Origin of the sequence: Yersinia rohdei ATCC 43380 (assembly GCF_000173775.1) — a bacterium.
Classification (GTDB): Bacteria; Pseudomonadota; Gammaproteobacteria; order Enterobacterales; family Enterobacteriaceae; genus Yersinia; species Yersinia rohdei.
The window spans coordinates 1-57,671 of record NZ_ACCD01000003.1; the positions used below are offsets into that span (position 1 = coordinate 1).

Below are 57,671 nucleotides of genomic sequence, written 5' to 3' on the forward strand. Positions count from 1 at the left end.
TAAGATGTCTTAATACTTGCATATCTCTAACAGCAAACGCATGCGCTTGATGACTACGCTGGTCATCGGGGAACAGGTCAGCGGAAGAGGCTGAAATTTCAGGCCGTCAAAAAGCTATTGGGGGCATGTCAGTATCCAATCGACACTTGAGTATATCGATGAGAACGTTGATAGCTTGCGGGATATTTTGGAAAAAGAGTTGATGTAACAGCTTGAGGCAACGGCTTATTGAGTCTTGCTTATTTGATACTAGAGGAAGCTCTGTGTAACCATAACACGTAAAAATGCCCACTTATTTTAACAAGTGAGCTAATTGATTGCTTACTACTTTTACAATCTATATGACGAAATTACGAGCGTATCGTATTCCTGTCTAATCATTTGCTTGTTAAGACTGATGTTCAGTCGCAGTAACAAACAAAATCTAAATAGTGGTGCCCGGACTCGGAATCGAACCAAGGACACGGGGATTTTCAATCCCCTGCTCTACCGACTGAGCTATCCGGGCAACGGGGCGCATTAAACCGTATTGGCCGCTGGTCGTCAACGGCTTTATAGTTTAAAACCACTAAAACTGTGCTAATTGCTCTCTTTTCAGACAAAAAAAGGAAAAAACACATAAATTGGCATGCAGTTATGTCCAGTGTGTCTTAACTTAGCGCACCATTTTTACGGCACTGAGTGATTGCCAATACATCTTCAGCTAAACGTTTGGCGACCTCGACATCCTGCAATTGGCGTTTAACCAGTAGCTTACTTAAGCAACCTTCCAGAATTAGCTCCATTTGTTGCGCGACCAAACTTGCATCATCAGCATCCATCTCATGCAACAGCTCTTGTGTGTATTGCAAGGAAGCTTGTTTTTGTTGTTCTGCTAACTGATGGATGGGGTGCTCATCATCAGGATAGAAACTGCATGCAGCAATAAACAGGCAGCCAGGATAGCGTTTATTTTGCACTTGCTCACTGAGCGTCTCATAGCGCGCCAATAACTTTTGTTTCGGCGATAATGTTTCGTCCAGTTGCAACTGACGCCGCCAGGTATCTATTTGCTGACCGTGGTAGCGTAAGCAATCATATAATAATGCCTCGCGGTCAGGCCAAAATCGGGCCAGATCACTGACTTCCACTGAGACTTCTTTTGCCAGCATCTCCAGTGTGGTATTTGCCAATCCCTGCTGCTCTAACAGATTGAGCGCACTGCTTAAAACTTGTTCACGTTGCACGTTGCTCTCCTCCAACTTCTTCTCTGGCAAGTGTGGTTGACCACAGTCAAATCTGCAAATAACTCAAAATACCTCAGCACTCTGCGCCTGCTGACTCTGTACCTTATCACTACTGTGGCGAGATTTTATTAACTCTTTGCGATTACCTGTTTGCTTATTCAGATGCTGACTGAGTGATGCCATTCATCATAACTGTGCGACCTAATTCCCATGTGAAATACGTGGCATTGGGGAAAGAGTGTGATTTAAGGTGCTCGGCCGGGCTCGGCGCTGCTGGGTAATAGGGCTATATTGATATCTATCCCGATATCCAGAGCGATGGGTTGATAAACTCGGCACCTGGGTGGCCAAAGATAGCTCATGAGATTAATCATTTATGAAAATAGTCATCGCTCCGGACTCCTATAAAGAAAGTTTATCTGCGCTGGATGTTGCGGTGCAGATTGAAGCGGGTTTTCGCACCCAGTTTCCCCATGCGCAATATATCAAGCTCCCGGTTGCTGATGGTGGCGAAGGGACCGTGGAAGCTATGGTAGCGGCGACGGCGGGCCGCATCATTAAAGTGAAAGTGACCGGCCCGTTAGGGGAGCTGGTTGATGCCTTTTACGGGATTTCTGGTGATGAAAAATCGGCATTTATTGAAATGGCGGCGGCCAGTGGGCTAGAGCTTGTTCCTCCGCCACTGCGCAACCCATTGAAAACCACTTCTTATGGAACTGGTGAATTGATTTGTCATGCTCTGGATCAGGGGGTGAAACATATCATTATCGGCATAGGTGGCAGTGCTACCAATGATGGTGGCGCGGGTATGGTGCAGGCGCTGGGGGGCAAATTACTGGATAAACATGGCGCACAGATTGGTTTTGGTGGCGGCAAGTTATCTGAGCTGGATAGCATTGATGTTTTAGGGCTGGACTCTCGTATTCAACAATGCCAAATAGATGTTGCCTGTGATGTCACCAATCCACTGACTGGCGCTGCAGGGGCTTCTGCCATTTTTGGGCCGCAAAAAGGTGCGACGCCGGAGATGGTGACCCTGCTGGATGAAGGTTTATTGCATTACGCGGGGGTGATTAAACGTTATTTGTCAGTCGAGGTTGATCAGGTTGAAGGCGCAGGCGCTGCTGGAGGGGTAGGGGCGGCATTGCTGGCTTTTTGCGGTGCCACTTTAAGTCCGGGAGTGGATATTGTGACCGATGCACTGGGGCTGGATGCATTAGTCCGTGATGCTACTTTTGTGATTACCGGCGAAGGGCGAATTGACAGCCAAACTCTTCATGGCAAAGTCCCCATCGGGGTCGCCAGAGTCGCCAAACGTTATAATAAACCCGTGATTGGGATTGCAGGTAGCCTGTCCGCTGATGTGGACGTAGTTTATGAACACGGCTTGGATGCGGTATTCAGTGTGATTTACAGCATTTGCACCTTGGATCAGGCGCTGGAGAATGCCGCCGACAATGTATTCAAGACGGCGCGGAATATTGCCGCGACATTGGCGATGGGTATGGCTGCCGCGACGTTATAGCTCCGGTTGATGACCATGCTGCCCCATGAGCTTTTTGAATCTTTGCGAAAAACTGCAAAATGGGTTACCGCACGGTATTTTTTAAGTGCTGCAAAAATTCACTGGCATTCATAAAGCCCGTCACTCTGGCGTCGTGAATCTCATTACCTTGTGCATCGAAAAACACAATGGTCGGCAACCCCAGGACATTAAGCTCTTTCAGCAGGGCTGCGTGTGCCGCACTGTTTGCCGTCACATCGGCTTGCAGCAGCAAGGTATTGGCTAATTGCTGCTGAACCTGTGCATCACTAAAGGTGTATTTCTCAAACTCTTTGCAGGCCACACACCAGTCGGCGTACAAATCCAGCATCACCGGTTTTCCCTGCGCTTGTGCTAAAGCGGCTTGAAGTTGAGGTAAATCGGCAACTGATTTAAAAGCTAAATGCTTAATTTCATTTTGTGGTGTAGGGCTGCCAAAAGCCCAGTCTTGCAGTGGGCGGGCGGCAACCAATAAGGCGGCGAGCAGCAGTAACTGACAAACTCGCGCCCAGCCGGAGTGGGCTTTCAAGCTCAAGACAAAGGCCCAGCCGAAGAAGGCGACAGCCAGCAGGCTCCAGAGACGTAAGCCCCAGACATCACCCAGCACCCTTTCCAGCAAGAATACTGGCAGGGCCAGAATGACAAAGCCGAAAGCTTCTTTGACGTATTGCATCCACGGGCCACTGCGCGGGATAAGCTTGTTGCCGAATAACGTCACAATCACCAGTGGGATGCCCATTCCTAAAGCATATAAATACAAGGTGCCGCCCCCGGCCAGCATATTCCCGCTTTGGGCGATATACAGCAAAATGGCGCTGAGTGGGGCGGTGGTGCATGGCGAGCAAATCAGACCCGCCAGTGCGCCCATAGCAAAAACACCCGCCAGTGAGCCACCGCGTTGGCTGCTGCTCCACTGTACCAGTCGGGTCTGCAGTGAGGATGGCAATTGCAGCGAATACAGGCCGAACATGGATAACGCCAGCAGCACGAACAGTGCTGATAACCCAACTAACACATAGGGGTGCTGTAACGCCGCCTGAAATTGTAACCCTGCCGCTGCCACCACCAAGCCGAGCAAGGTGTAAGTCAGTGCCATTCCTTGCACATAGACCACGGCTAACAGCAAGATCCGCCGTTGGCTATGCGGCTTTTCACGGCCAAGAATAATAGCTGATATCAGCGGATACATTGGCAGCACACAAGGGGTAAAGGCGATACCAATGCCAATGAGCAGCGCCCATAAAGGTGAAAATGGCAATTCAGCTGGCACTGGGATGGCATCATTTGTCAGTGGGGAAATTGCCGCAGTAGAGGCACTGGCGGCCACCGTAGAAAGCGGAACCACCCGTGTTTCTGGGGGATAGCAGAAACCGGCCTCGGCGCAGCCCTGATATGTCACGCTAACACTGGCCTGTTCACCGGCCTGCAAAATGGGGATTTTTAGTGTGAGTTGCTGCTTAAAAATCGAAACTTCACCATAGAATTCATCATGATGGGCAATGCCTTCTGGCAACGTAAATGCACCAAGAGTGGCATTTTGCGGCACAATTTTTATTTGCTGGCGATACAGATAATAGTCGGGATGAATTTGCCAACTCAGAGTGAGTTGGTCACCTTGTTGGCGAAAATCAAAGGCAAACGCCTGATCGACAGGTATAAAGCGGCTCTGGCTGCTTTTTTGGCCAAAAGAGGCATTATCACCAAACAGTGAAGCCTGTGCACTGTGCGGCGCGAGTAAAACGCTGCACAGCAGCAGAATCAGAGTAATGAAGCGTTGAGCCATGACAGGTAATCTTTATCTCCATCCCGTACTGGCAACACCAGCAATTCCGGTGTCTGGTAGGGGTGATGTTGTTTGATATAACTGAGAAGTGCTTGCTGATGGCTGGCATTGCTCTTGAACAAAAGCTGGACTTCATACTCTTGCTGGAGCTTCCCTTCCCAGTAGTAAATCGAGGTCGCACCTGGCAATAAGGTTGCGCAGGCTGCCAGTTTTTCACCCAGAACCTGCGCGGCTAAATCTTGCGCGCTGGCTTCATCAGGGGCGGTGCACAATACCACAATTGCATCACAATCAGACATCTTAACCTCGTTGGGTAATGCTGCTGAAGTTAAGCACTATACCCTGAAGCTGATGTGAGTCAGAAGATGATTTATCCTCCGAATATTTCAAGATGCAAGGGTTTTGGTGATGATTTTTTATTCAACAAATTGATTTTAAATTAATTTTTATTCATTTGCTTGTCAGCAACCGACAACTCGCACCCGATTGGGGATAGGTAACTGTGATATAGATTCCAAAACAAAATGGGGCGCACGAAGCGCCCCATCGAGTGAGATACAGACAACTTATAGAACCAACGTGCCCATCACAAAGCCGAAACAAACCGCCAGTGCAACCCCGATAGTCCCTGGGATGAAGAACGGATGGTTGAATACGAAGCGGCCAATGCGGGTGGTGCCGGTGTCATCCATTTGTACTGCTGCAACCAGTGTTGGGTAGGTTGGCAGAATGAACAAACCAGAAACCGCAGCAAAAGAAGCAATGGCAGCCAGTGGTGAAACGTTCAGTGCCATTGCCATTGGCATCAATGCTTTGGCAGTTGCAGCTTGTGAGTAAAGCAGTGCTGAACAGAAGAAGAAGATAACCGCCAGCAACCATGAATGCGCTTGAATCAGGCTACCTGCAGTTTCTTTAATCCATTCCAGATTGTGCTGTACAAAGGTATCGCCCAACCAGGCTACACCGAGAATACAAATACAAGCACTCATGCCGGCTTTGAAGGTGCTGGAGTTCAGGATTAAATCGGTTTCAACCGAGCAAACCATTGTGGTGAGGGTCGCCACACTCAGCATGATAATCAGGATAGCGTTAGTGGTGTTCATCAGCGGTGTTGCCACCAGACCGACACTTGGGCTGTTGATAATGGCATATGCCACCACCGACAATACGCCCGCCAGGAACAGCAACACGGAGGTTTTCGCGCGCGGTTTAATCACTTTTACCGTGTCGCCACGCAGTGTTACCAGGCCTTCTTCCAGACGTTTTAGATAGATTGGGTCATCGGACAGTTTGGAGTTAAAGCACCAGGACACAATCAGTGACATCACAAACACCGCAAGCAGGGTGGATGGGATAACTATCATCAGTAAATGTAAGTAGCTGACGCCATGACCTTCCATCACAGAAGACATGTAGACTACGGCCGCAGAAATAGGGGATGCGGTGATGGCGATTTGCGCGGAGACCACTGCGGTAGAAAGTGGGCGGCAAGGTTTGATGCCTTGTTCTTTCGCCACTTCTGCAATCACCGGCAAGGCTGATAGCGAAATATTACCTGTCCCGGCAAAGATGGTCAGAAAATAGGTGACCAGCGGAGCAAGGATAGTGATGTGTTTTGGGTTCTTGCGCAGTAACTTTTCGGTTTGCTGCACCAGATAATCCATACCGCCCGCGACCTGCATTGCAGAGATTGCAGCGATAACCGCCATGATGATTGAAATAACGTCAAATGGAATACTGCCCGGTTTGACGCCAATGATCGCCAATACCAAAACACCAATCCCACCTGCAAATCCAATACCGATACCACCTAACCTGGCCCCTAAAAAAATGGCCAGCAGAACGATGACTAATTCTACGGCTATCATAGTGTTTACTCCTTAATTTTAATTGGAAAACATTTGTTTTAATTGGAAACGAAAAGTTAAAAATTTGTGTTTGCCAGAAAGTAAAAAGGCACGTTGTCCAGAGGAGCATACGTGCCTTACAGGGCTACCGGATGATTATTTTATTGTTCATTTTCATCGGTATAGCGTTTTGCCTTATAGGCAGGATGCATCAGGTTCTCGACCGAGAAAATGTCGTCCAACTCGGCTTCAGTTAATAAGCCGCGTTCCAGAACCACTTCCCGCACATTTTTACCGGTTTCTGCACAAATCTTGCCGACAATGTCACCGTTATGGTGGCCAATGAACGGGTTAAGATAAGTGACAATACCGATAGAGTTAAAGACGTAGCGCTCGCAAACTTCTTTGTTGGCGGTAATGCCATTAATGCATTTTTCCAACAGGTTATAACAAGCATTTGTCAGGATATGGATGGACTCAAACATCGCCTGACCAATCACCGGCTCCATAACGTTCAACTGGAGCTGGCCTGCTTCGGCCGCCATAGTAATGCAAGTGTCGTTACCGATCACCTTAAAACAAACCTGGTTAACAACTTCAGGGATAACCGGGTTAACTTTGGCTGGCATGATAGAAGAACCGGCCTGCAATTCTGGCAGGTTGATTTCATTCAAACCAGTACGTGGGCCAGACGAAAGCAAACGTAAGTCATTACAGATTTTTGACATCTTAACGGCCAGACGTTTCAGCGCGCTGTGCACCATCACGTAAGCACCACAGTCAGAGGTCGCTTCAATCAAGTCTTCTGCTGGCACACATGGCAGACCACTGATTTCAGACAGTTTCTGTATTGCTAACTGTGAGTAACCTTCTGGTGTATTCAGCGCAGTACCAATCGCGGTTGCACCCAGGTTAACTTCCAGTAGCAACTCTGCGGTACGTTGCAGGTTTTTGGTTTCTTCTTTTAATAGCACCGCGAAGGCTTTGAATTCCTGCCCCAGCGTCATAGGTACAGCGTCCTGCAATTGGGTTCGGCCCATCTTCAGGATTTTTTCGAATTCTTTGGATTTTCTTTCGAAGCCTTCTTTTAACTGATTGATGGCGTCGATAAGCTTCATGATGGAAGCATAAACCGCGATGCGGAAACCGGTGGGGTAGGCATCGTTGGTGGACTGGCATTTGTTCAGGTGGTCGTTAGGGTTAAGGTATTGATATTCCCCTTTCTGATGGCCCATCAGCTCTAACCCGATATTGGCCAGAACTTCGTTGGTATTCATGTTTAAAGAGGTGCCCGCGCCGCCTTGGAAGACATCAACCGGGAACTGATCCATACATTTGCCTTTATCCAGAACTTCGTCGCATGCCTGGATAATGATGTCAGCAATTTTGCGTGGGATGGTATGTAACTCTTTGTTCGCCATCGCTGCGGCTTTTTTTACCATAACCATGCCGCGTACAAATTCCGGAACATCACTTATTTTACTGTTGCTGATATAGAAGTTTTCAATCGCACGCAGGGTATGAACACCGTAGTAAGCCTCTGCGGGGACTTCTCGTGTACCTAACAGGTCTTCTTCAATACGAATGTTATTTGACATGAGAACCTTCTCTAATGTGCTGTCTTGTTTTGTATTTGTTAACTAAATTATGCCGACGTGGACAATATGATGCCGCAATGAAGCTATAGCGCGGAAAGATTAACCATTCATCATATCGCTGACAGGATCATATGCTGCTTAATGATAAAAAGCCTTGAACCAGGATCACTATATGGTGGGAATTAATTAAGAGGATCTGATATCTGTGATTTCTCTCACAGTTATACACTTGGATAATAAAATTTTGCTCTTAGCTTGAAAAATGAATTAACCACCACCATTTTATGAGGGTCGACCCACGTCGAAGAGGGGGGCTGACACCAAAATCTGCCAAACAGGTAGAAAAGGCAATGTTAGCGCCAACTGGGTCAAGGTTTTCATGGTATCTGTCAGGCAGGGGTTTATCTGATGAGGGATACTGAATGATTGGAATAAGGAGAATGCGGTGCGTTGGTTACCGTTAGCGCTGATATTTTTATTGGCATATATAGAAATATCGATATTTATCAAGGTTGCAGCTGTGTTGGGTGTACTGGTTACCCTGCTGTTGGTTATCTTGAGCTCCTGTATTGGGATTTCACTGGTGCGTAACCAGGGAATGAAAACCTTTATACAGATGCAGCAAAAATTGGCAGCGGGTGAAAGCCCTGCGGCAGAAATGATCAAAAGTGTGTCTTTGGTGTTAGCGGGCTTCTTGCTGTTAATCCCCGGCTTCTTCACTGATTTCCTCGGGTTGCTGCTGTTATTACCCCCAATTCAAAAATCATTAACATTAAAATTGATGCCACATCTGAATATTTATCGTGCTAGTGGTTTTAGTGCCGGTAGCGGCCCAATGGGTGGCGGCAATACCTTTGATGGTGAGTTTCAACGTAAAGCTGATGACAGCTTCATTGTTGAACATCGCCCGGATGAGGATGATAAACCTACAGATAATGGTTTTAAAAAGGATTAGTAAGGCTAAACCTCTTGCTAAAATCTTGTTTGTTAATCATAAAATAATAAATTCAATCACAGTGTTTTCTTTTCACTGTGGGCGGTGAGGTGACTAAAAATAGCCACCTTTGGACAAGAAAATAATGAATTTTTTTTGTCGTCATCCCTTGAAGGGATGAGAAGCCGCCCCCATTAAGGAAGGCACGGTATCGGTTATGAAGGCATACCGATATTAATCCTAAATCTGATACGGACCTTCTCATAGGAGAGCTATCAATGAAAATTCGTCCATTGCATGACCGCGTTATCGTCAAGCGCAAAGAAGTTGAATCCAAATCTGCTGGCGGCATCGTTTTAACTGGCACTGCGGCAGGTAAATCCACCCGCGGTGAAGTTCTGGCTGTCGGCAATGGTCGCATCCTGGATAACGGTGAGATCAAGCCGCTGGATGTGAAAGTTGGCGACATCGTTATTTTCAACGATGGTTACGGCGTGAAGTCAGAAAAGATCGACCATGAAGAAGTGTTGATCATGTCTGAAAGCGACATTCTGGCAATTGTTGAAGCGTAATCGCGCTCTCTAATCTTCTGAACTGAACGAGTTAAGGGAAATACCAATGGCAGCTAAAGACGTAAAATTCGGTAACGACGCACGCATCAAAATGCTACGCGGCGTAAACATCCTTGCTGATGCAGTGAAAGTGACCCTGGGCCCGAAAGGCCGTAACGTAGTTCTGGACAAGTCTTTCGGCTCTCCAACAATCACCAAAGATGGTGTTTCTGTTGCACGTGAGATCGAACTGGAAGACAAGTTTGAGAACATGGGCGCACAGATGGTTAAAGAAGTTGCCTCTAAAGCGAATGACGCGGCAGGCGACGGTACTACCACTGCAACTGTTCTGGCTCAATCCATTATCACTGAAGGTCTGAAAGCTGTTGCAGCTGGCATGAACCCAATGGATCTGAAGCGCGGTATTGATAAAGCAGTTATCGCTGCGGTTGAAGAACTGAAAAAACTGTCTGTGCCTTGCTCTGATTCTAAAGCTATCGCACAAGTCGGTACCATCTCTGCAAACTCTGACTCAACTGTGGGTGAGCTGATTGCACAAGCGATGGAAAAAGTGGGTAAAGAAGGCGTTATCACCGTTGAAGAAGGTTCAGGCCTGCAAGACGAGTTGGACGTAGTAGAAGGTATGCAGTTCGATCGCGGCTACCTGTCTCCTTACTTTATCAATAAACCTGAAACAGGTTCTATTGAACTTGAAAGCCCATTCATCCTGTTGGCTGACAAGAAAATCTCTAACATCCGTGAAATGCTGCCAGTTCTGGAAGCTGTAGCGAAAGCCGGTAAACCACTGCTTATTATTGCAGAAGACGTTGAAGGCGAAGCTCTGGCAACTCTGGTGGTTAACACCATGCGCGGCATTGTTAAAGTAGCAGCGGTTAAAGCACCTGGTTTCGGCGATCGTCGTAAAGCTATGCTGCAAGACATTGCTACCCTGACTGGCGGTACTGTTATTTCTGAAGAAATCGGTCTGGAACTGGAAAAAACCACTCTGGAAGATTTGGGTCAGGCAAAACGTATTGTTATCAACAAAGACACCACTATCATCATTGATGGCGTAGGTGACGAAGCTGCAATTCAGGCGCGTGTTGCTCAAATCCGTGCTCAGATCGAAGAAGCAACTTCTGATTACGACAAAGAAAAACTGCAAGAGCGTGTTGCTAAACTGGCTGGCGGCGTTGCCGTTATCAAAGTTGGCGCTGCAACTGAAGTTGAAATGAAAGAGAAGAAAGCACGTGTTGAAGATGCTCTGCATGCAACCCGTGCGGCTGTAGAAGAAGGCGTAGTTGCTGGTGGTGGTGTTGCACTGATTCGTGCTGCATCAGCTATCACTGCTTCTGGCCTGAAAGGCGACAATGAAGACCAGAACGTAGGTATCAAAGTTGCTCTGCGTGCGATGGAATCTCCACTGCGTCAGATCGTAGTTAACGCCGGTGAAGAAGCCTCTGTTATCGCGAACAACGTTAAAGCGGGTTCTGGTAGCTACGGTTACAACGCATACAGCGAAGAATACGGCGACATGATCGCAATGGGTATCTTGGATCCAACTAAAGTGACTCGTTCTGCTCTGCAGTACGCAGCTTCTATTGCTGGTCTGATGATAACTACCGAGTGCATGATTACTGATCTGCCACGTGATGATAAAGGCGCTGATATGGGCGCTGGCATGGGTGGTATGGGCGGTATGGGCGGCATGATGTAATGCTGCCAACCTTATAGCTTCATTGATTGCTGATTAAGCTATAGACCTAAAGCGAGTGGGGTAACCTGCTCGCTTTTTTTATGGAAATAAAAAACCGGCTATAAACCTAAAACCCGTCATAATCTTGCCTTGTCTGTATTTTATACTCAGCTTTTTCTTATTCACATTTTTGCAATCTGAGGTATTAACCGCAGTTTTATTTCACTCGGTTGATGATTACAGGGCTTTTTATTCTCTTCGTTTCTGATTTAATGTGTAAACTGAGATACCTTTCATCGTCGACGTTACAGTGGTATGAGTGGCACTTACTCACCCGAATTCCTTACTTGTAGTTATTTATTACTTGAATAGGCTCATCGGGACTCTTTGGTTTGCTACCCTGTTGTAACCGAGATTATTTTGGGTATGTATTTTTCAGAATCTTGTATCTGGACATTTTCGGCAACGGATGCCTAAGCGGCGGCGGTGCTTTCTGGTAATCTTTAGCGTGATTCTCAACTTCTAATGGGGAAAAAAATGCGGATTAAAGTGTTACTTGGTCTTTCAGCAGCGCTGTTGCTGGCAGGTTGTAGCTCCACTAACCAATTGAGTGCGGCGGGCGAGCAAGTGAAGTTCTCCGACACCAAACCGGGTAGTGAATGTCAGTTAGTTGGTCAGGTGACGGGCACTCAGAGTAATTGGTTATCTGGCGGCGGCGGTGAAAGCAGCTCTATGCGCGGTGCAGCAAATGACCTGCGCAATAAAGCAGGGGCGATGGGCGGCAATGTTATCTATGGTGCAACCAGCCCGAGCGAAACCTTCTTATCAAGCTTTGCGCCGCTCGACAGCAAAATGATCGGTGAAGTTTACAAGTGCCCTTAATATTTCTAGCACGCATGTAAATTGCCCAGGGGATGCACAGCATTCCCTGGGGTTGATAACCCAGCGATATTTTCAGTTCCGAGTCAGTCGAGGTGACGGCACTAATGGGTGCTCCGGCCCCTTACCAGGCTACGACCCATTTGGCACATTAATATCTAAGTGGCTTATTCTTTCTATTACTCGCCTTGCATCAGTCGCAGATCCAGCGGTGTTTTGCTAGGTTGCCCGCCAATTTCTCGCGCCAGCCGCGGGACTAAATAACCTGATACCCGGCTCAGTAAGCCTTTCATTAATTGCCGAGCTTCATCATCGTCAACCATAAAGTGGGCTGCGCCTTGTACTTTATCCAATACATGGATGTAATAAGGCAAAATTCCGGCATCAAATAAGGCATTACTTAATGTTGCCAAAACCTCAGCATCATCATTGACTCCCCGCAACAACACACTTTGGTTTAACAGTGTCACACCCGCCCGTTTCAGCTGTGCCATACTGTCTCGTAAGTCTTGGTCGATTTCATTGGCGTGGTTTATATGTGTCACCATCAGCACCTGTAATCGTGACTCACTCAACCGCTGACACAGTGCTGCGGTAATGCGCGCAGGAATCACTACCGGCAACCGGGTATGGATACGTAACCGTTTGATATGAGGAATACTTTCTAGCTCATCTAATAACCAGCTGAGTTCGTTATCCTTTGCCATTAACGGGTCACCACCCGAGAATATAATCTCGTCCAGCTCAGGATGCTGACGGATATAATCCAGTGCTTGATGCCAATTGGCTTTGTTGCCCTGGTTATCCTGATAAGGGAAATGACGGCGGAAACAATAGCGACAATTGACCGCACAGCCGCCTTTGACCAGCAATAAGGCGCGATTGCGGTATTTGTGCAGCAGGCCGGGGACGACACTGCGCTGTTCATCAAGTGGATCGTTGGTAAAACCGGGGGCCGTGATAAACTCTTCGCGAGCGGTGAGCACCTGAAGCAATAACGGATCGGATGGATTCCCCGGTTGCATACGCGCAACAAATGCACGCGGCACTCTTAAGGGAAATAAACGACGCGCTGCGGTGCCTTGTTGCAGGTCAGGGTGTTCATTTAAGAACAAAATTCTTAGCAATTCGTCCGGATCTGTAATTACATCGGCGAGTTGTTGCAACCAATCTTCTCTAATTGGCATGTTTCGGGTTACAATACTTGCCATTTTTTAGGCTTACTACCAGTTTCTTGAGGACCATAATGGCCAGTTATTATAGCAACGATTTTCGTCCCGGTCTTAAAATCATGTTCGAGGGCGAGCCTTATGCAGTTGAGTCCAGCGAATTCGTAAAACCAGGCAAAGGCCAGGCTTTTGCTCGCGTTAAGATGCGTCGCCTGTTGACCGGCGGCCGTGTTGAAAAGACCTTCAAATCAACCGATTCTCTGGAAGGCGCAGACGTTAACGATCTGAACCTGACTTACCTGTATAACGACGGTGAGTTCTGGCACTTCATGAATAACGAGACTTACGAACAGCTGCAAGCCGATGCAAAAGCCATTGGTGAAAACGGCAAATGGTTGATTGACCAGGCTGAATGTATCGTAACTCTGTGGAACGGCCAGCCGATTTCTGTTTCCCCACCAAACTTTGTTGAGCTTGAAATCACTGACACAGATCCAGGCCTGAAAGGTGATACTGCCGGTACCGGTGGTAAGCCTGCAACTCTGAGCACTGGCGCCGTGGTCAAAGTGCCATTATTCGTACAGGTTGGCGAAGTAATCAAAGTTGATACCCGCTCTGGCGAATATGTTTCTCGCGTGAAGTAAGTTGCAGTAAATAAGTTACGCTGAGAATAAAAGAAAACCGCTTAATTGGCGGTTTTCTGCTATCTGGGTTTTGTCTGATGTTGGTATTTCAAGTCGGAAAAAGTGCAATTTTGTTTTTTTGACTATCCTTATAAGGCGGACATACCCACGCACTATAAGGAGTTTTTATAATGTTGAAGAAAAGCATCGCAGTCATTTTCTCATTATTAGTTATCATTTCATTGAGCGCTTGCAATACCACCAAAGGTGTCGGTAAAGATGTTCAAAGCGCCGGTAGCGCTATTGAGCGCAGCGCAGAATAACCCTCTGTTTGTATTGCTATCGGCGGCATTGGCCGCCGGATTTGTTTTTAGCGACTCATGATATTGATGCTGAGTATCTGGCGTGCTAACGTACCATTCTTATCTGTCTGCTGCCTGGGACGACCCAGCACGCATCTGTTATCTCGGGGACGACCCCGCCTAAGCGAGGTGGTTACCATGGCTTGGATTATTCTGGTTATTGCAGGTTTATTAGAAGTTATTTGGGCCATTGGTCTAAAGTATTCCCATGGTTTTACGCGACTGACACCCAGCATTGTGACGTTGGTTGCGATGGCCGCCAGTGTCTTTCTCTTGGCCTATGCCATGAAAACCTTACCGGCGGGCACGGCTTATGCTGTCTGGACGGGGATTGGAGCGGTGGGGACGGCTATCCTGGGAATCATGTTACTTGGGGAATCGGCCAGTATGGCGCGAGTTTTTAGTTTAGGGCTGATTTTGGCAGGAATTATCGGACTTAAATTGGCGTCATAAATTATTAGTATCATAGATTATAGGGGCTCACTTCTTCGTGGGCCCCAAACTAAACTATTCTAAAATCATTGACCTAACCCTATTTCTCCCTGCTTCACCCAGATCAATTCATCCACCGGGAAACCATAATTTTTCGCGACTGCAACCAGCCGATCCTTGGTTTGGCTATCAATTGTCGGTGTGCGGGATAGGATCCACAAATATTCCCGATTAGGGCCAGCAATTAAGGCATGCTGATAGTCATCGTCTAAATCAATAACGTTATACCCGCCATAGAAAGGCCCGAAGAATGAGACTTTCAGTGAAGCTTGTTGTGGTGAACCAATAAAATAGGCTTTCCCAACACTTTCCTGCCATTGTTGTTTCTTCGAGTTATAACCTCGGTTAATGACTTTTACACCGCCATCATCACGAAGTTGGTAATTAGCCGAGACATTATCCAGCCCACGTTCGAAAGAATGATCCAGCCGGGCAATTTCGTACCAAGTGCCAAGATAGCGGGGTAGTTGGAAGTTATCGACGACTTTCACGTCTTTTGGCGGCGTAATACTACAGGCGACAGAGAGCAGGGTCGCTGCTAATACAGATAATTTTGACCACAGGCGCATCAGTATTCCTCAGTATTTCAATTAGTCATCTTTAATTGAGAATAACTATCATTCATGCAGGAAGCAAATGGATGAATCTGAATTATTGGCCGGATTGTATTGGTGAGTGAATAAAAAACGGCCCGCCAGAAGCACGGGCCGTAGATAAGGCATGGGTAATTACAGTGTCAGAACACCGATAATCGTGACCACACTCAGAATGGCAGCCAAACCATAGAATACCCATTTCCCTGCTGGAACATGGATTTTCAAATCATGCATTGCGTGGTGAATACGATGTAAACCGCACCATAATGGCAGAATAATCATCAGCAACAGGAATACCCGGCCAATGAAGCTCTGACAGAACGCTAATACGCGCTCATAACTCAATGCATCACCTGGGAAAGCACCCAGCGGCAGCAAAATAGCGACCAGCAGAATAACAGCAGGTGAAATAATGGCACTCCACATGCCGCCCGCACCAAACAGACCCCAGAAGATAGGTTCATCGGAGCGTTTAGGGACTTGATTCATCTTGTTCTCCTCCGGGTTAGAGTAAGGCAACGGCCAGAATAATCGCGGTAGCCACGACAGTCACAACCCACAGCGCCTTGATAATCGGCTCTGGCCCCATTTTTTCACTATTCACGATAACAATGGCGGCCTTTGGTGCCAGTTCAAACCAGGTTTTGGTGTGCAACACAGCGGCCAATAACGTAATAATGTTAATCAATAACACCAGCGGGTTTTGCAGGAATCCAACAAAACTTTCCCAGCCGGCTGGGCCACTTTTTAGTGAAAATACCCCGTAGATCAGCAAGATACTGAACCACACAGCAGGGACGGATGTCCCTTCACGCAACATATAAAAGCGATAGAAACCGAGCTGTTGCCACCAGTTCGGGGCCATGGTACGGACGTAAGCTTTACGTTTAGTAGTCATTACTGTTTCCCCTCCCTTATTGTGGTTTCAGCATGGCGATCATGAAGTCTTTTGCACTCTCAACCTTGCCTTGCTGGATAGCAGCAGCGGGGTCAACATGCTTCGGACAAACTTCAGAACAGTAGCCGACAAAAGTACAACTCCAGACGCCATTTTTTCCGTTAAGTTGAGGCATACGCTCTTTCTTACCGTGGTCGCGAGTGTCCAGATTGTAGCGGTGAGCCAGAGTGATGGCTGCGGGGCCAATGAACTCAGGATTGAGGCCAAACTGTGGACAAGCGGCATAGCACAGACCGCAGTTAATACAGCCGGAGAATTGATGGTATTTCGCCATCTGAGCCGGAGTTTGCTTAGTCGGGCCGTCTTTTGCCTTGCGCTCATTACCAATAATGTAAGGTTTTATGGCTTCCAGACTCTCAATAAAGTGAGTCATATCAACCACTAAGTCGCGTTCGATGGGGAAGTTACCTAGCGCTTCGACCTTCATGCCAGCGGTATATTCGCGCAGGAAAGTCTTACAAGCGAGCTTCGGTACCTTGTTAACCATCATGCCACATGAGCCGCAAATTGCCATCCGGCAAGACCAACGATAAGACAAGTCGGGTGCCAGGTTGTCTTTGATATAACCCAGTGCATCAAGCAGAGAGGTTTGCTCATCGTAAGGCACTTCAAACATCTCGAAGTGAGGTTCGCTATCACTTTCTGGGTTATAGCGCATGACTTCCATTTTCAGGACTTTCATATCAGTCATTCGCCTGCTCCTTATCCTTTAAATCTTTCGCATCTTTTGCATCTTTCGCATCTTGTGCGGTGGCTTCACCACCATAAACACGTTTTGCCGGTGCCAGCTTGGTAATTTTCACGTCGCTGTATTCAAGACGAGGTGCGCCACCTGGCGTATGGAAGGCCAGAGTGTGTTTCAGGAAATTAACATCATCGCGCTCGGTGCAGCCTTCATCCAGACGTTGATGCGCACCACGGGATTCTCTGCGGTTCAGTGCAGAATGTGCCATACATTCTGCCACATCCAAACCATAGCCTAATTCGATGGTGTACAGCAGGTCAGTATTAAAGACACTGGAGGTATCAGTGATTTTCACACGTTTGAAGCGCTCTTTCAGTTCAGCCAGTTTATCCACGGTTTTCTGCATCAGTTCCGGTGTACGGTAAATACCGCAACCTTCTTCCATTGACAGGCCCATCTCATCGCGGATTTTAGACCAGTTTTCAGTCCCTTCCTGCTTCATCAGGTTACTCAGACGGGTTTCTACATCACGGGTCTGGGCATCCAGCACACTGCCATTGGCAGGATTGCTTTCCATCGCCCGCAAAGCCGCTTGTTCGCCAGCCACACGGCCAAAGACCACCAGTTCAGCCAGTGAGTTGGAACCTAAGCGGTTGGCACCATGCAAGCCAACTGAGGAGCATTCGCCGACGGCAAACAGCCCTTTGATTCGGGTTTCACACTGTTGGTTAGTTTCGATGCCGCCCATGGTGTAATGCGCGGTTGGGCGCACTGGGATTGGCTCTTTAACCGGGTCAACGCCCACATAGGCTTTTGCCAATTCACAGATAAATGGCAGGCGCTCAAGCAGTTTTTTCTCACCCAGATGGCGTAAGTCCAGATAAACCACATCACCACGAGGGGTGGCGATAGTGCGACCTGCGCGCCATTCATGCCAGAAAGCTTGTGAAACTTTGTCGCGCGGGCCTAATTCCATGTATTTGTTTTTTGGCTCGCCGAGCGGAGTTTCAGGCCCCATGCCGTAATCTTGCAAGTAGCGGTAGCCATCTTTATTGACCAGAATACCGCCTTCACCACGGCAACCTTCGGTCATCAGGATACCTGAACCAGGTAAGCCGGTCGGGTGATATTGCACAAATTCCATATCCCGCAGCGGAACGCCGTGGTGGAATGCCATCCCCATACCATCACCGGTAACAATACCGCCGTTAGTGTTATAACGATAAACTCGGCCAGCACCGCCAGTGGCCATAACCACGGCATTAGCCCGAATTTGTACTCGGGTGCCTTCCATCATATTCATGGCGACAACACCACGAACTTGACCATCATCGACCAGAATATCTAGAACGAAATGCTCATCAAATCTTTGAATTTGTGGGTATTTTAAAGAAGTTTGGAACAAAGTATGTAACATGTGGAAGCCGGTTTTATCGGCGGCAAACCACGTGCGTTCAATTTTCATTCCACCGAAGCGGCGAACGTTGACAGAGCCATCGGGTTTACGGCTCCAGGGGCAGCCCCAAATCTCCAACTGAGCCATTTCTTCCGGGCAGCTATGGACAAAATGATCAACAACATCTTGTTCGCATAGCCAGTCACCACCGGCTACAGTATCGTGGAAATGATAATCAAAGGAATCGTGGTCTTGTGTGACAGCTGCTGATCCCCCTTCGGCAGCCACGGTATGGCTACGCATCGGGTAGACTTTCGAGATCAGAGCAATCTTCAGCTGAGGGTTGGCTTCCGCTGCGGCTATTGCTGCACGTAAACCAGCGCCCCCGGCCCCAATAATGGCAAGATCGGCGTTAAAGGTTTGCACTGCGCTTCTCCATTGTTCAAGTAAAAATCTTATATCCTGGGTTCTTGACACTACAGCGGTGCTAGCAATTCTTACTCACCGGAATGAGTTTGTTTACTGCCTTGCTATTGTGCCAATAACGTTGGCTATATAAAGTGAATCCTTATTCTTAATATATTTTTTGAAATTATTATTGGACTAACTTATTAGCCTCTAATGAGAGTAATTCTATTAAGAATAGCTATTTATTACTTTCTATACGGAATAATTATACCTAATGCTAATGGGTAGAAATTTGATGTGATCGATTGTTTTGTTTTATTTGAACCGTCTCTAGGGCATTACTAGCAAAAACGTGATCCCAAACAGGATCTACTGAGAATTGGTGTTTTTTACAGAGTGAAATGCTGAATTTGAGGGGGGAATCTGGCGGATAAGTCACAGATTTGTCTGCGGGAGGAGATCCGAGTAGACTGCATCCCCTGTTTGATTTCGGAGTTAACCATCATGAGCGACACGGCAAGCTGGCAGCCGAGTGCACCTATCGCCAATTTGTTGAAGCGCGCAGCAATAATGGCAGAGATCCGGCGTTTTTTTGCCGATCGTGGCGTATTAGAAGTTGAAACGCCCACCATGAGCCAAGCGACAGTGACGGACATTCATTTAGTTCCCTTCCAAACCCGGTTTGTTGGCCCGGGCGCTGCCGATGGTTTGACGCTGTACATGATGACCAGCCCGGAATATCACATGAAGCGCCTGTTGGCGGCAGGCAGTGGCTCTATCTATCAATTGGGGCGCAGTTTCCGCAATGAAGAAGCCGGTCGTCATCACAATCCTGAATTTACCATGCTGGAATGGTATCGCCCACATTATGATATGTATCGCTTAATGAATGAGGTTGATGACCTGCTACAGCAAATTCTGGACTGCAACAGTGCTGAAACCTTGTCTTATCAGCAGGCGTTCTTACGCCATTTAGATATCGACCCCTTGTCAGCGGATAAAGCGCAATTGCGTGAAGCGGCGGCAAAACTGGATCTAAGCAATATTGCAGAGACCGAAGAAGATCGCGATACGCTACTGCAATTGCTGTTCACCGTTGGGGTTGAGCCCCACATTGGCCGCGATAAACCGGCTTTTGTGTATCATTTCCCGGCATCTCAAGCTTCTCTGGCGGTGATCAGTTCTGAAGACCACCGGGTGGCAGAACGTTTTGAGGTTTACTTCAAAGGCCTTGAGCTGGCGAATGGCTTCCATGAACTCACTGACGGTGACGAACAACTGCAACGTTTTGAGCAAGATAATCGTGTCCGTGCCAAACGCGGTTTGCCACAAAACCCCATTGATATGAATTTGATTGCCGCCTTGAAACAGGGCTTGCCAGATTGTTCTGGTGTGGCGTTAGGCGTTGATCGCCTGGTGATGTTGGCTTTGGGGGCGGAGAGACTGAGTGAGGTTATTGCGTTCCCGGTTAATATTGCGTAGCTAATTACCCTGTGCCCTTGACGCCGCAGCGGTGTTGGCGGTACTCACTCACCCGAATCACTTAACTTTGTTAGTTCATCGGGATGAGTTTGTTAGCCGCCTTGCTGCAATGCCAATGCTTTGGATAATGCGCGGTGTTCTGACGCCATAGCCAACACACCTGCAGCTTGAAAGATGATATTGCTGCTTACAAACTGCCCGGTGTACGGCTACGGTTTGACGAAACAATACGCCCACGCCCCAACGTTTCCAAACGCGCCTGGAATGGTGGGAATGGCAGAGTAATGCCATGCTCGCGGTAACCTTCCAGAATCAGCTGGTGGATTTCGTGGCGCAGCGGCATACGATGGCCCATTTCGGCGGCGTAAATACGCAATTCGAAAATCTGAATCCCTTGTTGCAGGTCGACCAAATAGACTTCCGGCGGCGGATTATCCAATACCAGCGTACAGCGGCGCGCTGCGGTCAGTAATACTTCTGTCACTTCTTCACTGCTGGTTTCTGCCGGTGCCGGTACCGTCAGCACCACACGGGTAATTGAATCCGATAACGACCAGTTAATAAATTGCTCAGTAATAAAGGCCTTATTTGGCACGATAATTTCTTTGCGATCCCAGTCAGAGATAGTGGTGGCTCGGGTATTAATTTTGGTGACACTGCCGGTGAGCTCGCGGATAGTCACGGTATCGCCAATCCGGATCGGTTTTTCAAACAAAATTATCAAGCCGGAGACAAAGTTGGCAAAAATTTCCTGCAAACCAAAACCCAAACCTAAACCGAGTGCAGCAACCAGCCACTGGAATTTCGCCCACTCGATCCCCAGCATCGAGAAACCGAGCAATCCACCGAACAAGATCAACAGATACTTGGTGATAGTCGAGATGGCATAGCCGGTTCCTGGCGTCAGATCCAAATGCTGTAACAGTGCCAGCTCCAGTAAGGCGGGCAAATTACGCACCAATTGAGTGGTAACAATCATCACCAAAATGGCGATCAGCAGTGATCCCATAGTGATAGCCTGCACCGACTCAATGCCATTAATGCTCGATGACGAATCCCACAGGCGGATGTTTTCCAGGAAACCAAAAGCGGAGTGAATCTCAGACCATAATGCGATCACCGAAACTAATGCGATCATCGTCAAAATTGATCGCACTAACCGCAGGGACTGGGCGCTGATCACATCCAGATCAATGACAGGCTCTTCTACGTCAATGGATCCTTCGGTGCTGTTATTGTGCGGAATATCTTCCTCGCCACGAGCACGCTGTGCCAGGATATCGGCCCGCCGCTGTTTGGCCCGGTCGAAAGCAATTCGTCGACGCTGAATCAGCATCCAACGGCGAATAATATAGTAAACCACTAGCAGGAAGAACCAGATGGCAACCGAGGTCTCCAGCCGCGCCAGCAGCGCCTGTGAGGTGGTGAGATAACCCAGTGCTGATGCCAATGCCGCAATCAATGGTGCAGATAACAGTAGCGCCCAGAGCGCGACGTTAACGATATTCTCCCCAGAGCCTTTTTTATCCAAATAGAGCGGGATACCGGCACGTTTCAGACTGTTAGTGACCAAACTCAAGGCAATACACAGCAAGATAAAGCATAGCCGACCAAGTGTGCCGGCAAATTCGCGGTCGTTGTAATTCTCGAAGGTAATCAGCGCCATCATTAGCGGGACAATCAGCCACACTGACAAGCGATAAAAGCGCATTGCCCGCCCAACTTGGGTAGGTGACCAGCGGAAATGGGTGATAAACAGGCCATGCGGGTGCGCGAATGCGGCGCTGATCATAAATATCCATAACACCGGCACCGTTGCAGTAACGGCATTACCAATGGCGATAGCCATCGGAAATGACCAGGCATTTTGTAATCCATAACCAACCGCCGCCCATAAGACGGGCAGTGGCAGTGCTATCAGAATTGACCAAAAAACGGTACGTAACGTCAGAGAGAAATGGTCTTGCGTAACTTTGCCCACCCGGCTGCTGGCGCGCTCCAGAAAAGCATGATAGTGACGGCGAGAGCTGATACTGAAGCCGACAAACAGTAGGGCACCAATAATTGGCAGTAATGTTTCTTGGCTAGTCATCATCATCATGAAAGCCCCACTCAACTGTGAGAGCGTATCTAGCGACAATAAACGCGTAAGGTCGTGAGCAACATAAATCGGATAGGAAAGTGATATCGGGCTAACATCTGCGACCCAAAACAGATAGCGGTGAGTCGCTTCGCGAACCTCGCTCAGTGCATCCACTAATTGGCTATTAGCCACTTTCAGCTTGGTCAGTTCAAGAATCTGGGTGTCATAACCCGAGAGCAAAGAGTTAAGTAATTCCCGCTGTGTGCGCCATTGGGCATCGAGGATCCGCTGTTGTTCAGTGGTGAGCGGCGCCCCATCGTCTTGCATTAATGGGGTATTCTGTTGCTGTAATTTCTCCAGCATATCTTCATATTGCAGACGCTGAACCCGCAGCTGGGCCATATCACGATCCAGTTGCTGGGATTTTGGCACATCAGGTAACCTGGCAACTTGTGCTCGCAGCGCTTCGCCTAATGCGGTTGAAACACCCAGCCACTGCGCCTGTTCACGAATAGTGCTCAGTGCCTGCCGGACTTGTTGTGTCTGAGCTACCGCCTGACGTTGCTGTGACGAAATAAGATCAATACGCTGTGCTTGCTGATTTAGCGCTTGAGACAGCTCGCGGTTTATTTGCAACTGCTGAGTAATAGATTCGGGTAAGTCACCGCCTTGCTCGGCCAGCAACTCGGTTCGCTCAAGCGCTTTTTCAGCGGCTTGTTGGCGCTGATTATTCAGATTGTTACGCAAGGTTTGCAGCTGGGCATCGACCCGTTCCTGACGTTTTTTGTATAACTCGGCACGCAATCGCGACAGTTCCTGCCGATTATTGGCAGAAAGCTGGGAAAGCTCTAACTCATTGGCTTTGGCTTTGCGGGCCACAGCTTCAGCTTGTAATAGAGCAAACTGCGCCTGTGTTACTGGGTTGGTAGGGCTACTTTGTGCCTGAAGGCGTGAGCCAATTTCTGCCAGAATGCGGCGGGCTTCTGATTGCTGCTGCGGCAGTTGGCTGAGAGATTCACTGATTTCCCGCGCGCGATCCTGCTCTTGTTGAGACAATCGGTTCAGCTCTAACAATTGGCTACTGATTTGCAGCACTTGTTGCTCAAGCTCAGATGTGGACATATTACTGGGGACGGGAAGGGGTTTATCCACTTCCTGCGCCAATTGTTGCCGCAGTTCGCGCGTCAACTTAGGAAAGTCATCAATCGCTTTTTGATACTGCTGGGCACGGATATCAGATTCTTTAGCATCCGCTAACCAGCTAAGAGCCCCTTGCAGCGCCTGAACAATTTCTGCCTGATTGGCCATCCCTTTATTGGCTTCAGCCTGTTTAAGCTCTTGTCTTAACTGGTCTTCATTAGGCTGAGTTGCTGCTTGTAGCGGCAGGGACAACAGCGTAATAAACGACAGTAATAGGCCAATAGAGATTAATTTGGCACATGACATTAGCTTGCAGAAAGGCATTAGCTTATAAAAAGACAGAGACTTGCCAAAAGGCCATGAAATGATTGGGTGCAAGTAAGGGCTCCTTAACATCAACATCAATTACGTTTTATCCTTAGCACGTGAAGCCGCAGAGGTGAGTCTGGTTCAGTCACCCGAATCACTTGATTATCTAAGTTCATCGGGTTCAGTTCGCTGACTATTTACCTGCCACGCCAAATGCTTTGGATAGGGTTGCGCAAGGTCACTCAGGGACGATTTCGGCGAGCACTGCACCCACACGGGTAACCGAACCGCTGTTTAACTGTGGCGCAAAATACACTTTACCCTCAGCAAACAAGTTAATCACCGTAGAGCCTAATTTAAAGCGGCCCATTTCTTGCCCTTTTTCCAATGTGACAGCAGCTTCAGTACCTTCCTGCGGGTATGTCCAACGGCGAATAACACCTTCCCGTGGTGGGGTAATTGTCCCCGCCCAGACAGTTTCAATACTTCCGACAATAGTGGCACCCACCAAAATTTGCGCCATCGGGCCAACAGCGGTGTCGAAGATACAAATGACGCGCTCATTACGTGCAAACAAGTTGGGTACATTTGCTGCGGTCAGCGGGTTAACCGAGAATAAATCGCCCGGAACATAAATCATTTCACGCAACGTACCCGCGCATGGCATATGTACCCGGTGATAATCCCGAGGAGCCAGATAGGTGGTAACGAACTGACCATTTTGGAACTCGGCTGCCAGCATATAGTTACCCGCCAGCAAAGCTTCCAAACTGTAATTATGGCCTTTGGCCTGCAAAATTTGTTGGTCATGAATGGTACCTAACTGACTGATAGCACCATCAGCAGGTTGGGCCAACAAATTTTCTTCAACCACAATCGGGCGGACACCGGCGCGCAGCGGGCGCACAAAAAACTCATTAAACGTACGATAAGCAGAGAATTCAGGGTCTTGTGCTTCTTTCATCTCAACTTTGTAATAGCGAGCAAAGGCTTTAATAACCAGTTGTGTCAACCAGCCGCCTTGAATATCTGCCCCCCAGCCAGCCAAACGGGTTAGGCCAAGTTTTGGCAGTAAATACTGTAATCTGATTTTAATACTGTCTAGCACGTAGACCTCTTGAGTTTTTTATTAGCGATAATAATGAGGGGCGCAATTCCCTTTATAATTGAAATTACAGCAGTATTAGCTGCATTCACCACCCCGAATCACTGACTGGCAGTTCATCGGGGTGTGTTTACTTCCCCGGATTACTTTTCGTCGCTATCCGATGTTTTGCGCGGTTTTGCTTGTTCCATACTTTCCAGAATGCGATGGTAATTATCAAAGCGCTCTTCGGCAATTTTACCTTGCTCCACGGCTTCACGTAGGGCGCAGCCAGGATCGTTGCTATGGCTGCAGTCACGGAACTTGCAATGACCAAGATAATCACGGAATTCGACAAACCCTTGTGTGATTTGTTCCGGAGCCAAATGCCAAAGGCCAAATTCACGGACTCCCGGTGAATCAATAACATCGCCGCCATGCTGGAAATGATACAAACGGGCGGCGGTGGTGGTGTGCTGGCCCAGACCCGAGTTACCGGAAACAGTATTGACCAGAATTTCATTATCTGTTGGCGGTAACAGGGCATTTAGCAGACTGGATTTACCCACCCCTGACTGACCAGCAAAGATACTGATTCGCCCGGCCAGCGCCTGTTCAAAGGCTTCCATCCCTTCACGGGTCTGGCTGGAGACTTCCAATACGTTGTAGCCAATACGACGGTAAATATCCATCATGCCATCAACAAATTTACGGCCATCTGCATCCAGTAAATCGATCTTATTCAGGACGATTAATGGCTCGACCTCCAGTGTTTCACAGGCCACCAGATAGCGATCGATAATATTAAGCGAAAGTTCGGGTAAGATCGCCGATACGATAACGATCTGATCAATATTAGCGGCGATTGGCTTCACGCCATCATAAAGATCAGGGCGTGTTAGAACCGATGTCCGCTCATGAACCGCTTCGACAATCCCTTTAACTCGGACACCTTCCTGCGCTTGCAGGCCAGGACGCCAGACCACACGGTCACCGGTGACCAGCGATTTTATAGTACGGCGGATATTACACCGGTGCTGAACACCATCAGTGGCCTCTACATCGGCATGCTGACCGAAACGGCTGATTACGATACCTTCTTGCGCATCGCCAAGCTGAGAGTCATCTAACTCAGGTTTTCTATCAGTGCGAAGCCGGCGCTGATGGTTAGCCTGCACACGGCGTTGTTGACCTTTCGACAGTTTATTCTTGCTCACTGTGCCTCACTTGAATCTGCATTTATCGCTCGCTGCGACCAAAAAGGCTATGATACACATTATTTTATCATTTGACCGTTTGTTCGGTAGTCCCACCAGCTAACAGGCAGGAAATATCATGGCAGAGAATCAAAATAATCTGATCTGGATCGATCTGGAAATGACCGGTCTTGATCCACAGCGGGATCGGATCATTGAGATAGCCACTCTGGTTACCGATGCGAATCTTAATATACTGGCAGAAGGCCCAGTGCTGGCCGTCCATCAGTCTGATGAGCAACTTGGCCTTATGGATGAGTGGAATGTGCGAACGCATACCGGCAGTGGGCTGGTAGCGCGGGTGAAGGCCAGCACTATTAATGACCATGATGCTGAATTGCAAACTATTGAATTTTTGAAACAATGGGTTCCGGCAGGTGCTTCACCTATCTGTGGCAACAGTGTGGGCCAAGATCGGCGTTTCTTGTTCCGTTATATGCCAGAACTTGAAGCCTATTTCCATTACCGCTATCTGGATGTGAGCACCTTAAAAGAACTGGCTCGCCGCTGGAAACCAGAAATTCTACCTGGTTTCAAAAAGCAAAATACCCATCAGGCATTAGATGATATTCGCGAGTCAGTGGCGGAACTTGCTTATTATCGTGAGCATTTTATTCAACTCTAATGCCCTTCGCCCTTGAAGTTGCAGGGTTGTTAGCTACGCGCGCGCATCTCTTACTTGAGTAAGCTCATCGGGATGCGTTTGCTTGTTGCCGGCCTGCAATTCCAATGACTTTGGGTATCTCATTGGAGTTGCAGGCAAAAGTGCTCATCTGCAACGCTAATGATTTTAGGTCTATACTGTATTTCGCCTAAAAGTATTATGCTTTACCCAATGAATTTGTCTCGGTGATGTTTTATTTCGCAACCAGTGCTGGCAAACTGCGCATATTGCTGTTTTTATCAGCACTTGAACCGAAAAATGATTTTTTTGCTTTCAGGGGCTTGCGGCAAAACGGATTTCTCGTATAATGCGCACCCCGTACCGATGAAGAATTCGCAAGCATGCGCTGACCGATTTAGTACGAGTAAAGTAGGGCACAGAGCGGGAATAGCTCAGTTGGTAGAGCACGACCTTGCCAAGGTCGGGGTCGCGAGTTCGAGTCTCGTTTCCCGCTCCAATTTCTAGTTCAGTCAAGAAATTGGTAATAAAGATAAGCAGTGGCAAAAATAAAATAAATAAAGTGATGCGTTTTTTCTTTTATAATGCATGACGGCGACGCGGGAATAGCTCAGTTGGTAGAGCACGACCTTGCCAAGGTCGGGGTCGCGAGTTCGAGTCTCGTTTCCCGCTCCAAAATTTTATTTTTCTTGGTTCTGGTTATTGTAAAGAGTAAATGTCAAATGCTGTCATAACAGCAGGGTGCAATAGCATCTCAATGCGGGAATAGCTCAGTTGGTAGAGCACGACCTTGCCAAGGTCGGGGTCGCGAGTTCGAGTCTCGTTTCCCGCTCCAAATTTTTTCAATCAATTCTGTTTTAATTATCCACAGCTACGTTGTGCATCCAGCCCCTTGTTACATACATTGTATTAACTTCGTCAACAGAGTTATCCACAGATTCTGTTCTTTTTTTATTCAGCTTATAATTTAATCGCTTTTATTCGCTTTTTTATATCTAATTGATTTTTATGCGTATATTTTTATATGAAAATGTTACAGCGATCACTTGTGCTTTTTTTTGCACTTGATTGCCAAGGTGTTTTTATTTTTATGCACAGGAAAAATCTGAGTATATTCACGATATGAATAGCTAAAAAAATCTACCCCACGTCATTCAACTTTAAGGCAAAGCTGGTATCAAGCGTCTCGTGGCAGGCCTTTTTCAATGGCTCTCACCAGCCGTTTTTTCTGCGGTGTTTGAATATCCCCTATCAGGGTTGCGCGCCTGCTCAATTGTTGTGAAATTGCCCACTCAATATGTTCATCTAACATAGGGTGAATGCCTCTGCGGGCTTCCAGTGCCAAGACGATACGGTCAAGGTAGGGCGCATTACCCAATGCGACAGAGATATTACGTAACCAGCGCAGATGGCCAATTCGCCGAATGGCAGAACCTTCCGTTATTCGCAAAAACTTCTCTTCGTTCCAGGCAAATAAATCCAGTAACTGTGGGGTGTGCAGCACCGCGCGTGGGCTGAAATCTTCTTCATCGGTTAATTGTGAAAAGCGGTTCCACGGGCAGATTAGCTGGCAATCATCACAGCCATAAATACGATTGCCCATGAGTGGGCGAAGCTCTTCGGGTATCGCACCCTCTAATTCAATCGTCAGATAAGAGATACAGCGGCGCGCATCAACGGTGTAGGGCGCGACGATAGCGCCGGTTGGGCAGGTTGTGATACAGGCGACACAGCGGCCACATTGCTCTGCTTGTGGTTTATCAACTGGCAGTGGCAGGTCGATAAGCAATTCGCCAAGGAAGAACCAGGAACCCGCATCACGATTTAAAATTAGTGAGTGCTTACCAACCCATCCAATCCCCGCTTTGGCGGCCAGTGAACGTTCCATTATGGGGGCGGAGTCAACGAATGGCCGAAAATTGATTTCGTTAGCCGCCGATGGCTCCTGCTCAAGACAATAACTTTGGATTTGGTCACCTAATTTTTTTAGGCGCTGGCGCAAGAGTTTATGATAATCACGGCCTAATGCGTAGCGGCTGACATAGCCTAGTTCTGAATCTTTTAATGTGCTGGCAAACGCCGCTTTGGCGGGTAAATAATTCATCCGCACACTGATAACCCGCAGTGTTCCGGGCAATAATTCATGGGCGCGGGCGCGCAGCATGCCGTGGCGGGCCATCCAGGCCATTTCGCCATGATATTGTTTATCAAGCCAGGCCTGTAATCGCGGTTCTTCGGCAGTTAAATCTGTATCGCAGATACCGACTTGCTGGAAACCTAGCGATTGCCCCCATTGCTTGATATGTTGGGCTAATTGATTCAGATCGAGGGGATGTGCCATGACAGACCATAGTAAGAAACAAATCGGTGTCAGTTTACCACATTCTGTTTTTTCTGCGGACTGGGTGCGCCAAAACGAGGCCATCGGCGCGGCACACTTCTCCCTGAGTTTGTTTGATTTGATGGTGAGAGCCGGAAATGCAGCATTTGACTTGGCGCATAAGCAATATCCGACGGCGCGCCACTGGCTGATTTTGTGTGGTCACGGCAATAATGGGGGGGATGGCTATATTGTGGCCTGCCGGGCATTAGCGGCGGGCTTGAATGTCACTCTTATCGCCTGTCCGGGTAATCGCCCATTACCTGCACAAGCTCATCAGGCGCAAGCCCAGTGGCTGGCGGCAGGAGGAATCATTAATCCGCCTGATATTGCATGGCCGCAACATGTCGATTTAATTATCGATGGCTTGTTGGGGATTGGCCTACGAGCCGCGCCGCAAGGGGTTTATGCCACACTGATAGACACAGCGAACCGCCATCGGGCCGCAAAAATTGCGTTGGATATTCCTTCCGGACTGAGTGCCGATAGCGGTGCTGCCCCCGGCTCCGTTATTCGTGCGGATCACACCCTGACGTTTGTCGCGTTGAAACCCGGCTTACTCACCGGACAGGCCCGTGATTGGGTCGGGCATCTGCATTGTCATGATTTGGGACTGACGGCATGGTTAGATACTCAGCCGGCTCAAATTGAGCGAATAACCGCGGTGCACCTGTCACAGTGGCTGAAACCGCGCCGCCCTTGCGCCCATAAAGGTGAACATGGGCGTTTACTGCTGGTGGGCGGGGATAAAGGGCTGGGCGGGGCTATTCGTATGGCGGGTGAAGCCGCATTACGTAGCGGTGCTGGATTAGTGCGAGTGCTTACTCACACTGAACATATAGCGCCGATTTTGGCCGCTTGTCCTGAACTGATGGTGCAGGAACTCACGGATGAAACCCTGGCACAAAGTATTGATTGGGCTGATGTGTTGGTGGTTGGGCCGGGGCTAGGGCAATCTGAGTGGGGCAGGAATGCTCTGAATTTATTGCAACAAAGTGATAAACCAGCATTATGGGATGCAGATGCTCTCAACTTGCTGGCATTAAATCCTCATAGGCGTCAGAATCGGGTATTGACTCCCCATCCTGGCGAAGCGGCACGTCTGCTCGGTTGTCACGTCGCTGATATTGAAAGTGACCGCTTACTTTCTGCCCGTAACATTGTTAAACAATATGGTGGGGTGGTGGTATTGAAAGGGGCTGGTACTCTTATTGCCAGTGAACAGGGGGAGATGGCGATTGCTGATGTGGGTAATGCTGGGATGGCCTCCGGGGGAATGGGGGATATTCTGTCCGGTATTATTGGTAGTTTGATAGCACAAAAGCTGGTGCTGTATGATGCCGCCTGTGCGGGTTGTGTTGTGCATGGCGTTGCGGCAGACAGACTGGCAGAAGTTCAAGGCACCCGGGGTTTACTGGCAACAGATTTATTGCCGGTTATTCCGAAGTACGTTAATCCTGAGTTAGCAAGATAGATATCATAGAATGAAAGAACTCGTTTTACCTCTGCCTGATGAGGCAGCGACCGTTGCATTAGGGGCTGCTTTGGCCCATGCCTTCAATGGGGCCAGCGTTATTTATCTGTTCGGCGATTTAGGGGCCGGAAAAACGACTTTCAGCCGTGGCTTTCTTCAAGCCCTTGGCCATTGTGGGCATGTTAAAAGCCCGACTTATACTTTGGTTGAACCTTATGCCTTGACGCCAAGGCCGGTTTATCATTTTGACCTGTATCGTCTGGCAGACCCTGAAGAGCTAGAGTTTATGGGCATTCGCGACTATTTCGATACACAGGCGATTTGCCTGGTGGAATGGCCACAGCAAGGGGCTGGATTCTTGCCTCAGGCGGATGTGGAACTGCATTTGTCTTATCAGGATGAAGGGCGAGAAGCGCGTCTGCTGGCGATTTCTGATGCGGGTGCACAAGTGTTGCGCCGTTTAGCTGCTGTGCAAGGATAATGAGATAATGACGCATAGCATGACACGACTAAATTCCTTCATTCGACGGATTGGTTTAAAGCGAAAATCATATTGGAAACAATTGGTTGCCATGGTTATGCTGGTGGTGGTGAGTTTGTTTGCTCTCCCTTCTGCATGGGCTATGAAGCTGACCGATATCAAGGTGAACAATGGCCCGACAGAAAGCCGGGTGACACTCAGTTTTGACGGCAAGCCGATTTACGCCTTTTTCTCGTTAAACGCCCCCGAGCGGGTGGTGTTAGATGTGCGCCAAAGTGGCAATCTTTCGGGATTACCATTGGAATTCAGTGGGCAAAATCTGCTGAAAAGAATTCGCTCGAGTACGCCAAAAGATGAGCAAAGCACCCGTCTGGTGCTGGAGTTGACGCAAAAAGTGAAAACTCGCGCCGTCACTCAACAATCAGGTAATAATTACACCGTCGTGATTACCATGACCGCGACAGGCAGTGCGCCGGTTCGTCAGGTGCAATCCACGCCAAGTCCGAATAATTCGGTATTAAGCCAAACCAATACACCGAGCCCCAATGCTGGGCGGCTGACAGCGCAGGCGACGAACACCAATACCGCGGCGCGGGTGACCAGCTCCAATAGCTCCACTGTGGCGAAAAATCCGTTTAATAATAAGCCAACTGTGGTGATGAGCAGCGAAAACGTCACCACCAATACTGCACGTCCGATTAAAGCGAGCCGGGTGGCTAATAGCACCCAAGTCGTTGTTGCCATTGATGCCGGTCACGGGGGGCAAGATCCCGGAGCTATTGGGCAAAATGGCTTACAAGAGAAGAGTGTCACTCTGGCTATTGCCCGCAGGCTGGAAGCATTGCTTAACAGCGACCAGATGTTTAAACCGGTTTTGACCCGTAATGGCGATTATTTTATTTCGGTTATGGGCCGCTCTGACGTGGCACGTAAACAAAGTGCCAATGTGTTGGTTTCCATCCATGCGGATGCCGCGCCGAACCGCAGCGCGACAGGGGCGTCCGTTTGGGTGTTATCAAATCGCCGTGCTAACAGTGAAATGGGGAGCTGGCTGGAACAGCATGAGAAGCAATCCGAGCTCCTTGGCGGCGCAGGTGATGTGCTAGCGAATACCGCATCTGACCCCTATTTAAGTCAAGCGGTGCTGGATCTGCAATTTGGTCATTCGCAGCGTGTGGGTTATGACGTCGCGACCAAAGTGCTGCGTGAACTGCAATCCATTGGTGACATTCATAAACGTCGGCCGGAACACGCCAGTCTTGGGGTGTTGCGTTCTCCGGATATTCCCTCTTTGTTAGTGGAAACCGGCTTTATCAGTAACAGTACGGAGGAGCGGCTGCTTGGCAGTAGCGCGTATCAGGAGAAAATTGCTCAAGCCATTTATAAAGGCTTACGCAGTTATTTCCTCGCGCATCCGCTACAAGCCGACCCAAAGGTCGAAAACCGTCCGCTAATTGAAACGGCGGCGGTAAATTCTTCTTCACAACGTGCTAGCGCGAGTCAGCCAGAACCTGTGGTTAGCAATGTAAATACGTCAAGCGGCAGGTCTGCTGCTGCCAAACCTGTGGTGACAGGTAAAAGTCAGATTCATAAAGTACAACGTGGCGAAACTTTATCCGGCATTGCCAGTCAATATGGCGTCAGCATGGCGGTATTGCGGCAAAGCAACACATTGAAAAATGATGTGGTTTGGGTCGGTCAGCGTTTAAAAGTGCCGGCCTCTGGCGGCTCGATTGCCGCCACTGTGCCTAAAACTGCCGCTAAAAAAAGTCAGCCGGTTAAACATCAGGTAAAACGTGGCGATACGCTATCAGCCATTGCTGCCAGATATGGCGTGTCGATGAGTGAGATTGAGCGGGCGAATAAGATAAAGTCAGGTAATGTTCAACTTGGCCAAACCTTGACCATCCCACAGTCATAAGCGATAAGGAACTGCTATGCCGATTCAGATTCTGCCACCACAGCTTGCTAACCAAATTGCCGCCGGTGAAGTGGTAGAGCGGCCGGCGTCGGTAGTCAAAGAATTGGTAGAAAATAGCCTGGATGCCGGTGCCACACGCATTGATATTGATATCGAACGTGGTGGGGCGAAATTGATTCGTATCCGTGATAATGGCTGTGGCATTAGTAAAGATGATTTGGCACTGGCGCTGGCCCGCCATGCAACCAGTAAGATAAGCTCGCTGGAGGATCTGGAAGCTATCCTCAGTATGGGGTTTCGCGGTGAAGCACTGGCCAGTATCAGTTCTGTCTCCCGCCTGATATTAACGTCACGCACGGCGCAGCAAAATGAAGCCTGGCAAGCTTATGCCGAAGGGCGCGATATGGCGGTGACCATCAAGCCCGCAGCGCATCCGGTGGGTAGCACCCTTGAGGTGCTGGATTTGTTTTATAACACCCCTGCGCGCCGCAAATTTATGCGCACTGAAAAAACCGAATTTGGTCATATTGATGAAGTGGTGCGGCGCATTGCGCTGGCGCGTTTTGATGTGGCGATTAATCTTAGTCATAACGGTAAGCTAATGCGCCAGTACCGCGCAGCGACTGACCCTTCTCAGCATGAGCGCCGTCTTGCCAGCATTTGTGGCCCTGCTTTTTTGCAGCAGGCACTGGCTATTTCCTGGCAACATGGTGATTTAACCATCCGTGGATGGGTAGCTGACCCCGCAGCCAGCCGCACACTCAGTGAAATGCAGTATTGCTACGTCAATAACCGCATGATGCGCGACCGACTCATAAACCACGCGATTCGCCAGGCTTATCAAGATTTACTCAAAGACGACCAACAACCGGCCTATGTGCTGTATTTGGATATTGACCCGCATCAGGTTGATGTCAACGTGCACCCGGCTAAACATGAGGTACGTTTTCATCAGGCGCGGTTGGTTCATGATTTTATTTATCAAGCAGTTACCACGGTTTTGCAGCAAGCAGCTACCCCAGTATTAAACATCAATGAAGATGGCGAAGAAATAGAGGCACCGCGCTGGCAGCCAGAGAATCGTGTGGCGGCGGGGGGCAATAAATATGCTCAACCGGAACCGGCGAAAGCCCCGCGAGAAGAGCGAACAGCTGCGCCAGAGCCGGCGTCAGCTGTGGGGCGAACCGCAACAACCGAGCGCTTATTTGCTCGTGAACATGCTCCAGCCTATAACGCGGGCCAGCCTTATCAAAAGCAGCAAGGCGAGTTATATCGCCAGTTGGTGCAGCCCGTTACAGAAATGACAGCCTCTGCCCCAAAAGCACGCCAGCTCCCTGTTGAAGAGCCACTTCATGGTGATAATTACAGTTTTGGCCGAGTATTAACGGTATTTCCTCCTTGTTATGCTTTGCTTGAATATAAACAGGGTTTGGCATTGTTGGCGCTGCCGGTTGCCGAACGCGGGTTGAAACAAGCGCAACTGAACCCGCCAACTGAAGGTTTGCGCCCTCAGCCCTTATTGATCCCGCTGAAATTAACATTAAATAAAGATGAGGCCGCCGCCTGCCAGCGCCATCAGAAATTGTTGGCTCTCATGGGGATAGAATTGGCTGTTGAACATACAACAGCGACTTTGCGTGCAGTATCTTTACCATTACGCCAACAAAATTTACAAAAACTGATACCGGAACTGTTAGGCTATCTGTCGCAACATGAAGAGATATCGCCAGATGCTCTGGCCACATGGATTTCTCGCCAGCTTGGCAGTGAACATGAGGTATGGAATGTGTCTCAAGCGATACAGTTATTGACGGATGTTGAACGTCTTTGTCCACAGTTGGTAAAATCACCGCCTGTCGGGCTATTACAACCTATTGATATAAAGGCTGCATTGGCAACCCTGAAACATGAATGATATTGAAAATCTAGACCTGCCACCGGCAATCTTTATTATGGGGCCAACTGCCTCGGGTAAAACAGCGCTCTCTATTGCGTTGAGACAGCGGCTACCTGTAGAGCTCATCAGTGTTGACTCGGCCCTTATCTACCGTGGTATGGATATCGGCACGGCGAAACCCAGTGCAGAAGAGCTGGCATTAGCGCCGCACCGACTGATTGATATCCGCGATCCCGCGCAATCCTACTCAGCGGCAGATTTCCGTAAAGATGCATTAAAAGAAATGGCCGACATCACCGCAGCCGGGCGTATTCCGCTGCTGGTGGGTGGCACAATGTTGTATTTTAAAGCTTTGTTGGATGGGTTATCGCCATTGCCGTCGGCTGATGCACAAGTGCGCCAGCGGATTGAACAACAAGCGGCAGAGCTGGGTTGGGAAGCCTTGCATCAGCAATTAGCCGAGATAGACCCGGTTGCTGCGGCGAGAATTCATCCTAATGATCCTCAGCGGCTCTCCAGAGCACTGGAAGTTTTTTTGATTTCAGGTAAAACTCTAACAGAACTGACTAAAATTTCAGGTGAAACCTTACCTTACCGGGTTCACCAATTTGCGATTGCGCCTGTTAGCCGGGAACTCTTACACCAGCGGATTGAATTACGTTTTCATCAGATGCTGGCGGCGGGGTTTGAAACAGAGGCTAGGGCGCTTTTTGACCGCGGTGATTTGCATACGGATATGCCCGCCATTCGTTGTGTAGGATACCGGCAGATGTGGTCTTATCTGTCCGGTGAGATTGATTACGACGAAATGGTTTACCGCGGAGTTTGTGCGACACGTCAACTGGCAAAGCGCCAAATGACCTGGTTGCGGGGCTGGGGTTCAGTCCAGTGGCTCGACAGTGACAAGCCGGGAGAGGCTTTAGACTCTGTGATACAGGTTGTTAGTGCATAGGTTGAATGATTGTGTACAATTGATTAGTACTCAACGCGCGAATTTTTTTACGCAGTTTATTTTCGAGCCGATAGGTTCTTAGTTAATAACAACAAGCAAATAAGGAAAATATAGAATGGCTAAGGGGCAATCTTTGCAAGATCCGTTCCTGAACGCATTGCGTCGTGAACGGGTTCCGGTTTCTATTTATTTAGTGAATGGCATTAAACTGCAGGGCCAAGTTGAGTCTTTTGATCAGTTTGTCATTCTGTTAAAGAATACAGTCAGCCAGATGGTCTATAAACACGCCATTTCTACTGTAGTGCCTTCCCGCCCGGTTTCGCATCACAGCAATAATCCGAGTGGTAGCACCAATAATTATCATGGTAGTAATCCATCTGCGCCGCAACAGCCGCAGCAGGATAGCGATGACGCTGAATAAAGCGCATTGCTGTTCAACCATGACGGAGAACATAAGCAACGGATCCGGGCTTATGTTCTCCGCACTAGCGGTTTTGATCCGTTTGAGAGGTTGCACGTTTGTTTGACCGTTATGAAGGCGGTGAGCAGGCCGTACTGGTTCATATCTATTTCTCGCAAGACAAAAACTCAGAGGATCTGCGTGAATTTGAAGCGCTGGTATCTTCTGCGGGCGTAGAAGCTTTGCAAATTGTGACCGGTAGTCGCAAAGCACCGCACCCTAAGTATTTTGTTGGCGAGGGAAAAGCTGAAGAAATTGCTGATGCAGTTAAAGCCAGTGGTGCGTCTGTTGTCTTGTTTGATCATGCCCTTTCCGCAGCACAAGAGCGAAATCTTGAGCGTTTGTGCGAATGTCGGGTTATTGATCGTACTGGGCTAATTTTAGATATTTTTGCCCAACGGGCCCGTACCCACGAAGGTAAATTACAGGTCGAATTAGCGCAATTGCGCCATATCGCGACCCGCTTGGTACGTGGTTGGACGCATCTTGAGCGTCAAAAAGGGGGGATTGGCCTAAGAGGGCCAGGTGAAACCCAGTTGGAGACTGACCGTCGTTTGTTACGTGACCGTATCAGCTTGATTTTAAGCCGTTTAGAGCGCGTGGCAAAACAGCGAGAGCAGGGGCGGCGTGCGCGTACCCGTGCTGATATTCCGACAGTATCTTTGGTGGGATATACCAACGCCGGTAAATCTAGCCTGTTTAACAAAATTACGGCAGCTGATGTCTATGCAGCTGACCAATTATTTGCCACGCTGGATCCAACTTTACGCCGTATTAATGTGGCGGATGTGGGCGATACTGTGCTGGCGGATACCGTAGGCTTTATCCGGCATTTGCCGCACGATCTGGTTGCTGCTTTTAAAGCGACATTACAAGAAACGCGGCAAGCCTCATTACTGTTACACATAATTGATGCAGCTGATCCTCGGGTAGCCGAGAATATGGCCGCAGTTGATTCTGTGTTGGCAGAAATCGAGGCGGATGAAATTCCTACATTATTAGTAATGAATAAAATTGATTTGTTGGATGATTTTGTCCCGCGAATTGATCGCAACGAAGAAAATCTGCCAGTCAGAGTTTGGCTTTCAGCCCAAACCGGCGCAGGTATCCCGTTGCTCTTTCAAGCGTTGACGGAGCGTCTTTCAGGTGAGATCGCACACTTTGAATTACGTTTGCCGCCTCAGGCAGGCCGTTTGCGTAGCCGTTTTTACCAGCTTCAGGCAATTGAAAAAGAGTGGATAGATGAGGACGGGAATATCGGTATGGTGGTAAGAATGCCTATCGTTGATTGGCGTCGTCTCTGTAAACAAGAGCAGGAATTGGTCAGTTATATTGTTAATGAGTCCGACGCGGCTAATTAATTTATGCTACCTAAAGACATTGGAGTTGCAGAGAGGTAGCAAGCGAACTCATTCCGATGAGCTTACTTAGGTAAGTGATTCCGGTGAGAGAAGGCAGCTAACAACTCCGCGACTTCAAGTACAAAGGGTATATCTGACCTTTCTTGTGAGATTAAGAGCCAGCTTCTTTGGCATGCGCTCTTGGCCTGAAGAAAACCAATCATAGAAGAATGGAGCTAAAACATGGCGTGGAATCAGCCCGGTAATAACGGACAGGACCGCGATCCGTGGGGGAGCAGCAATAATAATGGCGGCAACTCTGGCGGAAATAACAATAATAAAGGTGGCCGTGACCAAGGGCCGCCTGATCTGGACGATATCTTCCGTAAACTGAGCAAAAAACTGAGTAACCTCGGTGGCAAAGGTGGCGGAAACAGCAATGATAATAGCGGTTCAACAAAAGGCCCGAGTTTCAATGGTCGTATTGTTGGTATTGCAGTAGTTGCGGTTGTCGTTATCTGGGCAGCAAGTGGTTTCTATACAATTAAAGAAGCTGAGCGCGGTGTTGTTACTCGCTTGGGTAAATTAAGCCACATCGTGCAGCCTGGTTTGAACTGGAAACCGACCTTTATTGATGAAGTGACCCCGGTTAACGTCGAGTCCGTACGTGAATTGGCGGCATCAGGTGTCATGCTGACCTCTGATGAGAACGTCGTTCGCATCGAAATGAACGTGCAGTATCGTGTGACTGACCCGGCCGCTTATCTGTTTAGCGTGACGAATCCGGATGACAGCCTGCGTCAGGCAACTGACAGCGCAGTACGTGGTGTTATTGGTAAATACACCATGGATAAAATCCTGACTGAAGGCCGTACTATCGTGCGTAGCGATACTCAGCGTGTACTGGAAGAAACCATTCGTCCGTACAATATGGGTATTACTCTGCTGGACGTTAACTTCCAGGCAGCGCGACCGCCAGAAGAAGTTAAAGCGGCATTTGATGATGCGATTGCTGCCCGTGAAAACGAACAACAGTATATTCGTGAAGCTGAAGCTTACACCAACGAAGTCCAGCCACGTGCTAATGGTCAGGCGCAGCGTCTGTTAGAAGATGCTCGTGCTTATGCCGCACGTAAAGTGTTGGAAGCGCAAGGTGAAGTTGCCGGTTTTGCCAAGTTGCTGCCTGAGTATAAGGCTGCACCGGAAATTACCCGTGAGCGTCTGTACATCGAAACCATGGAGAAAGTCCTCGGTAAAACTCACAAAGTGCTGGCTAATGACAAAGGTAACAATCTGATGGTGTTACCGCTGGATCAACTGATGCGCGGTCAAGGTGCAGCAGATAAAGCGGATGGCAGCAAAGATACCAGTCTGATTCGTTTGAATCCGTCTTCCTCTGCCAATAGCAGCCAAGAATCTGGTGCCAGTAATTCAAATACCAGTTCAACCAGTGGCTCTATCATGGATCAGCGCCGAGCGAATACTCAGCGTGATACTTCCACTCGCGTAGGGAGAGAATAACCAATGCGTAAGTCTATTTTACTTATCGTCGTTGTGGTGTTGGTCGCACTCTACGCTTCGCTGTTTGTGGTACAAGAAGGTGAGCGCGGCATCGTGCTGCGCTTTGGTAAGGTATTGCGTGATAGTGATAACAAGCCTCTGGTGTATGCGCCGGGCTTGCACTTCAAGATACCTTTTATCGAAACAGTGAAGACGTTGGATGCCCGTATTCAAACTATGGACAACCAAGCTGACCGTTTTGTAACCAACGAGAAGAAAGACCTGATTGTTGACTCATACCTGAAATGGCGTATTAGCGATTTCAGCCGCTACTATCTGGCCACCGGTGGTGGTGATGTGTCTCAGGCGGAAGTGCTGCTGAAACGTAAGTTCAGTGACCGTTTACGTTCTGAGATTGGCCGCCTGAATGTGCGGGACATCGTAACCGACTCACGTGGTCGTCTGACATCAGATGTTCGTGATGCGCTGAATACCGGTAGTGTCGGTGATGAAGCCGTTACCACAGAAGCAGATGATGCAATTGCCTCTGCGGCAGCGCGTGTTGAGCAGGAAACCCGTGGCAAACAGCCAGCGGTTAACCCGAACAGCATGGCAGCACTTGGGATTGAAGTAGTTGACGTGCGTATCAAGCAAATCAACTTACCGGCCGAAGTTTCTGACGCTATCTTCCAGCGTATGCGTGCTGAACGTGAAGCGGTAGCCCGTCGTCATCGTTCACAAGGTCAGGAAGAAGCCGAGAAGTTGCGTGCAACAGCTGACTATGAAGTGACTCGTACACTGGCGGAAGCTGAGCGTCAGGCACGTATTACTCGTGGTGGCGGTGACGCAGAAGCAGCTCGTCTGTTTGCGGATGCATTCAGTAAAGACCCTGACTTCTATGCTTTCATTCGTAGCCTGCGTGCTTATGAAAACAGCTTCAGCGGTGGTAATGATGTGATGGTTCTGAGCCCGGATAGCGATTTCTTCCGCTACATGAAATCACCGGATAACTCCAGCAAACGTCCATAACCGTTGCTATAAAAACGCGTTTTTGTCATCGTGTTTTTAATTGTAATAAATAAGGCCCGTGTTCACGCGGGCCTTTTCTATTTGAGGCAGCCTTTTCCTGTTGAGATAAATAATGAATTCAACCATTTTATTAGCATTGGGTTTGGTTTTAGTGCTCGAAGGGCTTGGCCCGATGCTTTATCCCAAAGCCTGGCGCAAAATGATTCTGGCGATGACGCAATTACCTGATGCCACTTTACGCCGTTTTGGTGGAGGATTAGTGGTTGCGGGCGTTGTTATCTACTACATGTTGCGTAGCCGCATGGGCGGCTAAATGTAAGCACAAAAATTGTTCAGTTATGTGTTAAAAAGTACTGAAAGCAGCCGAGTGAGATGTTAGAATCCTTTTTTAAGCAACCTGGTGATTTTTGAGATGGGTAAGAACGTCGTCGTACTGGGCACCCAATGGGGTGACGAAGGTAAGGGCAAGGTCGTAGACCTGCTGACTGAACGGGCTAAATATGTTGTGCGCTATCAAGGTGGTCACAACGCTGGCCACACTTTGGTTATCAACGGTGAGAAAACCGTTCTTCATTTAATTCCCTCAGGTATTCTGCGTGAAAACGTAACCAGCATCATCGGTAACGGTGTTGTTTTGGCACCTGACGCATTAATGAAAGAGATGACAGAACTTGAAGCGCGCGGTGTGCCTGTTCGTGAGCGACTGTTACTCTCCGAAGCATGCCCATTAATCCTGCCTTATCATGTGGCTTTGGATAATGCGCGTGAAAAAGCACGTGGTGCAAAAGCAATCGGTACTACCGGTCGCGGTATTGGCCCTGCCTATGAAGATAAAGTTGCCCGTCGCGGTCTGCGCGTAGGCGATTTGTTCAACAAAGAAACCTTCGCTATCAAACTGAAAGAAATTGTGGATTACCACAACTTCCAGTTGGTGCATTACTACAAAGAAGATGCTGTTGACTATCAAACTGTGCTGGATGGTGTATTGGCTGTTGCCGACATTCTGACTGCTATGGTCGTTGATGTGTCTGAATTGCTGGATAATGCCCGCAAGCAAGGTGAATTCATCATGTTCGAAGGCGCCCAAGGCACCTTGCTGGACATCGATCACGGTACTTATCCGTATGTCACCTCATCTAACACCACTGCTGGTGGCGTAGCGACAGGTTCTGGTTTAGGGCCGCGTTATGTTGATTATGTGCTGGGTATTGTAAAAGCGTATTCGACTCGTGTCGGCGCAGGCCCGTTCCCGACTGAGCTGAATGACGAAACTGGCGAATTCCTGCGCAAGCAAGGTAACGAATTTGGTGCGACTACCGGTCGTAGCCGTCGTACTGGCTGGTTAGATGCTGTTGCAGTGCGTCGTGCGGTGCAAATCAACTCATTATCTGGCTTCTGCATGACCAAACTGGATGTGCTGGATGGTCTGAAAGAAGTGAAGATTTGTGTTGGTTACCGTATGCCAGATGGCCGTGAAGTTGATACAACTCCACTGGCTGCTGAAGGCTGGGAAGGTATTGAGCCAATTTACGAAGTCATGCCAGGCTGGTCAGATGTCACCTTTGGCGTGAAAGAGCACAGTAAGTTGCCACAGGCGGCCCTGAACTACATCAAACGTGTAGAAGAGCTGACAGGTGTTCCGGTTGATATCATTTCTACTGGCCCTGATCGTGAAGAAACCATGATCCTGCGCGACCCATTTGATGCGTAATTGACAGCATTATTGTCAAATTTTCGTTTTCAAAACACTCAAACCGGGCTAATGCCCGGTTTGTTGTTCCCCAGGTAAGCTGTTTTTACATCAAAAGACCCGCCCTTCACCTAAATGATTAGCCGCAAGCTTTGTGGCTGGTTTATCATTCAAAGTATAAGTTTTCTAAATGGCACTTAGAGTCATACTTATAACCTATCCAAAATATGTCATCTTAGATGGGTTTAAGCCGAGTAAACTGATACTCAGGGGTATACGTGCAGTTAACAAGTTTTACTGATTATGGTTTGCGGGCGCTTACTTATATGGCCTCGCTACCTGAAGGCCAAATGACCAGCATTTCTCAGGTAACTGAGGTCTATGGCGTGTCCCGCAATCATATGGTTAAAATAATCAATCAGTTGAGCCGTGTAGGGCTGGTAACGGCTGTGCGGGGGAAAAACGGCGGAATACGCTTGGGTAAGCCGGCCAATGAGATTCGAATTGGTGACGTGGTGCGCCAGTTGGAACCCCTTTCTCTGGTAAATTGCAGTAGTGATTTTTGCCATATAACACCCGCTTGTCGTCTGAAATCAGCGCTAAATCAAGCGGTAAAAAGTTTTTTAGATGAGCTGGATAATTATACTTTAGCTGATATGGTTCAAGATAATACCCCGCTCTACAAGCTATTACTTGTTGAGTAGTTTTCTTACTTAATCAAAGATATATATACCCAAAGAACTTGGGATTGCAGGTAGGCAGCCAGTAAACGAGTCCCGATGAGCTTACAAAGTCAGTGCTCCGGGCGAGAGAGTGCAGCTAACACCGATGCAATTTCAAGAGCGCAGGGTAAAGACCTGCTGATGACAACGGAGGAACCGCAATGTCACAAGATCCATTCTTGGAACGAGAAGCAGAAAAGTATGAGTCGCCGATCCCTAGCCGGGAATTTATTTTGGCTCATCTCGCGAAACGCGAAACACCCGCCAGTCGTGAAGAGCTGGCCAATGAACTTAATTTAAGTGGTGAAGAGCCTTTAGAGGCGCTGCGCCGCCGCCTGCGCGCGATGGAGCGTGATGGGCAATTGGTCTTCACTCGTCGTCAGTGCTACGCCTTGCCGGAGCGCTTAGACCTGTTGCGGGGCACAGTTATTGGTCACCGTGATGGTTTTGGTTTCTTACGCGTTGAGGGCAGTAAAGACGACCTGTACCTTTCCGCAGAACAGATGAAAATGGCCATCCACGGTGACGTGGTGTTGGCGCAAGCTATGGGGGCTGATCGCAAGGGCCGCCGCGAAGCACGTATTGTGCGGGTGTTGGTGCCGAAAACCAGCCAAATTGTGGGCCGCTACTTTACTGATGCTGGTACCGGTTTCGTGGTGCCGGATGACGGTCGCCTGAGCTTTGATATCCTGATCCCGCCAGATTCTATCAATGGTGCACGGATGGGCTTTGTGGTGGTAGTTGAGCTGACTCAGCGCCCAACCCGCCGCACGAAAGCCGTGGGTAAGATTGTTGAAGTGCTTGGCGAGAACATGGGCACCAGCATGGCGGTGGATATTGCGCTGCGCACCCATGAAATTCCCCATACCTGGCCGCCGCAGGTTGAAAAACAAGTTGCGGATCTGAAAGAACAGGTGCCGGAAGAGGCGAAAAAAGGGCGGGTAGATTTACGCAATTTGCCATTGGTTACCATTGATGGCGAAGATGCCCGCGACTTTGATGACGCGGTGTATTGTGAGAAAAAACGGGGTGGTGGCTGGCGTCTGTGGGTTGCCATTGCGGATGTCAGTTATTATGTGCGCCCGCGCACCGCGCTAGATGACGAAGCTCGCAGCCGTGGCACTTCTGTTTACTTCCCATCGCAAGTTATCCCTATGCTGCCGGAAGTGCTGTCAAATGGCCTTTGCTCTCTGAATCCGCAGGTTGACCGCCTGTGTATGGTGTGCGAAATGACCATCTCCGCACAGGGCAAGCTTTCGTCTTATAAGTTCTATGAAGCGGTGATGAGCTCTCATGCTCGTCTGACTTATACCAAAGTGTGGCGCATTATTGATGGTGAAGAATCACTGCGCGAACAATATAAGCCGCTGGTGCCGCATCTGTTAGAACTGCATGAAATGTACAAAGTGTTGGATCAGGCGCGTGCCGAACGTGGCGGTATTGCCTTTGAAACTGAAGAAGCCAAGTTCATTTTCAATGCTGAACGCCGCATTGAGCGCATTGAATCTACAGTGCGCAATGATGCCCATAAGCTGATTGAAGAGTGCATGATTATGGCGAACATTGCTGCTGCGCGATTTGTGGAAAAACACAATGAGCCAGCACTGTTCCGCGTGCATGACCGCCCAAGTGATGACCATATTTCAGCCCTGCGCAGTGTGCTTGGTGAGCTGGGTCTGACATTAGGCGGTGGCCTGAAACCAGAGCCGAAAGATTATGCGGTGCTGATGGATGAAGTTGCCGATCGCCCGGATCATGAAATGCTGCAAACCATGTTGCTGCGCTCGATGAAACAAGCGATTTACGATCCAGAAAACCGGGGTCACTTTGGTTTGGCACTGGCCTCTTATGGGCATTTCACTTCGCCAATTCGCCGTTATCCAGATTTAGCCATGCACCGCGCTATCAAGTATCAGTTAGCCAAAGAGCAGGGCAATGTTAAAGAGCGCTGGACACCTACCGGCGGCTGGCACAGTGAATACGAAGAAATGCTGCAATTGGGCGAACACTGCTCAATGACTGAGCGTCGCGCTGATGAGGCCACCCGTAATGTGGCGGATTGGCTGAAATGTGACTTTATGCAAGATCAGGTGGGTAAAGTCTTCACCGGCATTATCGCCAGTGTCACCGGTTTTGGTTTCTTCGTGCGCCTGGATGATTTGTTTATTGATGGTCTGGTGCATGTATCCAGTCTGGACAATGACTATTACCGCTACGATAACATCGGCCAGCGCCTTATCGGCGAATCCTCCGGTCAGGTTTACCGGTTGGGTGATACCGTGGAGATCCGCGTGGAAGCGGTACATATGGATGAGCGCAAAATCGACTTTGCTCTGGTTTCCAGTACCCGTAAGCCGCGCGGTGAAGGTAAAACTGCACGTGAGAAGGCCAAGAAAGCCGATGGTCAGCGCACGATGCGCGATACCTCGACTGGCCGTGGTGGCCGGGGCAGCTCATCGAGTTCACCGCGCCGCGATAATGCCCCTGTGGGGAGTGGGCAACAGCGTCCTCGTCGTGCTAAAAAACCCGCGAATTTCGAGCCGGACAGTGCTTTCCGCCCGGCAGATGCAGCCGCTAAGCTAGATGAAAAAGCAGTGGCTGAGAAAAAGGCCAAGGCGAAAGCGAAAAGAGCATCCGCCAAGACCAAGAAAATTGCGGCGGCAACTAAAGCTAAACGCGCCAAGAAAAAAACCAGCACTGACCAATAATGGCCAGCTGAGTTATTGGATGGCTAATTGTCGGGCGGCCCCGGTCGCCCGCATTAATTTAATCATTGGCAAGCCAGTTATTCCCTAAATAATTCGAGTTGCAGAAAGGCGCAAGTGAGTGAATCCCAATGAGTTGGCGTCGGTCAATGATTCGGGTGAGCAAAAGCGGCCAACGCACATGCAGCTTGAAGTATGACGGGTATATTTTGTCTGCCGACACATGTAAAAGAGCATCATGAGCGAAATTATTTACGGAATTCATTCCGTCAAAGCCCTGTTAGACAATGATCCGCAACGTTTTCTGGAAGTGTTTATTCTGAAAGGTCGTGATGATCGTCGCCTACAACCCCTGATTGCAGAGCTGGAAGCTGCCGGTTTGGTGGTTCAAGTTGCCAGCCGTCAGTGGTTGGATTCTCAGGTTGAAGGCGGAGTCCATCAGGGGATAGTGGCGCGCGTCCGTGAAGGCCGCCAGTATCAGGAAAATGATTTGCCCGCCTTGCTGGCCAGTGTGGAAACGCCTTTCCTGCTGGTGCTGGACGGCGTAACTGACCCTCATAATTTGGGGGCTTGTTTACGTAGCGCAGATGCCGCCGGCGTTCATGCGGTTATCGTGCCACGGGATCGCTCAGCGCAACTGAATGCCATTGCCAAGAAAGTGGCCAGTGGTGCTGCGGAAAATGTGCCATTGATTAAAGTCACCAATCTGGCGCGCACTTTGCGGGTGTTGCAGGAAAACAATGTCTGGATTGTCGGCACGGCCGGTGAAGCTGACCACACTTTATATCAGAGCAAAATGACCGGCCCAATGGCGCTGGTGATGGGCGCTGAAGGTGAAGGGATGCGCCGTCTGACCCGCGAACACTGTGATGAACTGATCAGCATTCCAATGGCGGGCAGTGTTTCCTCGCTGAATGTGTCGGTTGCGACTGGCGTCTGTTTATTTGAAGCGGTGCGCCAGCGGGCACTAAAAGCCTAATAGCCATTTCTTGCTCATCTTGCCAGAAGCCAACATTTTCGGATGTTGGCTTTTTTATTTTTAATATCGGGAATTTTAAATAATTATCAGTGATATATAGTGGATTGGTCACGGTTTGTACCGAGTCTGTCAGCAAAAAACCTCGTCTGCACCATACTTAACCCTGATTTATGTAAGCTGGTTTCGTCATGAGTGCTGAAATGGAGGAAGTTATGGAGTGGCAGACTCACTTGGTTTTCAACCAGCCAGAGCCTTTATCGAACAGTAATTTATTTCTGTCTGATATGGCCTTGCAGGAAGCAGTGGTGCGGGAACATGCTGGCTGGGATGGGGAAACTTTGGCTCAGATTGGATTGCAGTTGGGTTCGCAAGAATCCCTTGAGTTAGGGAGGTTAGCCAACGCCAATCCTCCTGAATTATTACGTTACGACGGCGCAGGGTTACGGTTAGATCAGGTGCGGTTTCATCCGGCCTGGTATGTATTAATGCAAGAATTGGTGAGCCACCGGGTACATAATTTGCCTTGGCAGGAAGATGCCCGCAAAGGATCTTTTGTGGCGCGCGCCGCACGGTTTATCTTGCATGCCCAGGTCGAAGCGGGGTCGTTATGCCCGATAACCATGACGTTTGGTGCCATTCCATTATTACAGCAAACCTTGCCGCCCCTGTTCCAAGGTTGGTTATCGCCACTCCTTTCGAATCGTTATGACTCTCATCAAATTGTAGGTAATCAGAAGCGGGGCTTACTGATTGGGATGGGAATGACGGAAAAACAAGGTGGTTCCGACGTCCTCAGTAACACCACAAAGGCAGAACCGCTGGATTCTCGTGGTCATGGCGAGGCTTATCGTCTGGTTGGACATAAATGGTTTTTCTCCGTGCCACAAAGTGATGCGCATTTGGTTCTGGCGCAAACTGACGGCGGGTTATCCTGCTTTTTCTTGCCAAAAATATTGCCGGATGGCACCTATAACGCCATTCGATTAGAGCGCTTGAAAGAGAAACTGGGCAACCGCTCTAATGCCAGCAGTGAGGTTGAATTTGATAACGCCACCGCGTGGTTATTGGGCGATGAAGGCGACGGTATTCGCCAAATCCTGAAAATGGGCGGCTATACCCGTTTTGATTGTGCTCTGGGTAGTCATGGATTAATGAGACGTGCTTTCTCAGTCGCGCTGTATCACGCCTGGCAGCGACAGGCTTTTGGTAAGGTGTTGGTAGAGCAACCCTTGATGCGACAAGGACTAAGCCGCATGGCATTGCGCTTAGAGGGCCATACTGCATTATTGATGCGCCTGGCCAGTGCATGGGGGAAAGCGGGCGAGCCGCACGAGCAAATATTTAGCCGTTTACTGACCCCAGCGGCGAAATATCGGGTCTGTGGGCAGGGCAGTGCTTTTGTTGCCGAGGCCATGGAAGTGTTGGGGGGAATTGGTTATTGCGAACAAAGCGAGTTGCCGCGGCTATACCGTGAAATGCCGGTAAACAGTATCTGGGAGGGCTCGGGCAATATTATGTGCCTTGATGTGTTGCGCACGCTACGTAAGCTGCCCAACGCGCTGGAAATGCTACAGCAAGAATTTTACCCGGTACGTGGGCAAAATCGATTATTCGACCGTGGCTGGCGGCAATTACAGCAGCGGCTGAAAAATCCCAAAGAAGAGCAAGGGCGGGCGATAACCCAGCAACTGTTTGATTTGTGCTGCGCGGCTCAACTTTTGCGCTTTGCTTCACCGCCATTAGCGGATGCCTGGTGTCGCATGACACTCGACCACCGTGACCAGTATATGGTGCCGGAAGCGGTTTGCGCACTGTTGCTCAGCCGCGGCAGCGGCATTAAATAACCGGTATAAATGTTTACTTATACAGCAGCGCGTTGGCATACCAGATACCGGGATAAACGCTGTCGGACATCATGATAATGACATAATAAGGCGCACCGCTGGCATCAGCCTTGCGCTTAATTTCTGCTTCAACATCCATTGGGCTGCCAAATGTCTGAGCCGATATGGTGCCTATTTTTTGCAAGTTAACACTCTGGGCGCGGGTGATTTCTTGTGCATAAGGCAGTGGCGCAGGAGGAGGAACCGGGGTTACGTGAAAAACACTGCACGCCGAGAGCCCCAGAACAATCAGTAACAACCCCATCACAGGTTTTATCTTCATCTTTGCCTCTTCTTCAGCAGGGCGGTGATTAGCCAATCCCGTTATTTCTCAAGTGTAACGCTGTAACCTCAGTATGAGGGTAATATCTTGGAAGAAATTGATTTAAGACTTTATGACTGCGTTTTGGCACACTCAAATTTGGTATTTATGCTCAGTTGAATAAAAAAGGTCCTCGCCATGATTGAGATGTCGCTAGAAAATATTAATGGTATTGAGGTTATCCACGCGGCCCCTGCGGGTAAGCGCCAGCAGCCGTTACCCACTATTTTCTTTTACCACGGCTATACCTCGTCAAAAGAGGTTTACGCCTATTTTGCCTATGCTTTTGCACAAGCAGGGTTTCGCACTATAGCGCCAGATGCGGCTATGCATGGTGCCCGATTTAACGGTGACGACACTCAGCGGCTATCCCATTTTTGGGAGATCCTAAAATCAAATATTGATGAGTTACCCGCTATTAAACAACATTATCAACAGGCTGGATTGATTGACGGTGAGCGAATCGGCGTGGCGGGGGCATCAATGGGCGGTATGACGACATTGGGCGCTTTGGCGCGCTATCCGTGGGTCAGTGTTGCCGCAGACTTTATGGGGTCAGGTTATTTTACTTCTTTGGCGCGACAGTTATTTCCCCCTTTAGAGGCCGGTCGCCAGATAAGTCCAGCCGAACTTGAGCGCCGCTTGTCGCCGCTGGCAGATTATGAACTTTCTCACCAGTTGGCCAAAGTAGCGAACCGCCCATTATTGGTGTGGCATGGTGAAGCTGATGATGTGGTGCCCGCAGCAGAAAGTGTGCGGTTAGTTCAGGAGCTAAAAGCTCAGGAGTTGGATGGCAATCTAACGTATGTGACTGAACCGGGGATTGGTCATAAAATTACCCCTACAGCGTTGGCCTTGGGCGCACGTTTTTTCGGCGAACATCTATAAAAAACCCCCTCTTAATGGGGGGTTGTCTTTCTCTGGTGTTGCATTTTTCTATTGAATATTAGCGATAAAGAATCGCATTAATGTGCATTGAGCTGTTATCGCCGGGTTCATGCATAGCAATAATCTGGTACGAGGTTGCTCCGCGTTCATCAGCTAATTTACTGACTTGTGCTGTGGCATCATCCGGAGATACCACATTGTGGCCCAGGGACAGTGCGCCGATACTGACACGATGTTGTTGCATTGCCTGTTGGGCACTGATTTCAGTGGCGGCAAAAGTGTTGGCAGAAAGAAGTAATCCGAATGTGGCTGCGATGGCGAGTGAATATTTCATAGGTGACTCCAAAATCTTATTTATATACTTTGAATAACTTTCAGTTAGCTTCGCCGCTCTTTTTGCGGTGGATGCATATAATTTTAGTCGATTTTGTTAATTTAAAAACCGGTGATTATTGATTTACTTCATCAAAAAAAGTGAATGAAAATTATGATGAGCTAATGATTTTATTGAAAGATTTAGCAGACTAATGGATTTACATCCATTGGTTGCTCGGCGAACAAAAAGTGCGGTTTTAGCAAAGTAATGGCCAGAACAAGAATAAATCCCCGCGAGTCCTTGAGTTTCCAGCCTCCCACAAGTATAGTTACGCGTCATTTTTCAGCCGCACACAAACACGTTCCTTGCCTCCATGGGCCGCGGTTGACCCTATCAGGAGGCTGAATAATCCGTAAGGAGCAATAATCGATGCGTCATTACGAAATCGTTTTTATGGTCCATCCTGACCAAAGCGAACAGGTTCCGGGCATGATCGAGCGCTATAGTGCAACCATCACTAATGCTGCTGGTACCATTCACCGTCTGGAAGACTGGGGCCGCCGTCAACTGGCTTACCCGATCAACAAACTGCACAAAGCTCACTACGTTCTTCTGAACGTTGAAGCCCCGCAGGAAGCGATCGATGAGCTGGAAACAAACTTCCGCTTCAACGACGCCGTTATCCGTAGCATGGTTATGCGCGTTAAGCACGCGGTAACTGAAGCATCACCAATGGTTAAAGCGAAAGACGAACGCCGTGAGCGTCACGACTTCGCGTCAGAAGCCAATGATGATTCTGAAGCTGGGGATTCTGAAGAGTAATTGCCGTGGTGACCACTAATCGTCTGGTACTCTCTGGCACTGTGTGCAAGACACCGGTTCGAAAAGTAAGTCCTTCGGGCATCCCGCATTGTCAATTTGTGCTTGAGCACAGGTCAACACAGCAGGAAGCCGGATTTAGCAGACAGACATGGTGCAGAATGCCCATCATCGTCAGCGGGCAAAAGTCACAAGCATTAACTCACAGTATAACGGTCGGCAGTCAGTTAACCGTTGAAGGCTTCATTAGCTGCCATCAAGGCCGCAATGGGCTAAACAAATTGGTTCTGCATGCCGAGCAGATTGAATTTATAGATTCTGGAGACTAGCCAAATGGCACGTTATTTCCGTCGTCGCAAGTTCTGCCGTTTTACCGCGGAAGGCGTTGTAGAGATTGATTATAAAGATATCGCTACGCTGAAAAACTATATCACTGAAAGTGGTAAAATTGTCCCGAGCCGTATTACCGGTACTCGCGCAAAATACCAGCGTCAGCTCGCCCGTTGTATCAAGCGCGCACGCTACCTGTCTTTGTTGCCGTACACTGATCGTCATCAGTAATCGGCCACTGTCCATTAACGACTTTGAGAGGATAAGGTAATGCAAGTTATTCTGCTTGATAAAGTAGCAAACCTGGGCAGCCTGGGTGACCAAGTGAATGTTAAAGCGGGCTACGCTCGTAACTTCCTGGTTCCACAAGGTAAAGCTGTTCCGGCAACTAAGAAAAACGTTGAGTTCTTTGAAGCACGCCGTGCAGAATTGGAAGCCAAATTGGCTGGCGTTCTGGCTGCTGCTGAAGCTCGCGCAACCAAAATTAACGAACTGGGCAGCGTCACCATCGCATCTAAATCTGGCGATGAAGGCAAACTGTTCGGCTCTATCGGTACTCGCGACATCGCAGACGCTGTAACTGCAGCTGGCGTTGAAGTGGCCAAGAGCGAAGTTCGTCTGCCGAATGGCGTTCTGCGTACCACTGGTGAGCATGAAGTTCACTTCCAGGTACACAGCGACGTGTTCGCGCAACTGAACGTGATCGTGGTTGCAGAAGCGTAAGTTACGCTGCTGTTAACCTGCTAAAACGCCAGCCTTGTGCTGGCGTTTTGCTTTTTATTTTTGGGTCACAAAAAAATAGGGCAGCAGGTATTAGGGGGCCATGTTGGGTGCCAGAATATCAAATTTACATTCCTCGGCAGCCACTCCCGCACATCGGTAGGTTTCCAGAAAAGGTGTCTGTTGGTAGGCCCAATGGGGTTTTCCACTGATGGAGGCCAGCCAGGTTTTATTCCCGTAGTACATATCGAGCTTTTTACCTTCGGCCAGTATGTTGTAAGTGCATTTTTGAAAAATGCCCTGATCAATAGCATTCCCCTTGTCACTATCACTATCGATAATCAAAAATGCTTCACTGAAACCGGTGATGTCGGTTTTGTTTTCAGGTATCGGCCCATGCAGCGCCCCACTCCATTCCTCGCCACCCACAGTGACGGCGGTATAAATGAGTGCGCTCTGTTTGATGCTATCAATTGCCGGGCAATGGTGTTGAGCCAATACCTCTATGGGGGCCAAGAAGAAAAGCAAGAAAGCGGATTTATATTTCATAATTACTCCCTTATGAATGCGGTTATTTGCTGGTGTTATGGATGGCACTAACCACCCAGAAAACAACCTAATTCGAGTGAGCGGGAGTCACAATATCAAAGAAACTAAGGTGATATATAGGCAAGCTATAGGAGAGGGTTAACGCTCGCGACGATAACTGCCATCGCTTTGCCGGGTAAACAGCACTTCGGCATTATTGGTGGTTTTAATGGACAACGCGGCGACTTCACCTTGGGCATTCAGCATGATTTTGACGTCCTGCCCAGCTTTGAGGTTACTCAGAGGTTTATTATTGCCCTCAACCTGCGCCATCGCAAAAACGTCATTCACGGGTAAATTATTATCGCGGAACAACTGCGCCAGCGTTTTCCCGGATTCAATATGATAATTCTGCCAATCCCCTTGTAATGCGGAAGACGCCACCCTTGGAGGTGGCGGAGCATCAAGATTGCTTTGTAATTGATTGCTTTGTGAATAATTGTCCTGCAAATGGGCCTGTAACGGCACCTCAGTGGACGGGGCGCTGACCGGGAATGCGTTATTAGGGTTATCACGTGATGCTGGCCACAGCAGTGCCAGCAGCAATATCGCGGTCACAATAATAATCCAGCGGCGATGGAAGAAGGGCAAGGGTTCCATCCACTGAAAACTGTCCGGCATGTGCCAGATTTTCAGCAAAATCCCTTTAATGTATGTCTCCCGGGGTAGGGTAGCCACCGGTTTATTGGGGACATTATTTTCAGTAAAGGCAATATCCTCAGCAGGAGAAATGTGTTCAGACGCACTGACTTCAGACATCAGATTTTGCTCATCAGGAGATTTAGCCTCCGGTAAAATCCTTTGCCTGATACTCAACCAAGTGTGCAGCAGTGGCTGATAAACCCGAGTACTTTTTTTTCTCCTGGGCGCGATTCTGCCCATGGTGACCTCTCTTCAACGACGTAAAACAACATAAATAAAAAAATGAAAATTTACCCATAGGCTTCTAAGTATAACTCTTCTTACTTGAAGTTGGGTTGAGTAGCTAACTATCTGATGCGAAAAGACAGAAGATTCTGAGATTTATCCTCATCATCTTTCAATCTGCAGAATTGTTAGCTGCCATTGTTTCTTTTTCTCTGACAAAAGTCATCATTCACGAAGCAAGATTTTACCGCGCTCCCCTGCTGCTGTTATGCTTGCGGCTTCGACATGATGAGTGACTAAAGGAAAATCCATGACAACCCCTTCTTTTGATAGCGTTGAAGCGCAAGCAAGCTACGGAATTGGTTTACAAATCGGGCAACAATTGCAAGAGTCCGGGCTGGAAGGTTTATTGCCAGAAGCACTATTGGCAGGTTTGCGTGACGCGATGGAAGGGAATACACCGACCGTCCCTGTGGATGTGGTACACCGCGCATTGCGCGAAGTTCACGAACGCGCTGATAAAGTACGTGTTGAGCGCCAGCAGGCGTTGGTTGAAGAAGGGAAAACTTTCCTGGAAGAAAATGCCAAGCGTGATGACGTCACCACGACAGAATCCGGCTTACAATTCTCTGTGTTGCAGGCAGGTGACGGCCCAATCCCATCCCGTCAAGACCGGGTTCGTGTGCATTACACCGGTCGTCTGGTTGACGGTACCGTGTTTGATAGCTCAGTTGAGCGCGGCCAACCGGCAGAATTCCCAGTCAGCGGTGTTATCCCTGGTTGGATTGAAGCCTTGTCTATGATGCCAGTAGGGTCTAAATGGAAGTTGTATATTCCACACAACCTGGCATATGGCGAGCGCGGCGCGGGTGCAACTATCCCACCATTCAGTGCATTGATGTTTGAAGTAGAACTGCTGGAAATTCTGTAACTTCCACAAGCAGTGAAATGAAATAAGCCAGGGCGACATCATGTCGCCCTGTTGCGTTTATTTATAATGGTAATTATTGACGGTGGAGTTATTCACCATTTAAGGCGCGGGGAAACAGCAAATTGTTTTCCAGATGAATATGTTCCATCAGGTCAGTAATGAATTCATTGATACCGGTGTAAAGCGCTTGCCAGGTATTGCAGGCCCCAGCAGGTGGAGTGACATTTTGTGTGAGTTGTTTTACCACTTCTAATTGTTGCCCAACCGCGTCGTGCTCTGCTTCCATCACAAATATTGGCCCACCGGCCTGAGACCCCATACCACGGCTGATCATGGGGAACAAAATCTGTTCCTCTTTATGCATATGCTGAGTCAGCTCTTCTAAAATCGCGGTAAGTTCGGCGGCAAGTCCACGGGGGCATGCCGGTTTTTCGCCATGCACGCGCTCAACTTTTTCAGCCATTAAAATCAATTCTGGTAACTGCTCGCGATGGCGGTTGTGGTAGCGACTAATAATAAAATCAATAAGATGGGTTAAGGATTGTTGCTGCCAATCTTCTGATGACTGCGGATCGGCTTGCAAGGCATTCAGCTGTGCTTCCAGCTCGTCAATATCCAGGTTGAGCTTAGTCGCCGCCCGTAACAGTGTTTGTTTGCCACCACAGCAAAAATCCAGTTGATGCTGACGGAACAGTTTTGTGGCGCGTGGAATAGCAATGGCCAGAGCACCCAGAGATTGATTGCGGTAATCCATGTTGATACCTCATTGAGAAAGTAAATATCTATAACATGCATAATAAATACATGTTATAGATTGTGATATAGCTCTAAAGAGGTATAAAGAGATAATCGCCGTGCTAAGGGGGTTGAAAATGTTAGCTGGAGGAGAAAGGTGCCGAATGGGACGTAGCCGCGTAAGTGGCCGGAGCGGCAGTCGCCCCGGCTGATTAGGAACTGACAATGTTGGTTTGTCATCAACCTCAGCGCTCCGTAAAGCGCTGTTGTCATCAATTATTTCTTCTGTAAATCCAAGCGATAAACTGCAAAGCCAATCTCGTCAGTGCCTTGTGCTGTCATCGGATACTGAGCTTTTTGTTTAATAAATTCAGTGGCTTTTGCACTTGGCGAGGTTTCAAAGCGGATATCCAGGGGGTGCTGGCTCTCCAGTGTTGCCAGACGCCAGTTGTTATCGGCTTGCGGGGTAACTTGCCCGTGTTTTTTGGTTTCAGCACTGATATAAGCAGACAGCACGGCCCGGTTTTCATCCGGCGAGGCGAAAGCAATATGGCTGTCACCGGTGCCCGCAAACTTGCCGCTGTAGGCCCGGTAATTATTGGTGGCAATCAGGAAAGTGGCCTTAGGATCAATAGGTTTTCCGTTGAAAGTCAGATTTTTAATCCGCTCGGCTTTATCGTTAATCAGCGCACATTCACCATCATAGCGAGCCGGCTGGCTAACATCGATTTCATAGTTAACACCATCAATAACATCAAAATTATAGGTGCGGAATCCCTCCCAATTAATGAGTGATTGCGGCTTATCACTGTTCACATCAATTTGATTAAATTGCCCTGCCGAGCATTCCAACCACTGCTTAACCTCCGCACCACTGGCTTTCACCACGACCAAGGTATTGGGGTAAAGGTATAAATCTGCCGCATTCCGGAAGGTCAATTCGCCTTTTTCCACTTCCACAAAACTGGCTGGGTCATTTTTACGTCCGCCAGCTTTAAAAGGCGCGGCGGCAGACAGCACGGGTAAATCAGCCAAATCTGGATCGCCCTGAATAAAGTGTTCGGTATAGGCGCGTTGGGCATTATTCACGATTTGTACCGTGGGGTCGTCTTGGATCAGTGCCAGATAGCTGTACATGTTATCGGATGCTTTGCCGATCGGCTGGCTAACAAAATCACGAGTGCCTTGGTGGTCTGCGGCTAACACTTTCACTAAATTAGCATTTTCAGCGGCCAGGGATTTTTGTGTGGTTTTATCAAAGATAGGGCGGGCTTCAGCCTTAGCTTGTGTGACTTGCCAGGAACCCTGGTCATTATTCAGGACAAAATCAACCACCCCCAGGTGGTCACCCCATTGGCCTGGCATTACTGCGGGAATACCATTTAATGTGCCCTGTGCGATATCCGCCCCTTTGATGGCTGCAAAATCTTTGCTGGGGAAAACCGCATGGGCGTGGCCGAACATGATGGCATCAATACCCGGCACTTGGCTGAGGTAATATACCGAGTTTTCCGCCATCGTTTTATAAGGGTCACTAGAGAGGCCGGAGTGGGGGATAGCGACCACGATATCCGCCCCTTGTTTGCGCATTTCCGGAACCCATTTTTTGGCGGTTTCGGTGATGTCGTCAACTTTGACTTTGCCGCTCAGATTAGCTTTATCCCAAATCATTACCTGTGGTGGCACAAAACCTATGTAGCCGATGCGCAAATTATGGCTTTTCCCTTCGCGATCTTTCACCGGAGTATCGACAATTAAATAAGGTTGAAACAGCGGCTTACCGGTTTTGATATCAATAACATTAGCATTTACATAGGGGAATTTTGCTCCAGCCAATGATTTTTTGAGGTAATCCAGACCATAATTAAATTCATGGTTGCCAATGTTACCCACGGCATAGTCCAGTGTGTTCATCGCCTTATAGACTGGGTGAATTTCTCCGGCTTTAAGTCCCTTGGCTGCCATATAGTCGCCAAGTGGGCTGCCCTGAATCAGGTCGCCATTATCCACCAGAACACTGTTAGTCGCCTGTTGGCGGGCCGCTTCAATCAGGCTGGCGGTGCGCACCAGACCAAATTTCTCAGTGGGTTTATCTTTGTAGTAATCGAAATCCATCATATTGCTGTGCAAATCGGTGGTTTCCAGTACTCGCAAATCAACAGTAGCGGCATGTGCGGCGGTAACCGACATCGACGTCGCGACCGCAATCAGGCTGGCTAACAGGGATAACCTCAGTTGGCGCTTAGACATGGCTTTCTCCATCGTGGCTTTTCCATTAAAAAAAAACTATTCGACATGTATCGCAAAAGAATGTGTAAATTCAATAGATTGTCATAATAAAGTGTGAAGTTTGGCAGAAAACAGCTTTAGATAACACGGAGATGCTCACAGTTGCAGCAGGTTAATCCTACTGATTTGATTGAGAGTTACACACAAATGTGACTCCGGGGCAGGTAAATTATTAGCCTACCGAAATGACGATAGCAGGGTGATGATTAATTTTTATTTTAGCTTTGCGTTCTAAAATGAATATAAAGTGGGCAAGAAGTTTCAAAAACTATTATCAATTTACAGGAATACGAGTAATTAGATGTATTCTGGCTATCAATAGTCGACATGACTCATAATACCAAGGGGTGGATGATGTTAGAGCAAATTTGCCAGTTAGCCCGCGAGGCAGGCGTGGCGATTATGGCGGTCTATCAAGGGGATAAACCTCTGGATGTGGCCCATAAAAAGGATGATTCGCCAGTCACTGCGGCAGATCTTGCGGCACACCAGATTATCAAAGCGGGGTTGGCAACATTAACCCCGGATATTCCACTGTTATCTGAAGAAGACCCACCCACTTGGGCGGTGCGGCAGCACTGGCAGCGCTATTGGTTGGTTGACCCACTGGATGGCACGAAAGAATTTTTGAACCGTAATGGCGAGTTTACAGTGAATATTGCCCTGATTGACCAAGGGGTACCGGTGTTAGGCGTGGTTTATGCCCCGGTAACTGAGGTGATGTACAGTGC

General features: G+C 48.7%; 53 protein-coding genes, 4 tRNA genes and 1 pseudogene (1 of these 58 running past the window's edge). 36 read left to right on the top strand and 22 right to left on the bottom strand.

From position 1 onward, the window contains the following. Window positions 1-99: 99 nt before the first annotated feature. Window positions 100-208, top strand: a pseudogene (locus tag YROHD0001_RS20895) (tyrosine-type recombinase/integrase); the annotation flags it as partial. A gap of 224 nt (window positions 209-432) precedes the next feature. Here YROHD0001_RS20895 and YROHD0001_RS0117395 read toward each other — a convergent pair. Together YROHD0001_RS0117395 and YROHD0001_RS13865 are read right to left on the bottom strand one after the other, a co-directional pair. Then, a tRNA-Phe gene (locus YROHD0001_RS0117395) sits at window positions 433-508 on the bottom strand. A 142-nt stretch (window positions 509-650) separates the two neighbouring features. Then, on the bottom strand, window positions 651-1,226 hold the full coding sequence (locus tag YROHD0001_RS13865) for a transcriptional regulator (RefSeq protein ID WP_004713619.1): 576 nt from the start codon (window positions 1,224-1,226) through the stop codon (window positions 651-653). A 376-nt stretch (window positions 1,227-1,602) separates the two neighbouring features. Here YROHD0001_RS13865 and YROHD0001_RS13860 point away from each other — a divergent pair, with 376 nt between their 5' ends. Then, window positions 1,603-2,751: a glycerate kinase gene (locus tag YROHD0001_RS13860; protein ID WP_004713621.1), complete on the top strand. Its 1,149-nt coding sequence runs from the start codon at window positions 1,603-1,605 to the stop codon at window positions 2,749-2,751. Window positions 2,752-2,815: 64 nt separating this feature from the next. On the opposite strand, the gene YROHD0001_RS13855 is transcribed toward YROHD0001_RS13860, so the two are convergent. The 4 genes from YROHD0001_RS13855 to aspA all read right to left on the bottom strand — a co-directional run bounded on the left by YROHD0001_RS13855 (window position 2,816) and on the right by aspA (window position 7,997). Then, the gene (locus YROHD0001_RS13855) at window positions 2,816-4,552 is read right to left on the bottom strand and encodes a protein-disulfide reductase DsbD (protein WP_004713622.1); all 1,737 of its coding nucleotides are present in this window, start codon (window positions 4,550-4,552) and stop codon (window positions 2,816-2,818) included. Beyond that, window positions 4,528-4,851 (bottom strand): divalent cation tolerance protein CutA, encoded by a 324-nt coding sequence (cutA, locus tag YROHD0001_RS0117400; protein ID WP_032816214.1) that lies wholly within the window; start codon window positions 4,849-4,851, stop codon window positions 4,528-4,530. The genes YROHD0001_RS13855 and cutA overlap by 25 nt, the downstream gene beginning before the upstream one ends. A 267-nt stretch (window positions 4,852-5,118) precedes the next feature. Further along, a complete protein-coding gene (locus tag YROHD0001_RS13850) occupies window positions 5,119-6,420 on the bottom strand; it encodes an anaerobic C4-dicarboxylate transporter (RefSeq protein ID WP_004713623.1) in 1,302 nt (433 codons plus the stop codon). Window positions 6,421-6,560: 140 nt separating this feature from the next. Beyond that, window positions 6,561-7,997, bottom strand: a complete 1,437-nt coding sequence (gene aspA, locus YROHD0001_RS13845) for an aspartate ammonia-lyase (RefSeq protein WP_004713624.1) — start codon at window positions 7,995-7,997, stop codon at window positions 6,561-6,563. 445 nt (window positions 7,998-8,442) lie between these two features. On the opposite strand from aspA, the gene YROHD0001_RS13840 reads away from it, so the two are divergent. From YROHD0001_RS13840 to YROHD0001_RS13825, 4 genes are all read left to right on the top strand, one after another. Beyond that, window positions 8,443-8,952 (top strand): FxsA family protein, encoded by a 510-nt coding sequence (locus YROHD0001_RS13840; RefSeq protein WP_032816216.1) that lies wholly within the window; start codon window positions 8,443-8,445, stop codon window positions 8,950-8,952. Window positions 8,953-9,209: 257 nt separating this feature from the next. Continuing rightward, window positions 9,210-9,503, top strand: coding sequence for a co-chaperone GroES (locus tag YROHD0001_RS13835; RefSeq protein ID WP_004391824.1), 294 nt, complete (start codon window positions 9,210-9,212; stop codon window positions 9,501-9,503). A gap of 46 nt (window positions 9,504-9,549) precedes the next feature. Continuing rightward, on the top strand, window positions 9,550-11,199 hold the full coding sequence (gene groL / locus YROHD0001_RS13830) for a chaperonin GroEL (RefSeq protein WP_004713627.1): 1,650 nt from the start codon (window positions 9,550-9,552) through the stop codon (window positions 11,197-11,199). Window positions 11,200-11,715: 516 nt separating this feature from the next. Next, window positions 11,716-12,060, top strand: a complete 345-nt coding sequence (locus YROHD0001_RS13825) for a DUF4156 domain-containing protein (RefSeq protein WP_032816217.1) — start codon at window positions 11,716-11,718, stop codon at window positions 12,058-12,060. A 176-nt stretch (window positions 12,061-12,236) separates the two neighbouring features. Here YROHD0001_RS13825 and epmB read toward each other — a convergent pair whose 3' ends face one another. Further along, window positions 12,237-13,268, bottom strand: a complete 1,032-nt coding sequence (gene epmB / locus YROHD0001_RS13820; protein WP_032816218.1) for an EF-P beta-lysylation protein EpmB — start codon at window positions 13,266-13,268, stop codon at window positions 12,237-12,239. A gap of 35 nt (window positions 13,269-13,303) precedes the next feature. Between epmB and efp the strand changes: the two genes are divergently transcribed. The 3 genes from efp to sugE all read left to right on the top strand — a co-directional run bounded on the left by efp (window position 13,304) and on the right by sugE (window position 14,664). Beyond that, a complete protein-coding gene (efp, locus tag YROHD0001_RS13815; protein ID WP_004713630.1) occupies window positions 13,304-13,870 on the top strand; it encodes an elongation factor P in 567 nt (188 codons plus the stop codon). A gap of 170 nt (window positions 13,871-14,040) precedes the next feature. After that, window positions 14,041-14,172, top strand: coding sequence for an entericidin A/B family lipoprotein (locus YROHD0001_RS13810; RefSeq protein WP_004713632.1), 132 nt, complete (start codon window positions 14,041-14,043; stop codon window positions 14,170-14,172). Window positions 14,173-14,349: 177 nt separating this feature from the next. After that, a complete protein-coding gene (sugE, locus tag YROHD0001_RS13805) occupies window positions 14,350-14,664 on the top strand; it encodes a quaternary ammonium compound efflux SMR transporter SugE (RefSeq protein ID WP_004713633.1) in 315 nt (104 codons plus the stop codon). A gap of 65 nt (window positions 14,665-14,729) precedes the next feature. Here sugE and blc read toward each other — a convergent pair whose 3' ends face one another. From blc to frdA, 5 genes are all read right to left on the bottom strand, one after another. Next, entirely contained in the window at window positions 14,730-15,272 is a 543-nt protein-coding gene (gene blc, locus YROHD0001_RS13800; RefSeq protein WP_004713634.1) for an outer membrane lipoprotein Blc, read from the bottom strand. A 159-nt stretch (window positions 15,273-15,431) separates the two neighbouring features. Then, window positions 15,432-15,788, bottom strand: coding sequence for a fumarate reductase subunit FrdD (gene frdD, locus YROHD0001_RS13795; protein ID WP_004713636.1), 357 nt, complete (start codon window positions 15,786-15,788; stop codon window positions 15,432-15,434). A gap of 16 nt (window positions 15,789-15,804) precedes the next feature. Continuing rightward, complete coding sequence (frdC, locus tag YROHD0001_RS13790; protein WP_032816219.1) at window positions 15,805-16,197, bottom strand: fumarate reductase subunit FrdC; 393 nt, start codon at window positions 16,195-16,197, stop codon at window positions 15,805-15,807. Between the two features lie 16 nt (window positions 16,198-16,213). Further along, window positions 16,214-16,948 carry a succinate dehydrogenase/fumarate reductase iron-sulfur subunit gene (locus YROHD0001_RS13785; RefSeq protein WP_032816220.1) on the bottom strand — a complete coding sequence of 245 codons (735 nt, stop codon included), beginning with the start codon at window positions 16,946-16,948 and terminating at the stop codon, window positions 16,214-16,216. Beyond that, window positions 16,941-18,764: a fumarate reductase (quinol) flavoprotein subunit gene (gene frdA, locus YROHD0001_RS13780; protein ID WP_004713640.1), complete on the bottom strand. Its 1,824-nt coding sequence runs from the start codon at window positions 18,762-18,764 to the stop codon at window positions 16,941-16,943. Before frdA ends, YROHD0001_RS13785 begins: the two co-directional genes overlap by 8 nt. Before the next feature lie 486 nt (window positions 18,765-19,250). On the opposite strand from frdA, the gene epmA reads away from it, so the two are divergent. Then, window positions 19,251-20,228: an elongation factor P--(R)-beta-lysine ligase gene (gene epmA / locus YROHD0001_RS13775; RefSeq protein WP_032816222.1), complete on the top strand. Its 978-nt coding sequence runs from the start codon at window positions 19,251-19,253 to the stop codon at window positions 20,226-20,228. Between the two features lie 187 nt (window positions 20,229-20,415). On the opposite strand, the gene mscM is transcribed toward epmA, so the two are convergent. From mscM to rsgA, 3 genes are all read right to left on the bottom strand, one after another. After that, entirely contained in the window at window positions 20,416-23,829 is a 3,414-nt protein-coding gene (gene mscM, locus YROHD0001_RS13770) for a miniconductance mechanosensitive channel MscM (RefSeq protein WP_167335088.1), read from the bottom strand. 169 nt (window positions 23,830-23,998) lie between these two features. Then, entirely contained in the window at window positions 23,999-24,868 is an 870-nt protein-coding gene (asd, locus tag YROHD0001_RS13765; protein WP_004713645.1) for an archaetidylserine decarboxylase, read from the bottom strand. Between the two features lie 140 nt (window positions 24,869-25,008). Continuing rightward, a complete protein-coding gene (gene rsgA / locus YROHD0001_RS13760) occupies window positions 25,009-26,061 on the bottom strand; it encodes a small ribosomal subunit biogenesis GTPase RsgA (RefSeq protein WP_004713646.1) in 1,053 nt (350 codons plus the stop codon). Between the two features lie 118 nt (window positions 26,062-26,179). Here rsgA and orn point away from each other — a divergent pair, with 118 nt between their 5' ends. The 4 genes from orn to YROHD0001_RS13740 all read left to right on the top strand — a co-directional run bounded on the left by orn (window position 26,180) and on the right by YROHD0001_RS13740 (window position 27,557). Next, window positions 26,180-26,725: an oligoribonuclease gene (gene orn / locus YROHD0001_RS13755; protein WP_004713647.1), complete on the top strand. Its 546-nt coding sequence runs from the start codon at window positions 26,180-26,182 to the stop codon at window positions 26,723-26,725. Window positions 26,726-27,145: 420 nt separating this feature from the next. Next, a tRNA-Gly gene (locus YROHD0001_RS13750) sits at window positions 27,146-27,221 on the top strand. Window positions 27,222-27,321: 100 nt separating this feature from the next. After that, window positions 27,322-27,397 (top strand) — tRNA-Gly (locus YROHD0001_RS13745). 84 nt (window positions 27,398-27,481) lie between these two features. Then, window positions 27,482-27,557, top strand: a tRNA-Gly gene (locus YROHD0001_RS13740). Between the two features lie 342 nt (window positions 27,558-27,899). Here YROHD0001_RS13740 and queG read toward each other — a convergent pair. Next, window positions 27,900-29,063, bottom strand: a complete 1,164-nt coding sequence (gene queG / locus YROHD0001_RS13735; protein WP_004713650.1) for a tRNA epoxyqueuosine(34) reductase QueG — start codon at window positions 29,061-29,063, stop codon at window positions 27,900-27,902. On the opposite strand from queG, the gene nnr reads away from it, so the two are divergent. From nnr to YROHD0001_RS13660, 15 genes are all read left to right on the top strand, one after another. Then, window positions 29,062-30,576 (top strand): bifunctional ADP-dependent NAD(P)H-hydrate dehydratase/NAD(P)H-hydrate epimerase, encoded by a 1,515-nt coding sequence (gene nnr / locus YROHD0001_RS13730; protein ID WP_004713649.1) that lies wholly within the window; start codon window positions 29,062-29,064, stop codon window positions 30,574-30,576. The two genes, queG and nnr, sit on opposite strands and share 2 nt — an antisense overlap. Before the next feature lie 10 nt (window positions 30,577-30,586). Continuing rightward, entirely contained in the window at window positions 30,587-31,057 is a 471-nt protein-coding gene (gene tsaE, locus YROHD0001_RS13725) for a tRNA (adenosine(37)-N6)-threonylcarbamoyltransferase complex ATPase subunit type 1 TsaE (protein ID WP_004713651.1), read from the top strand. A 97-nt stretch (window positions 31,058-31,154) separates the two neighbouring features. Then, window positions 31,155-32,978 carry an N-acetylmuramoyl-L-alanine amidase AmiB gene (gene amiB, locus YROHD0001_RS13720; protein ID WP_032816297.1) on the top strand — a complete coding sequence of 608 codons (1,824 nt, stop codon included), beginning with the start codon at window positions 31,155-31,157 and terminating at the stop codon, window positions 32,976-32,978. 16 nt (window positions 32,979-32,994) lie between these two features. Then, window positions 32,995-34,893: a DNA mismatch repair endonuclease MutL gene (gene mutL / locus YROHD0001_RS13715; protein ID WP_004713654.1), complete on the top strand. Its 1,899-nt coding sequence runs from the start codon at window positions 32,995-32,997 to the stop codon at window positions 34,891-34,893. Then, window positions 34,886-35,827 (top strand): tRNA (adenosine(37)-N6)-dimethylallyltransferase MiaA, encoded by a 942-nt coding sequence (gene miaA / locus YROHD0001_RS13710; protein WP_032816225.1) that lies wholly within the window; start codon window positions 34,886-34,888, stop codon window positions 35,825-35,827. The genes mutL and miaA overlap by 8 nt, the downstream gene beginning before the upstream one ends. 115 nt (window positions 35,828-35,942) lie before the next feature. Further along, window positions 35,943-36,248, top strand: coding sequence for an RNA chaperone Hfq (hfq, locus tag YROHD0001_RS13705; protein WP_004392473.1), 306 nt, complete (start codon window positions 35,943-35,945; stop codon window positions 36,246-36,248). A 98-nt stretch (window positions 36,249-36,346) separates the two neighbouring features. Then, the gene (gene hflX / locus YROHD0001_RS13700; RefSeq protein ID WP_004713658.1) at window positions 36,347-37,648 is read left to right on the top strand and encodes a ribosome rescue GTPase HflX; all 1,302 of its coding nucleotides are present in this window, start codon (window positions 36,347-36,349) and stop codon (window positions 37,646-37,648) included. Between the two features lie 222 nt (window positions 37,649-37,870). After that, entirely contained in the window at window positions 37,871-39,148 is a 1,278-nt protein-coding gene (gene hflK, locus YROHD0001_RS13695) for an FtsH protease activity modulator HflK (RefSeq protein WP_004713659.1), read from the top strand. A 3-nt stretch (window positions 39,149-39,151) separates the two neighbouring features. Further along, a complete protein-coding gene (gene hflC / locus YROHD0001_RS13690; protein ID WP_004713661.1) occupies window positions 39,152-40,156 on the top strand; it encodes a protease modulator HflC in 1,005 nt (334 codons plus the stop codon). Between the two features lie 112 nt (window positions 40,157-40,268). Next, the gene (locus tag YROHD0001_RS13685; protein WP_004713662.1) at window positions 40,269-40,469 is read left to right on the top strand and encodes a DUF2065 family protein; all 201 of its coding nucleotides are present in this window, start codon (window positions 40,269-40,271) and stop codon (window positions 40,467-40,469) included. Between the two features lie 99 nt (window positions 40,470-40,568). Then, window positions 40,569-41,867: an adenylosuccinate synthase gene (locus tag YROHD0001_RS13680; protein WP_004713663.1), complete on the top strand. Its 1,299-nt coding sequence runs from the start codon at window positions 40,569-40,571 to the stop codon at window positions 41,865-41,867. A 257-nt stretch (window positions 41,868-42,124) separates the two neighbouring features. Continuing rightward, window positions 42,125-42,550 (top strand): nitric oxide-sensing transcriptional repressor NsrR, encoded by a 426-nt coding sequence (nsrR, locus tag YROHD0001_RS13675; RefSeq protein ID WP_004713664.1) that lies wholly within the window; start codon window positions 42,125-42,127, stop codon window positions 42,548-42,550. A gap of 179 nt (window positions 42,551-42,729) precedes the next feature. Continuing rightward, window positions 42,730-45,276 (top strand): ribonuclease R, encoded by a 2,547-nt coding sequence (gene rnr, locus YROHD0001_RS13670; protein ID WP_004713665.1) that lies wholly within the window; start codon window positions 42,730-42,732, stop codon window positions 45,274-45,276. A gap of 235 nt (window positions 45,277-45,511) precedes the next feature. Further along, the gene (rlmB, locus tag YROHD0001_RS13665; RefSeq protein ID WP_004713666.1) at window positions 45,512-46,252 is read left to right on the top strand and encodes a 23S rRNA (guanosine(2251)-2'-O)-methyltransferase RlmB; all 741 of its coding nucleotides are present in this window, start codon (window positions 45,512-45,514) and stop codon (window positions 46,250-46,252) included. A gap of 200 nt (window positions 46,253-46,452) precedes the next feature. Beyond that, on the top strand, window positions 46,453-48,096 hold the full coding sequence (locus YROHD0001_RS13660) for an isovaleryl-CoA dehydrogenase (RefSeq protein WP_032816227.1): 1,644 nt from the start codon (window positions 46,453-46,455) through the stop codon (window positions 48,094-48,096). 13 nt (window positions 48,097-48,109) lie between these two features. Here the strand turns inward: YROHD0001_RS13660 and bsmA are convergent, their stop codons facing one another. Beyond that, window positions 48,110-48,418: a biofilm peroxide resistance protein BsmA gene (bsmA, locus tag YROHD0001_RS13655; protein ID WP_032816230.1), complete on the bottom strand. Its 309-nt coding sequence runs from the start codon at window positions 48,416-48,418 to the stop codon at window positions 48,110-48,112. Window positions 48,419-48,595: 177 nt separating this feature from the next. Between bsmA and yjfP the strand changes: the two genes are divergently transcribed. Further along, entirely contained in the window at window positions 48,596-49,345 is a 750-nt protein-coding gene (gene yjfP, locus YROHD0001_RS13650; RefSeq protein ID WP_004713669.1) for an esterase, read from the top strand. Window positions 49,346-49,403: 58 nt separating this feature from the next. Here yjfP and YROHD0001_RS13645 read toward each other — a convergent pair whose 3' ends face one another. Beyond that, window positions 49,404-49,679, bottom strand: coding sequence for a YdgH/BhsA/McbA family protein (locus tag YROHD0001_RS13645; protein WP_004713670.1), 276 nt, complete (start codon window positions 49,677-49,679; stop codon window positions 49,404-49,406). Between the two features lie 411 nt (window positions 49,680-50,090). Here YROHD0001_RS13645 and rpsF point away from each other — a divergent pair, with 411 nt between their 5' ends. From rpsF to rplI, 4 genes are read left to right on the top strand one after another with little or no spacing between them, the layout of a single operon-like run. Continuing rightward, window positions 50,091-50,483, top strand: a complete 393-nt coding sequence (gene rpsF / locus YROHD0001_RS13640) for a 30S ribosomal protein S6 (RefSeq protein ID WP_002210153.1) — start codon at window positions 50,091-50,093, stop codon at window positions 50,481-50,483. Window positions 50,484-50,488: 5 nt separating this feature from the next. Then, on the top strand, window positions 50,489-50,809 hold the full coding sequence (priB, locus tag YROHD0001_RS0117405; RefSeq protein ID WP_020282467.1) for a primosomal replication protein N: 321 nt from the start codon (window positions 50,489-50,491) through the stop codon (window positions 50,807-50,809). 4 nt (window positions 50,810-50,813) lie between these two features. Then, complete coding sequence (gene rpsR, locus YROHD0001_RS13635; RefSeq protein WP_002210155.1) at window positions 50,814-51,041, top strand: 30S ribosomal protein S18; 228 nt, start codon at window positions 50,814-50,816, stop codon at window positions 51,039-51,041. A gap of 39 nt (window positions 51,042-51,080) precedes the next feature. Further along, complete coding sequence (gene rplI / locus YROHD0001_RS13630; RefSeq protein WP_004713672.1) at window positions 51,081-51,533, top strand: 50S ribosomal protein L9; 453 nt, start codon at window positions 51,081-51,083, stop codon at window positions 51,531-51,533. A gap of 90 nt (window positions 51,534-51,623) precedes the next feature. Here rplI and YROHD0001_RS13625 read toward each other — a convergent pair whose 3' ends face one another. Both YROHD0001_RS13625 and YROHD0001_RS13620 read right to left on the bottom strand, forming a co-directional pair. Beyond that, the gene (locus YROHD0001_RS13625) at window positions 51,624-52,079 is read right to left on the bottom strand and encodes a DUF3757 domain-containing protein (RefSeq protein WP_004713673.1); all 456 of its coding nucleotides are present in this window, start codon (window positions 52,077-52,079) and stop codon (window positions 51,624-51,626) included. A 138-nt stretch (window positions 52,080-52,217) separates the two neighbouring features. Continuing rightward, entirely contained in the window at window positions 52,218-53,000 is a 783-nt protein-coding gene (locus tag YROHD0001_RS13620; protein ID WP_004713674.1) for an OapA family protein, read from the bottom strand. A 295-nt stretch (window positions 53,001-53,295) separates the two neighbouring features. Here YROHD0001_RS13620 and bamJ point away from each other — a divergent pair, with 295 nt between their 5' ends. Beyond that, window positions 53,296-53,916, top strand: coding sequence for a BamJ family beta-barrel-assembly machinery protein (gene bamJ, locus YROHD0001_RS13615; RefSeq protein ID WP_032816231.1), 621 nt, complete (start codon window positions 53,296-53,298; stop codon window positions 53,914-53,916). Between the two features lie 88 nt (window positions 53,917-54,004). Here the strand turns inward: bamJ and ytfE are convergent, their stop codons facing one another. Together ytfE and YROHD0001_RS13605 are read right to left on the bottom strand one after the other, a co-directional pair. Continuing rightward, the gene (gene ytfE / locus YROHD0001_RS13610) at window positions 54,005-54,670 is read right to left on the bottom strand and encodes an iron-sulfur cluster repair protein YtfE (RefSeq protein ID WP_004713676.1); all 666 of its coding nucleotides are present in this window, start codon (window positions 54,668-54,670) and stop codon (window positions 54,005-54,007) included. A gap of 257 nt (window positions 54,671-54,927) precedes the next feature. Next, on the bottom strand, window positions 54,928-56,913 hold the full coding sequence (locus YROHD0001_RS13605) for a bifunctional 2',3'-cyclic-nucleotide 2'-phosphodiesterase/3'-nucleotidase (RefSeq protein WP_004713677.1): 1,986 nt from the start codon (window positions 56,911-56,913) through the stop codon (window positions 54,928-54,930). A gap of 381 nt (window positions 56,914-57,294) precedes the next feature. Between YROHD0001_RS13605 and cysQ the strand changes: the two genes are divergently transcribed. Beyond that, window positions 57,295-57,671, top strand: partial view of a 3'(2'),5'-bisphosphate nucleotidase CysQ gene (gene cysQ, locus YROHD0001_RS13600; protein ID WP_032816232.1) — the 5' portion only. 364 nt of this gene lie beyond the right edge of the window; only the first 377 of its 741 coding nucleotides appear in the window; it begins with the start codon at window positions 57,295-57,297; its stop codon lies beyond the right edge, outside the window.

What these genes read in the sequence shown, in the direction of transcription:
- YROHD0001_RS13860 (WP_004713621.1), top strand. Translation starts at nt 1,603, where the DNA reads ATGAAAATAGTCATCGCTCCGGACTCCTATAAAGAAAGTTTATCTGCG.
- YROHD0001_RS13855 (WP_004713622.1), bottom strand. Translation starts at nt 4,552, where the DNA reads ATGGCTCAACGCTTCATTACTCTGATTCTGCTGCTGTGCAGCGTTTTA.
- cutA (WP_032816214.1), bottom strand. Translation starts at nt 4,851, where the DNA reads ATGTCTGATTGTGATGCAATTGTGGTATTGTGCACCGCCCCTGATGAA.
- YROHD0001_RS13850 (WP_004713623.1), bottom strand. Translation starts at nt 6,420, where the DNA reads ATGATAGCCGTAGAATTAGTCATCGTTCTGCTGGCCATTTTTTTAGGG.
- aspA (WP_004713624.1), bottom strand. Translation starts at nt 7,997, where the DNA reads ATGTCAAATAACATTCGTATTGAAGAAGACCTGTTAGGTACACGAGAA.
- YROHD0001_RS13835 (WP_004391824.1), top strand. Translation starts at nt 9,210, where the DNA reads ATGAAAATTCGTCCATTGCATGACCGCGTTATCGTCAAGCGCAAAGAA.
- groL (WP_004713627.1), top strand. Translation starts at nt 9,550, where the DNA reads ATGGCAGCTAAAGACGTAAAATTCGGTAACGACGCACGCATCAAAATG.
- YROHD0001_RS13825 (WP_032816217.1), top strand. Translation starts at nt 11,716, where the DNA reads ATGCGGATTAAAGTGTTACTTGGTCTTTCAGCAGCGCTGTTGCTGGCA.
- epmB (WP_032816218.1), bottom strand. Translation starts at nt 13,268, where the DNA reads ATGGCAAGTATTGTAACCCGAAACATGCCAATTAGAGAAGATTGGTTG.
- efp (WP_004713630.1), top strand. Translation starts at nt 13,304, where the DNA reads ATGGCCAGTTATTATAGCAACGATTTTCGTCCCGGTCTTAAAATCATG.
- YROHD0001_RS13810 (WP_004713632.1), top strand. Translation starts at nt 14,041, where the DNA reads ATGTTGAAGAAAAGCATCGCAGTCATTTTCTCATTATTAGTTATCATT.
- sugE (WP_004713633.1), top strand. Translation starts at nt 14,350, where the DNA reads ATGGCTTGGATTATTCTGGTTATTGCAGGTTTATTAGAAGTTATTTGG.
- blc (WP_004713634.1), bottom strand. Translation starts at nt 15,272, where the DNA reads ATGCGCCTGTGGTCAAAATTATCTGTATTAGCAGCGACCCTGCTCTCT.
- frdD (WP_004713636.1), bottom strand. Translation starts at nt 15,788, where the DNA reads ATGAATCAAGTCCCTAAACGCTCCGATGAACCTATCTTCTGGGGTCTG.
- frdC (WP_032816219.1), bottom strand. Translation starts at nt 16,197, where the DNA reads ATGACTACTAAACGTAAAGCTTACGTCCGTACCATGGCCCCGAACTGG.
- YROHD0001_RS13785 (WP_032816220.1), bottom strand. Translation starts at nt 16,948, where the DNA reads ATGACTGATATGAAAGTCCTGAAAATGGAAGTCATGCGCTATAACCCA.
- epmA (WP_032816222.1), top strand. Translation starts at nt 19,251, where the DNA reads ATGAGCGACACGGCAAGCTGGCAGCCGAGTGCACCTATCGCCAATTTG.
- orn (WP_004713647.1), top strand. Translation starts at nt 26,180, where the DNA reads ATGGCAGAGAATCAAAATAATCTGATCTGGATCGATCTGGAAATGACC.
- nnr (WP_004713649.1), top strand. Translation starts at nt 29,062, where the DNA reads ATGACAGACCATAGTAAGAAACAAATCGGTGTCAGTTTACCACATTCT.
- queG (WP_004713650.1), bottom strand. Translation starts at nt 29,063, where the DNA reads ATGGCACATCCCCTCGATCTGAATCAATTAGCCCAACATATCAAGCAA.
- tsaE (WP_004713651.1), top strand. Translation starts at nt 30,587, where the DNA reads ATGAAAGAACTCGTTTTACCTCTGCCTGATGAGGCAGCGACCGTTGCA.
- amiB (WP_032816297.1), top strand. Translation starts at nt 31,155, where the DNA reads ATGCTGGTGGTGGTGAGTTTGTTTGCTCTCCCTTCTGCATGGGCTATG.
- mutL (WP_004713654.1), top strand. Translation starts at nt 32,995, where the DNA reads ATGCCGATTCAGATTCTGCCACCACAGCTTGCTAACCAAATTGCCGCC.
- miaA (WP_032816225.1), top strand. Translation starts at nt 34,886, where the DNA reads ATGAATGATATTGAAAATCTAGACCTGCCACCGGCAATCTTTATTATG.
- hfq (WP_004392473.1), top strand. Translation starts at nt 35,943, where the DNA reads ATGGCTAAGGGGCAATCTTTGCAAGATCCGTTCCTGAACGCATTGCGT.
- hflK (WP_004713659.1), top strand. Translation starts at nt 37,871, where the DNA reads ATGGCGTGGAATCAGCCCGGTAATAACGGACAGGACCGCGATCCGTGG.
- hflC (WP_004713661.1), top strand. Translation starts at nt 39,152, where the DNA reads ATGCGTAAGTCTATTTTACTTATCGTCGTTGTGGTGTTGGTCGCACTC.
- YROHD0001_RS13685 (WP_004713662.1), top strand. Translation starts at nt 40,269, where the DNA reads ATGAATTCAACCATTTTATTAGCATTGGGTTTGGTTTTAGTGCTCGAA.
- YROHD0001_RS13680 (WP_004713663.1), top strand. Translation starts at nt 40,569, where the DNA reads ATGGGTAAGAACGTCGTCGTACTGGGCACCCAATGGGGTGACGAAGGT.
- rnr (WP_004713665.1), top strand. Translation starts at nt 42,730, where the DNA reads ATGTCACAAGATCCATTCTTGGAACGAGAAGCAGAAAAGTATGAGTCG.
- rlmB (WP_004713666.1), top strand. Translation starts at nt 45,512, where the DNA reads ATGAGCGAAATTATTTACGGAATTCATTCCGTCAAAGCCCTGTTAGAC.
- YROHD0001_RS13660 (WP_032816227.1), top strand. Translation starts at nt 46,453, where the DNA reads ATGGAGGAAGTTATGGAGTGGCAGACTCACTTGGTTTTCAACCAGCCA.
- bsmA (WP_032816230.1), bottom strand. Translation starts at nt 48,418, where the DNA reads ATGAAGATAAAACCTGTGATGGGGTTGTTACTGATTGTTCTGGGGCTC.
- yjfP (WP_004713669.1), top strand. Translation starts at nt 48,596, where the DNA reads ATGATTGAGATGTCGCTAGAAAATATTAATGGTATTGAGGTTATCCAC.
- YROHD0001_RS13645 (WP_004713670.1), bottom strand. Translation starts at nt 49,679, where the DNA reads ATGAAATATTCACTCGCCATCGCAGCCACATTCGGATTACTTCTTTCT.
- rpsF (WP_002210153.1), top strand. Translation starts at nt 50,091, where the DNA reads ATGCGTCATTACGAAATCGTTTTTATGGTCCATCCTGACCAAAGCGAA.
- rpsR (WP_002210155.1), top strand. Translation starts at nt 50,814, where the DNA reads ATGGCACGTTATTTCCGTCGTCGCAAGTTCTGCCGTTTTACCGCGGAA.
- rplI (WP_004713672.1), top strand. Translation starts at nt 51,081, where the DNA reads ATGCAAGTTATTCTGCTTGATAAAGTAGCAAACCTGGGCAGCCTGGGT.
- YROHD0001_RS13625 (WP_004713673.1), bottom strand. Translation starts at nt 52,079, where the DNA reads ATGAAATATAAATCCGCTTTCTTGCTTTTCTTCTTGGCCCCCATAGAG.
- YROHD0001_RS13620 (WP_004713674.1), bottom strand. Translation starts at nt 53,000, where the DNA reads ATGGGCAGAATCGCGCCCAGGAGAAAAAAAAGTACTCGGGTTTATCAG.
- bamJ (WP_032816231.1), top strand. Translation starts at nt 53,296, where the DNA reads ATGACAACCCCTTCTTTTGATAGCGTTGAAGCGCAAGCAAGCTACGGA.
- ytfE (WP_004713676.1), bottom strand. Translation starts at nt 54,670, where the DNA reads ATGGATTACCGCAATCAATCTCTGGGTGCTCTGGCCATTGCTATTCCA.
- YROHD0001_RS13605 (WP_004713677.1), bottom strand. Translation starts at nt 56,913, where the DNA reads ATGGAGAAAGCCATGTCTAAGCGCCAACTGAGGTTATCCCTGTTAGCC.